Raw genomic sequence first — 53,960 nt, forward strand, 5'->3', positions numbered from 1 at the left:
TTCTCGAAAAATTCCGCATTTTCTAATTTGGCGATGAACATATCAACGTTCTTCTCTACGATCGGAATTAACTTATTGCGAATATCATTAGCCCACGCAACTTGCTTCTCTGTCCCTTTTAAAGCTGGCAACACTTTTTCTCCCATTTTCTTCACCTCAACCCATACAGTTTTTAATGCTAATGCCATGCGAGCCACCCAATCACCAACCATTGTTTTTGCTAATGCAACTGCTTTCTTCATGATCTCACGTTTGTTCATCGTTCTCTCCTCCTGTCTTGTATTTAACCTTCTGATTTTATTATATACGCTCATTGTCTAAAATACAAGACATTTTTTAAAATTTCTTCGCGACATTTTTCGACAAAAAAAGACACCTACTATCGGTGTCTTTTCTAAGTATAAGACCTTACATGACGACATATATTCCACCGCATAGCGCATTTGAGTCGCTGGATTGATTTTTAATTACATCACCCTCTTTCATAACACTTCCTTGTACACTTCGATTCTGAGCGCGAAAGCCAACTTGTAGAATGCCTTCTCGCGAACACGGTAGAATGTCGCATGACTGATGTTCATATCTGTGTACACATCGTAATCATGCGGTTCTTCTGTACTCATATATCGCTTCACGATCAACTCACGCTCCAGCTTAGTCAGTCGATTCACCGCGCGACGTATTCTCTCTATGTACTCGTCGCGTTCTCGTTCGAAGTCTGCTTTTTTGATCGCCACGCTCTCTGTAGACGAGTGAAACGCGTTCGTCTGCGACGGAGGCACGAGAGAGTACGTTTGTGTCACGCGTGGTAAGAATTCGTCTGGCACGGTCAACATATACATACGATATTTTTCGAGTGCTGCCTCGACGGCTTCTTTTGTTTTCTCTCCGTCTAGGTCTCGCACGAATGACAATTGTTTATATTTTTTACTCAATCAGACCACTCCCGTGTTATACTTATAATGAGCTGCTAGCCGGGAGAAGTCCTGGCTTTTTTACTGCATATTTTCTTCGTAATATGCATTAATCAATGCCAAGGGGCTTCATAAATTTCTCCACTCTCAATATCCTGCAATTTTCTATATCCTTTGTGGTCAATCATGCGAATCCCATACTTTTGCAACAACTCGGAGTTTTCTTCATTATCTAATTGACCAGAGAATATTAGTTTTTGCGTATCGGCTTCGTATACATCAAATTCATAGTTCCATGCAATATAAATTGCTTCGACAACGTTGTTGGATGGTATCTTTTTAAATTCTCCTATTTCCCAATCCCAAGCTAAAAATTTAGCTTCCATACTTAATTCACTCCTTCGCATTATGTGTCTACCATTCACAAAGGCTTCACTGTACTACCTTCCAACCTTTGCGAATTCGGCTGTTTAACTCGCACTTTTGTAATTCTTCGTACAACCAAACCTTTTGCCCGTTTTCGATACGAAACAACAAATACCCTTTCCGTCTTCGTTTTCTGCGCTTCACACGCCATACACGTCCTTTTGTAACTTGTGTAGCGCATACATACGTAAGGCACGCAATTCACGTTCATTTTCAAATGTCGTATCAGAGTAACGCTCATTTCGATTTGTCAACTCTTGCACAAGCTCTTTCAATCTCGCAATCTCACTTTCCAGCACGAGCACTTCCTTGTGCAATTCCTCATTACGAGCAAGCACAGCGTCGAGCATGTGTTGTTTTTCTTCACATTCCTGCTCTTTCTCTGTCAACAGCTTGTGCGCGTGGATTGCTTCACGTTTCAGCCATTCAATGCCTTTATCATCAATTTCCTCTGTGACATTCGATTCTTTCACAGTTTCTTGCGTTCCCTGCTCGGTTTCAACAGCTGCCGCGATTTCTTGTTGTGCTTCTTTCATAGCCTGTTCAGCTTGTTCAATTTTTGTGCGTCTGAAACTTCTCCAATTGTAGAGCTGTTGTTTCGTCAACCCTTTCGCTTGCGCAATTTCCGCGTCATTCATGCCTTTCAACTTCATTTCCACGTACTCTTCAACCGTCAAATCGAGTTTTTGTTTTACCACTTCGCTCGCCCCTTTCAAAATATCATCGAAACTCTCTCCGTTCCGCAATCGCTCTAGCTGGTCGGGTGTCAGCTGATACGTCCGTACCGTTGTATCTATCCCGTGCGGACGGTTGCCAAAACGCACATCCCACTGACGATACGGTGATACACTTGTGAACCTACTCATTCTTTTTCACCTGCCTTCTAAACTTCTTGAGCTTGTCCAACTCAATCCATCCGCCGTATTTCTTGTTGTATGTAACAATGCTGAGCTTGTGTGGATATGATTTTTCAAACAGCTTGCGTTTGAGTGCGAAAACAGGCGTTTCATATCCCTTCACGTCAACAACTTCAATCGAACCGTCCAAATGTGTGATTTCAAAGTCCGCGATGTACTCTGTCTTTCTGAACGTCTTGCCATTCTTTTTGAACGACTCCAACAGCGTATACCGCGGCTGGAGTCGGAATGATCTGATTTGTTTGTTTGCGAGCAACCATTTCAACTGTTCGTAGTATCGTGCTTCTGCCTTGCTGTCAAATGTATGTCCGTCGACCTCTGTCTTTTTTGAACCGTACTTCGTTTTACTCATCCCTTCACCTCATGTTCCGTCTTGCAGTCAACACACTCGACAACAAGCCCTTTTTCCGTTTTTCGTACTCGAAACGCTGTACTTCCGCATGTCTTGCCATTTTTCATCGCTAGACATAAGAGATATACAACCCCTTTTGCGACATCATTCATAATGCTTACCAACTCCTGTAATGTCCGTATTGTGACGATCGCAAATGCTAAAATGACGATCAGCAACAGGTGCTGGATACTGACACCGGCGAGTAACGCTAATATAACGACCGCTGAAATAAGCAAGCCATCGAATATGATCTGTTTCATCATCCACCTCAATAGTTGTTATTTTGCCGTTCGTGATTGACGGCGTTTTTCCGAAGGTACGCTTCTTCGATTTGTTCCCATGTGAAGCCGAGCATTTCGCCTAATCCTAAAAACTTTTCGAACATGTCTATATATGCAATTGAACTATATGCATCGTTACCATCAATAGCGTATTGAATTAGGATTATAGATGATTCGTTCACTTCCATAAACATGAATAACAAATCCGCGCCTTTATCAGATGATAGATTATGAATTTCTGTAATACCTAACTCCAACCCAATCGACAAGATGAAATGCAGGCAGTCCACGTATTCTTCAAGGAGTGGGTTAGATTCATGTGTATACCCTTCCCCATCGCACTCTTCGCATTTACTGTATCTCCACTCCTCTGTTATCGAAAAATAACCTTCACCGTGACAAATGGGACATATGTGTTTTTTATACGTTCTCGGCTCCTGGTCATTGCTCCAAAACTTAAACCCACGCCATTCATTAAGGAGTTCTCCTAATTCGCTATATAAAGCAAGAATCTTCTTTGCCAGCCTGTCCTCGCCTTCTTGCCGCGGATGCTCTCTTTCGATATGTTCGTCAAGCTGGCGTTGTAGTTCAAACAGTTTAGCTAAATTCAACGCTTTTCACCTCGTTTAGTTATAATTAGTTATTGTTTTTAGTTATAGAAACGGTGTTTATGTGTTGTACAATTTTTTGATACGTCTTTTCACCGATTCCAGGCACGTTCTTCAAAGATTCAATGTAGAAGGCAAGCACTTGTGCCGCCTTCTTTCTTTCGTGAGCTTGTCCATCGTGAAACCCACGCCAATAGTCTGCGTTCATTCTTCATCCAACCTTTGCACATGAAACGGATTCATGTATTGTTCTTGCAGTTGACACCTGTTTTTTCGCTTGAACGGGTTGTTGAAGTCAATCTTCCGTATGCAATATATCTGTGTGATCGTCGTTTGCCGTTCCACATTCGATACGTGTATTCGGCATGTCGTTCCTGTGAAGTGCTTGCATACCTGGCATAAATTTGGATTGTATCGAACAGGCATGTTCTCGTACTCTACAATTCTTGTTCGCTTCATTCCGCGCCCTCCAACAACTCTGGTGTTTCATAGATGTTGCCGATGACTTCACCTTCCAATAGTCCGATTGGATAATAATGTTCATCGCCTGTTATGTTGCGGTCAACAGCAGCAAAGTGACCTATTAACCATCGAATTTCGTAATTTTTAACGATTCCGTTCTTTCCATATTTTCCTCGCACAATATCACCGGCGTAAATTTCCTTTCCGTTTACATCGAATTCACCTGTCGTGAGTAACAGCTCGACTTCGTATTCGTCAAATCGGTACTTACGTATTTCATCACGTTCAACTAGATATATTTCAACTTCGCCGCGTACGAAGTCGATGCTCCATACATCTGCTACGCATCCAAAGTGTTTTACGAAAGCTCTACATTTAAATGTTCTCATTCTTTCACCTCCAACACTTTTTCTAAAACATGTTGCACATACGTCCGCGTTCCAGCTCCGCCATGTTTCATCCGCCCAAGCGCCTCTCTGATTGCCCGTTCAAGTTCATCGATGCGCTCTTGCATCTCCTGCACCCGCGCACATTCCCAACACCGTATGCGTCCGTGATGACATACGTCCATCTTTCTCACCTTCCCAAAAATCTTGTAAACTCAGCGTGCATACCGTCTGTAAAGGGTTCATGAGATTTAAAACCTTTCAACTTTCTGAATTCCGCCACCTTCTCTTGCACCCATATGATGTACTCATAAGGCTTGAAATCATCACCTTCCGTCAACCCGTGCGCTTTGCAAAATGCGATAAAACGCGGCTGGCACTCGCTAAAATTCGGCACTTTAGCCATTATTGTTTGTCACCTCGCTAGACGCTTTATTTTGCCCTGTACGGCGTTTTTCTTTTAGTCGGTACTTTCCTATTACCCTAGCAAGAAAAACGCCGTGTGGGCTAAAAATGAGCGTATATCATAGTTTCATAGTCGCAAGTAACCACCGCAATGTGTAGTAGTCAAGTTCCGACACGTGCTTGCCGTCGTGCTCGCGGATTCCGGCGTCGAGCAACTGGCGAATCATGATTTGTTTTTTCAGTTCTTGCGTGAAGGTGACTTTCTCATAGAGAATACCCATCACCCACTCACCTCCATCTTCAATCGTTCTTTCGCTTCACGAAGTCTTTTTCTAAACTCACTCATCTCCTCTTCAGCCTGCTGTCTAGCGAGTTGCGCATGTTCACAATCACAAGGAGTATATGCAAACGCTCCTGGTATGACTTCTTTAACCGCGTACCCTTTTCCATAACACTTTTTGCACATCATTTATCACCCACTTTTTTGTAATCGGAAATCCTCACCCTCGACTTCGAGGAGATATGAACCACACTGACCGAGCAGTCGACTGGCAGCCGCGTACCCGATTTTTTCGCTTAGCGTTCCGCGGTCTTCGTTAGAGTTAAACACGATCGGCTTTTGTTTTCTGTATCGCTCATTGATAATTTGGTAGTACAACGCTTCTTTCGCTTCCGACCACTTCGCCTTGCCAATGTCGTCCCATACAAGTACATCCGCATGAATCGCACTATGCAGGAGCCGATTGAGTGTTTCGCCCTCATCATTCATCATCTTGGCTTGAATCAGCTCGTCCATGAATGTGACATCTGAAACCACCAGCACATTGAATCCGTCCTTAATGAGCCGTTTGGCCAACGCAATTTGTAAATGGGTTTTGCCGACACCGAAGTTGTTATGCTTCTGCTTCATCGGTGCACGTTCATGAGGCGGAAGCTCTCGCAATCGCTGTTCACCGAAGACTGCAATAAAACCTAAATTGTGTTTCGCGATCACTTTTTTTCCGCTGTCCTTTTTAAACTCGCTCATATATTCAAGTGTCATGTCATACATCGATTGCTGATACTGCGTCACTCGTTTGAAGCTCTCGAAATTCGCATGCACAAACTCATCTGGAATGAGTGCCTGCTTGAATCTGCGTTTCCAAGCTTTCCGTTCGCGACACTCACAAAAAATAGCGATCTCATTTCCTTGTTCGTCACGCTTGATGATTAACTCCGTATCTTTGCATCGCGGACACTCGTAGTCATCCCTTCCATCCCCATGCTCGTCGAGCTTCTTCGGCTTCTCGAAGGACTTGTTCATATGATTTGCCGCCTTCTTTTGCAGATCGGCTAACACCTCGGCGATGCTTGCGAACCGTGCCATCGGTATCCCCCTTTTCTAAATCTTCAAGGGTTCGAATCCCTTGCTTTCTCCATCTGTTCAATTTGTTATATACAAACTTCCATGTCTTACCGTTTCCACGCGCTGCATCTTTAATAGCTTCTGCGATCATCTCTTCTGGATTGGTAAAACCAAAATTATCAATCACGTCCTGAATATCCTCACGTAAAAATTCTGTGATGTCGTCTTTCTCTAAGATTTTGCTCTTTTGCAGAAGATCTAAAATTTTGTCCACGGTATTTTCATCATCCTCTTTATCTTTATTTAAATTTTTATTTATATTATTTATTTCTTGGTAAGCAATTTCGCTTACTCTGGTGTCAGCAATTTCGCTTACTCTGGTGTCAGCAATTTCGCTTACTGTACCCTCTTTCGTTGACTGTAAGCGCCAAGTATCATAATCCTTGTTAAACGCTAGTTTCCTTGATTTCGAATAAGTACCTTCCTCAGTAACGGTGACGATATTACTTTCAATCAACTTATCCAGTTCTTGTTTCACTCGTTGCTTATGCACGCCCGTGGCTTCAGCAAGAAAGGATAAGGACATCTCATGATCTTTTCGATTAAACCCATAAGTATATCGCCATATCACTAAAATCAATCGAAACTGAGTTGGGCTGAGCTTGGTCAGCGCCAGGCGTTCTAAAATCTCGTTTGCAATTTTGGTATATCCATGCTCAAGCTGTACGTCTGCCAAGCTCAACACCTCCCACTTTTTTCACGGAACATATACCAACTTTCCAGTAAGCTCCATGATCTCCCGTTTAAATCTTTCTTCATCGCTGTTATTATCCGAAAGATGCAGTAGCCATATTTCTTTTACTTTGCTCAAATCGTTTGCTTTTAGAAACTCTTTGACGTTTTCCAGGCTAAAATGCGACCGTATCAATCGTTTTTTCATCACTTTTGGCACTCGGCCAGAAGCGATATTTTCATTCAATATTTCAATAGAATAGTTGCATTCAACCATAATGTGTGTAAGGCCTTGGAATCGGTACTTAATGTAATAGGTATCTGTTGCAAAAAGGAGTTTTTCACCTTGTTGATTCATCAATAGGAACCCGTAAGGCTCCGATACATCATGCTGGACATCGAACGGCAGAATAGTCCATGTTCCAAGCGAGAATTGTTTCTTGGCTTGCACTACCTTGATCCGATGATGCCGAACCCCTATAGCTTCTTTTGTTCCAACTGACATGTAGCAATCAATCCCGGCTTTTACGACATCGTTTATGCCGGCGCAATGGTCTTTGTGTTCGTGTGTAATTAAACAACCAGCGATTTTCGACGTTTGAAATTTCAACTTCCGCTGAATCTCTTTGAATTTAATGCCGCATTCGAGAAGGAGGGGGGTCTTGCCATCCGTAACGTGATAGCAATTCCCCTTACTCCCCGTTGCGAGAGCTGTAATCTCAATCATTAGAACCCAGGCCCTTCTTCAAAAACCATTTCCGTTTGCTCTGAATTTTCCGTTTTTTCTTCTACTTCTTGTCTTTCGTTTTGAGAAACAACTTCTTCCGATTGGTAGTCGATTACTTCAGGAGCCGGTTTTTGAGATTTGTTGTGTTCGATAGCTTGAACATCTTCAAAATCAAGCACTTCTTGGTTTGCGTATTCGTTGATTTCTTTTCGAATACGCTTATATTCCGGATCCGTGTTATTGTCGTAGATGATTTCTACAAATGCGCTACCGAAATCTTTAGGAATTTTCTTGACGATGTTGTTCCGCATTTTGCGGATAATCATGCTTTCTCGGCTATGAGGGTCTTTCCAAGCCGGAGAAATGTATTCCTGAAGCTCCGGATCGTCTAGCGCCTTTAAGCCCAACTCTTGTACTCTTTGTAGAATCTCTTGTTTTTTAGCGTTTATTTTCTTTTTTTGTTCCGGAGTTGCGCTATGTCGGTCTTTTGCCAAACCGAACGTTTCGTTCATAAGGTTGTTGTTTATATGAGCGATAAGGTTCTTAACTACGTCATCACGTTCAGCGATGTAAAATTCAACAGAACCATCCGTTTTGATAATTGGATAAACTACACGCACAACCTCACCTTTACCGGTAGGCGTCCATTTAGGCGGCGTCAGTTCCAAGCCGTTATAGCTTGGGTATTCGAAATGATCTTCTGAACGAACTAGCCAAAATTGTTTCACCTGTTTAACGTCACGACCGAATCGAGCGAGAATGGCGTCGTTGCCATCCCCTTCGATTCCCATTTCAATCTGTTTCACCCATTTATCTCCGCGCTTCACGTTTCTAAGTTGAAAATAAACTTCGCGTGGGTTAGCAGCTGCATTTAACTTTAATGCAGCTACCTCTAGCAGTATTTGTGTAATATTACTTTGATCGAGTCTTTCGTCATTCCAAGAAATCCCGTTAGTGTCCAGAACATTGTTGATCGCGCTTATGGCCGAGATGACACATTGCTTGGAATAATCATCCATTCGCACTCCATTTCCTTGAAGCTGATTTTGAATCATCGGAAGGTACATGTTGTTTACCTTTGCTAATTTAGTTTCGAATGTTTTTGTTTGCTTTTGTGCTAATTGATTGCCCATATTAGATAGCCTCCTTCATTTGTTTTTCAGGTAGTTCAACGCGCAGTTGCTTGTCCTTTTCAGAAACAATCAAGCAAATGACTTGCGAATCCACGTCTATAAGCTTTGTAACAGCCTCCGCATTATCAACAAAAATTGGCGCCTTGAATCCGTAATGTTCCGAAAGCGTATTGATGATATCCAAACCAACATTGATTCGCGCCGCGTTATTTAAGCCACTTGAATATGGAACGCCGTTATAGAGGGTTTCGCATACCTCTTGTAAACCACCGTTGATTTGAGTTTCAAACAGCTTGAATCGAGCGTATTTGAACCGGCTGTTAATTTTCTCTTCCAGAAGGTTTACCTTTGTGCGGATAAACTCTTCTGTTAGAAACAGCTCGTGTTCAAGCTTTTCAAATTCCGCAGCAAGTTCGCGTTCCTGATCTTCAAGTTCTTTAATGCGTTTTTCTGTTTGTTCAACGATAGAAAACTTGGCCAAGTCGCTTTCCAATTGACTGCGTTTCGATTTCAATTCAACGATCTCCATTTGAATTGATTGAATCGATTCATTTGCAGCAAGTCTCAATTCGTCAATTTCTTTTTGAAGACGTTGTTTTTCTTGAAGTTTTGCAACATATTGAGGATTTTCTGTAACATCTACAATCGCGCCTTCAACAACTTTCAATTTTTCGTTTAACTTGCTTATCAGTTCTTGTTTTTCCTGGATTTGGCTTGTTAATTTTTCAAGCTCTTTTGCAAGCTTCTCGTTTTCTTGAATGAACCGTTCCTTTTGTTCCTTGCCTTGCTTTCCTTTCGCCGTGATTTCCTCAAGGCGTTTTGCTTTGTCTAGATTGAACTGCGCCAAGGCTTTTTCTCTAGCAGCTGCAACTTGCTCTTCTGGAAGGGGTTGTCCGCACGTAGGGCAAGTGCAGTCCATTTCGTGCTTAAATTCTTCCAAGTTGACCTGGTACCACTCATTTCGCAGTTCTTCCAATCGTTTTTCGATTGACTGGATATTTTCATCGTTGTATTTTTGTTGATAGTTGATGCTTTCGATTTTTTGCTGCAAGATATTTAGGTTAGATTGTTCTTCTTGGATCCGAGCTTTCAGCTTGTACAATTCATCTTTAGAACCAGCTTCGTGCTGTTGCTTAATTTGAAGAAGTTCAATTTCGATTTCTTGAATTTGCTTTTGTTTCTCTGATATAGCGTTTCCGTTCCGAATGTTGCTGATCAAAGTCATCTTTTCATCAATCTCAGTATTTAACCGGGAAATTTCCTCTTCTAAAACCTCTTTATCTAAATCGTCCAATTGAGGCGTGTTCAGCTGAATCTCATCGATTCGGACCGGAATTTTTTCAAGTTCCTTGTTAATCTCGGCGCGTCTGGCCGCGATCACTTTCCGGTGATTTTCGATTGTCCGACCGTTCAAAATTTCTGGAAGTTTTGCTAATGATGCATTACTAGCGATTACTTCCTCGTCGCTTACATCTCCACAAACTTCTAAAAGGATTTTTCTGCGATCCTGCCATTTCAATTGCTCATTGAAGTAGGAAGGGCTAGTTAAAAGCTTGAAAATGTCCTCATCGATTAAATCCGAAATGAGTTGATCATACTCTTTTTTCTTTACTGGCACGCCGTCAATAAAATAATCTGTTGTGTGTCCGGTAAATTCCGTCTGTACGGATCCGCGTTTCTTGGTCCATTTCTCACTGAACACTTTTTTCAGCGTCAGTTGCTTCCCATCAACCAAAAACACGCCTTCTACTTCGTGATCTAGGTTGTGCAGCACGTTCCCATTTTTGTCTAAGGTTTTGATGGCAAAATCCTTTCGATTATTCGAATCTTTGTCAAAAAGCAACCAAATAAATGCGTCGAATAACGTTGTTTTTCCAGTCGCATTATCACCGTATACCCGGACATTTTCTCCGTTAGCTTCAAGGGAAAAAGAACGAATTCCCTTGAAATTTTTCAGATTAAGCGACAATAAACGAATTTCTTTCACGATTTTCCCTCCTTGTTTTCTCTTGAAAAGAACGATATACTGTAAGTAATTCAAATATGTTTTTCATGGGCTCACTTTGCAGAGTGAGCTTTTTTAGTGCCGAAAAATTCAATCGATATGCTATAAACGTCATGTAAATACTTTTCTAAGTTGTCGCTATGCACTTCCTCGAATCTGTTCCAATCGACGAAAATACGCTCTCCATCAATTGGTGTACCATATCGATCAACTTTCGTTTGTTTGACCGGAAAGTCTGCACAATACCCATCTTCCGCAATCGGACGAACCATCGGATTTTCAACTTGCATGTGTCACACCTCCTTTTGTGTAATGCGAAGGATGTGCTAGTGCACATCGTCAAGCGCAAGAACGCTGGAAAAGGGGGATAGGGAAACAGCGCTCCTGCACCTGACGACAGGCACTAAGCCTATCGCTTGGGTAGACTTTCTGAAAAATTATGTGATAAACTAGAAATATCCAGGTATGCTTTATGTTCTTCTTCGGTTACACGGCTAGTGTTGGCGCACTGGCCGTTTTTTCTTGCAAAAAGCGTTTGTAAAGAATTTCTTTTGCCTGCAATTCTGTTGCTAACAATAGTGCTGGATTTTCTCTCATTTCCTTGCACAATCTCCGAACCTCTGAAACTTTCATAAGACGACTGGCAGTGAAACAGATATTCATCATTTATTCCCCCTTCTCTTTTGACTTTTCTTCTTTTTGAAGAACTTTTGAGTTTGTCGTTTTCTTCGTAACCGTTCATACTTAATTAATTGTTTGAATCGCTTATATCGCTTATTCACTTGTTTTCGTGTCATAAGATGAGGGTGAAATTCATCAACTAACTCACCGTTAATTCGGTATGTCTGTCTGCCGTAAGCCCAGTAATCTTCGTAACCACAATCGCATGTATAACCACTTTCAACCGTACCAATGAATTTCTCACTATAATAATGATGTGTTAACTCATTACTGCATATTGGACACCGTTCTATTGGTTCCAGACGGTAAAAGTAGAAACGGTCTTTTGTAACTTTTTGTATTTGTCTTTTTCGTAAAGATTTCATTGTCCATCACTCTTTCTCACAATAACCGCAATATCAATTCCACGTTCTTTCATAACCTCAACAAGCTGCACCAGTTTGTCATGTTCCTCTTTCTTTCGTACCAGCTCGTCCAAGTCGCGTTTGCAACGCATAAATTCATGCATCCATCTTTCCGCTTCTGCAAGCCTTCCGTGTATGTCGAGCGAGCGATTAAAAAATGCTGTTCTCGCTCGGAATAAACTGTAATCACAACATTGTACTAGTTCATTCGCTAGCTCCTTGTCATCGCGCAATACGTTCATCTTTATCCACCTTCCTCATTTTCACGTAGTAAAATTCATATCCTTCGACGCACTTAAAGTCTTTGAATCTTCCGATTTTCTCGTCGTAATCAAAAATCTTCTTTTCATTCGCAATCTTCTGAACAGGAGCGATACACTCCCATCCACGCTGTTCTAAATCACGTACAGCACGCATCAATTGCCCCAACTTCATCCGTCGCACAGAAACTTCCATGTCACTTCACCTTACTATTCAACATCTTATCTGCTACTCGGATTGCATCATCTAACAAACCCATTTCCTCTAAAAACTGCGGACGGCTAATATCTTTACCTGTTTTGTTAATGTGGTTTTGCCGACGTAACTCTAAATTCGTTCTGTATGCTGTATTGAAGGCTTGCACAAAGTCCTTCCAAGCGTGGTTGAACGGAATGCCATTTTGGTGTGCATAGCGCTGGATCATTCGGTTTAATCGTTGGCGAAGGTCACCGATCGTATCAATTCGATCAATGTTGTCAAGGCGATGTTGTACTGCAGTAACCTGCTTTTTGGCTTCCTCTAACTCTTTTTCAAGTTGTTTTTGCCGAAGTTCCAGCGAAACCAATGCTTGCAATTGAGGACTTAGCATCTGAATATTGATCGCGTTTTCCTTGACGTTGTAATATTCATCCACCAATCGCTCGTATGCTTCCCACGCTTCGTCGGTGTTGAGTGATTTCGCATGCAGCCAAGCGCCTTTTTCTGTCCAAATGTAGAACACTGGGGCTTTTAGCCAAGTCGTATCAATTTGATACGAGTTAATAAAGTCGTGTTTTTCTTGTCCGGTTAATGCAAAGAAGTGTTTTCCTTCAACGAAACGATCTTTGTTACGGTTGAAATTAATCCGAATTCTCTCTGTGTCAGTACCATATACTTCTGCCAATTGTTGTGTCGTTAAAACACGTTGACCGTTCTGTTCAATGACAGTTAAGTTCATCACGTTTCTTCTCTCCTTTTTGTTTCCAATTTGTTTAATACGAAATTCGTACGAAGTCCTCATCAAACAGAAACCATAATGTAAAAACGCGGATCGATTTTTGGTTCGATATAGAGCGTCGTATTATCATCATCTTTAGCGAAAGCGAAATCCTTTTCTGAAAGCTCAATTGATACATCTTTGAAGTAAACGGTTAGATAATGACAACCTTCCACATTTTCGAACAGCACCTGCCGCGGTCTATCGGTCCAGCCAATTGTCGTAACATCGCTAACGTCGCTGCTGTTATACCGCAGATCAACAGCAATCTTTTTGTGCTTGTTTTTCATGAAGAAAGCGTATGCTCCGCGAATCGGAACATCTTTCAATTGAATGGCCAACTTTTCTCCCTCACTTTTTGTAGGATTTTCCTCCTTCTTGTCGAATTATGGCAGTGGGAAGGAGGTGAATTCCAATGAAACTAGACCAAGATTGCGTAAGAGATCTTTTACTCGAGCTAGAAAGCAAACTGTCGTTTAATCAGCCAATATTCATTGACGACTTCAAAGAACTAGAAACAGTTTCTAGCTATGGTTATGAAATTTCTGTCTACGCATTGCTGAAAATGATTGAAGCTAAATTTGTTAATGCTAACGTTACATACGCAGGAGACGAAATTTATCAGCTTGCTATTTCATCATTGACTTGGGATGGTCATCAATTTCTCGATACCATTAGAGACCATGAAGTTTGGAAAGAAACTAAAGCTGCAACCAAGAAATTATCTAGTGTTTCGCTTTCCATCATTGCTACATTAGGCACAGAGTTTTTAAAGAAAAAACTTGGGCTATAATCCTTTAATCATTGGTTTTCGCAAGAATACTTCATTAAAAAGTTATTGAACGCATCAAGAAACTTTGTAAATTTATCTGGAGAGTAGTCGTTGCTAATAAAGGTTAAGTGTAATGTCAATTGACTCTCTCCTTTTTTTTCTCCCACTTCAAAAGAAGTCGGATTATCAACTTGATACCCTTTGATCATGACTATCGTTGATGGAATCGAAGGAGTTTTTGGAACATGATAAGTAGTCACGTAGGTCACCTCCCGCTTGTCCACTTTTCTCCCAAAAGAAGCCCTCACAGGGCAGTCGGATCATATTCCCGATCAATGCGCTCGTGCAGCTCTTTTTTGAAGCGCATTAGCTCATTGTGCATTTCGCGGTCGCGATTTTTTGTAACTTCAGCGACTTTGCGTGTGTAGAACGAAATCGCCTCTGGCAACGTTTCGAAGTCATACGCGCTTGGTAGCTTTTTCATCGTTGTTCACCTCCTTCTTTCCAGTCACTTCTTCCCAAGTGAGTTCACCGCGCTCAATCGCTGCTAAAATGCGCGGGACGGATGTTTTCAGAAAAAAATCAATCATGATGCGTTGAGCGTGCTCGGATGGTTGGTTCATTTACATCCCTCCTCACGAAATGTACTTGTCATAAATGGTTTTGCTGATTGATATATCAAGTCCAAACTTTTCTTTGACAACCATAAGATTGACTGTGTCCTCTAAAATCTGCTGCCGATCAACAAGCATGTTCGGTGTCATCTCGTCTTTCTTGACCATCTTTGGATAACCATACTTGTTCGAGACGGCTTTGTTTGCGATTGTGTTTGCTTTGATAAAATCGACCCGTTTCGGTTGTGCTAATGCGTTCCGCAGTCGTTGCATCGCGTCTTTCTGATGGTCTTTGTCTAGCATGCGGAAAACTTGGAAACCTTCGAGACCAGATGCTTGGCGGAGTGCTTTCAAGATGTCGTAAATCCAAAATCTGAATTCAACCGCCTCTTTCTTACGGCTTTGGGTGATCGCTTCATAAATCCCGTATTCATTCACAATTGTCATTTCCTGCGGTCCGCCAGACGTCGGAAGGGTGTGACTTGAAATCACATCCTTTTTGACTTGTTTTTCAATCACCTTCAAACGTCTTGCAACTGCTGCTGTTTGCAAGTTTAGTGCCTTTGAAATATCAGCCAGCACTGCCCACCAATCACCAGGTAACTTTTCGATGAACCGAATTTGATGACCATTCCATTCCTCGATTCGGATCGTACTCATCCACAACACCTCCGTTTTTTAAGCTATTTTCCCGTTATGATCGTTTTTCGGCTTGAACTGAAAAAGATAATCGACGCTTAAATCTGAGAAGAATGTTTCCTTAATCTTTATCGCCTCGTCACAGTAAAAACGATATTTACCGTTAATCTTGTCGCTTGCTGTTGCTCGGCGAACGCCTAATAAATCAGCAATATCTTTTACTTTTATTCCCTTCCTAGCCATTTCAGCCTTTAAATTAAAATACATTTAAGCCACCTCCTTTTATAACGAATGAACGCAATTTCGTTCGATGTACCTTAAATATAAACGCAATTTCGTTCAAAGTCAATAGTTTATGGTGATTTTTTTTGACGAAATTTCGTTCGAAAAAGTTTACATGAACGCAATTTCGTGCTACATTATAAACGTACGGTATTTCGTAAATAATAGATTGATAAAGGAGGTGATAAAACATGGATAGAGCAGAGATTGTTGAGTACCTTATCAAAAAGGCAGGATACAGCAGGCGGCAATTCGCAGAGATGATCGGTATACCACCGACAACATTGAATTCCATGTTGAATCGCGGACTGGAAAAAGCGTCGATTGATAATGTATTGAAAGTTTGCAGAGGTCTTGGAATAACAGTAGAGGAACTCGGGGAAATGGCTAGTCGAGGGTTGGATTTGGACGAAATAAACCAATTCGTTAAAGAATCTTCTGTTCCATATAAAACTGGAAAGTTAGAACTCCCTCTATATGGAGGTATTGCAGCTGGCGCTCTGTCGACTATTGATCCAGTGACACAACGAAATGTGGAGTATATCACTCTCCCAAAAACGTTGTTAGGTAAATATTCAGATAGTAAGGGTTTGTTTGCCCTAAAGGTAAATGGCGAAAGCATGAATAAGGTTATACCAAACGGCTCATACGTTGCGTGTAAACCAATCGAAACAATTGATGAGCTAAAAGATGACGACATTGTGATATTCAGCCACGACAACGAGTATTCGATGAAAAGGTTTAGACGAGATGAAGAAAATCGACTGCTTATTTTCAGTCCCGAATCGACGTATCGTAAGTATCACGATATCGTCGTGCCGTATGACACGGTTAACGATTTAAAGATTTACGCAAAAGTCATATGGTATGCGGTAACATTAGATTGAATCTTTAGCGCTAAGGATTTAACAGGGCGGGTCGCTCCCGCCTATTTTTGTAGGAGGGGATAATAAATGAGAGTTGCTCTCTACATCCGCGTATCAACAGAAGACCAAGCGCGTGAGGGATATTCGATACAAGCGCAACGGAACAAGCTGGAGGCGTATTGCGTTTCACAAGGCTGGGATGTTGTCGGTTTCTACATCGACGACGGGTACAGTGCGAAAGACTTGGAAAGACCTGAAATGAAACGAATGCTGAAACATATTGAGCAAGGTCTCATTGATTGCGTCCTTGTGTATCGGCTCGACCGTCTCACTCGTTCTGTCCTCGACTTGTACAAGCTTCTTGAGGTATTCGAGAAGCACAATTGTAAATTCAAGTCAGCGACAGAAGTGTACGATACCACGTCAGCAATGGGGCGTATGTTCATCACTATAGTTGCAGCGATGGCGCAATGGGAGCGCGAAAACCTTGCCGAGCGCGTGCGCATGGGCATGCAAGAAAAGGCACGACAAGGGAAATGGGTGATAAACGTCCCGCCATATGGGTATGATATAGACCGAGCGACTGATACGCTCGTAATCAACCAGCAGGAAGCTGCTGTCGTGCGAAAAATATATGACATGTACCTTTCGGGCATGGGAATGCACAAGATAGCATTGTCGCTCAACAATCAAGGGATGGCAACGAAATCGGGCGCTGCATGGACAAGCAACAAAGTGAAATATGTACTCACCAATCCGTTATATATCGGCACGATGCGTTATAACTACCGCGTCAATCAAGAGAACTATTTCGAAGTAGATGGCGCTGTTCCAGCTATCATTTCAGAAGAAGTATTCGAGAGGGCACAGAAAATCATCGAGAAAAGAAAAACCGCTCACCCACGTTCAGCGACAAGTGAATTTGTGTTTTCAGGCGTCGCAAAATGCGCCCGCTGCGGAGCGCCGCTCGCAGGAAAATATGGCTTCTCGCGACGTGGTGAAAAGATACACAGACCACGATCATACTACTGCACAAAACAAAAGATAGGGCTTTGTGACCAACCAAACATGTCAGAACGCTTCATTGAACAAAAGTTCCTACAATTTCTCAAAGACATTGAGTTCAATGAGCGATTGTTGGCTAATATCGAGAGTAGGAACGAGGAGGAAAAGCACATAAAAGAGCGTCGAGAGTGGATCCAAACCGAACTAAAAGCGATTGAAAAAAGACGTGTGAAATGGCAATACGCATGGGCGAATGATACGATTAGCGATGAGGACTTTAGGAAGCGTATGAAAGAAGAAAACGAAAAAGAAGAAGCGCTCAAGAAAGAGCTGGAACAAATACAACCAAAAAAAGAAAAAACGTCGGAAACCGACGTGAAAGAAGTAATAAGAAACATAATTGTAAACTGGAACTTTCTCGAACCCGTCGAGAAGAAGACGCTCTTACAAATGGTTGTGAAGAAGCTAGTTGTCGATAAAATAAGCAATCAACCGAAAGTAGATAGCGTCAAAATCGTGGACATCGAGTTCTATTGATTCGGTGTCCACTTGCATTGTCCTATTATAATCACTAAATGACCGGTTAGCGCCGCTCGCACAGCAATTTTTGCCGTTTCCGCATCGCGAATTTCGCCGACCATTATCACATCGGGATCGTGGCGCAAAATTGCCTTCAATCCTGTTGCATACGTAATTCCTGCTTTTTCATTGACTTGTACTTGCAATACATTTTCCGTTCGTTTTTCAATCGGATCTTCGAGCGTAATTACATTGCGGTTCCACTCGGTTTGGCATACGCGCAGCAGCGTATATAACGTCGTTGTTTTTCCGGAACCGGTTGGCCCTGTGAAGATGAGCAACCCGTGGGAATGATGTAGAAACGACAACAATTTTCTCGTTACATTTGGAAATAACGAAAGTTGTGAAAGGGGAAGAAATGAGTCTTGCGGAAGAAGACGAATAACGAGGCTTTCGTCATAAAACGTTGGCAGCGTTGATAATCGCAAGCTGATAATCGTACCTTCTTGGTTCATTTCCATCGCCCCACTTTGCGGGCGCCGTCGCTCGCCGATATCCATGTCCGCCAAAAATTTAAAATGGGCAACAAGCCGTTCATACACGTCTTTTGTCAACGTTTCTTTCATCGCTAATGTTCCATCGATGCGAAATTGGACAACCGCATCGTCTCTTTTTGGAACGATATGAATATCTGACGCTCGCAAAACCGTTGCCTCCTTTACTAACCGATCAGCTATTTTTTCAATTTCGTTCATCCATTCACCCCTTTTCATTCTGTTTCGATTTATATTTTCGCCACATTTTTGCAAATTCCTTCTTTATGTTCTGAAAAAATGACAAATTTTTTTTAAAGACAAAAAGGTGAAAAATTCATGAAATTTGCATGAACTTTACAATTAATTACTATAAATATGATTCCAATGGAAAAATGAGTGTATTATAATAAACATAGCATCGACAGTCTAGAGGTGAAAAACAATGGAACAAATTTTAAAAATTACGAACGTATTGGCAGACCCAACTCGTTACTATATTTACGAATATATTACGAAAAAGCATAAAGAAGTATCGGTTCAAGAAATTGCTGAGGCGTTTAACATTCATCCGAACGTTGCCCGCCTTCATTTAACTAAACTTGAAGATGTGAATATGCTCGTTTCCGAAACACAAAAAACAGGAAAAGGCGGACGTCCAAGCCGTCTATATCGTCTGTCGGACGATGTCATTCAGCTTCATTTCCCGTTCCGGGATTATCAACTTCTTTCGAGAATTGCAATTCAAACAATGATGAAGCTAGGGGAAGCAGGAAAAAAAGCGCTATACGAGACAGGGAAAAGCTTTGGTAAAGAATTGATCGAACACCGCCTCCCACATGATCAACCGGTGAAGCAGTTATCGTTTGCTGAAAAGGTAAGCATATTAAAAGAAGCAGCGGAAACGGCCGGATTTTATCCAGCGTTTGATTATAACGAGCAAGAGCAAAAAATTTATTTCCAAGTCTTTAACTGCCCATTTAAGGAAGTCGCCTTTCATCAGCCGGAAATGGTGTGCAGCATGCATCATGCGTTTTTACGCGGCATGTTTGAAGCCCTCTTTGATGAGGTAGAATTAGTAGAACTCGAAAGCATGACAAGCGGGTGTGATTCCTGTTCATACCGTGCTGTTGTAGCATCTCCTAATCAAAGTTGACATCCGCCGTTGAGCCAGTAAACACTACCGCTCACAGCTAATTTCGTATTGAATTTTGAAAGCGCTGTTTACACCTTGATTACATGTACATTATAATATGTAGAGGCAATGTTTTAAGAGTGAGAAAAGGAGGGATACATAATGGATCGGATGTTCCGCGTGTTATCGTTCTGGACAGGCATTTTTGCCGTGATGTTTTATCTTGGCCACATGTATACGACTTCCTTAATTTTCTTTGGCCAAACGGTATTTTTCTTATTGCTTGGCTACTTAAAATTAACGGAGCGAATGTACATCTATATTTTTGGAGCGTACTTAACGATCTTCTTCGCCGCATTTACGTACTGGACAACATTTATGATGGTTCTAGGGATGGGAGAGTAAAAACAAAAAAGCGATGGAATCCCATCGCTTTTTTGTTTTGTTATAGAAAGTCTGGCTCTATCCATATGTTTTCCCAGGCGATCTGCACATTTTTTTGCTGGATCATCACTTGGAAGGAAGCGCTCATTCCTTCATCGGTAATGAGCGAGCGAATCGCCCGATTGCGCCGGCTTTGCTCGGAAAACGGATTGGGGTCATGGTGTGCCACTAAATAATCAAGCATACCCGAAGCCAATAAAAAGCGGTCTTGCCTGATCGTATTCACCCACTCCCAACCGGCTTTCTCCCCGTACAAACGAAGGGCATCCCATTGAATGTGAGCAGTTATGTCCATTTCTCCGGGATATGCAAGTGGATTAGAAAGGAGCTGATGTTGATAATAACCACGTAAACTTCCTTGCTGTCGTGGCATTTGTTTCCATTCTTCATCGGTGTACCCATAATCAACGGTAAACATGACGCTTTGTTCAAATAGAGTGGCGTTTTCGAGTATAAACGCTTTCATTGCTAGCGGTATTTCCAGCCGCTGTCCGTCTGCGAGCGAAATATTTCGTTCGCGTAAATAACAAACAATGTCTTCATTTTCGAGCGGCCGCTTTTCTTCCAGCAACCGTCCGTGCCGAACGGTCACAAATAGTTCATACAACATCCCTTGTTCGCTCGTCACGACATGGACAGGCAGCGCATCGAAAAATTCATTGCTGAAAACAATCCCTGAAAATTGTTTTTGCTGCTGCCGAAATTCATCGATACTCGTATACTGTACGACTTTTCCACTGAAATCCCCAAGCGTTTCCCGCTGCTTTGCCCGTTGATAAGGACTTGTTTCAATGATGGAATATGTCAACATGTCATATGTATGAAATGATCTGTCTTTCCACTCTTCTAAAACCGCTCGGGCAAATTTCCCATCCCCTCCACCTAACTCGCAAATGCGCGGGGGAACCTGCCCCGTTTTAACGAGCCGGATGAACAAAAAAGCGAACAACTTCCCGAATACATCCGAAACATAGATGCTTGTAAAAAAATCTCCGGAACGACCAATTTTTGTACGCTCTTTCATATAATAGCCGTGCGTTTTATCGTATAAAGCAAGATTCATATAATCCGCATACGATATTCGCTGCTGCGGCGATGATGCAATCGCTTCAAAAATATAGTCACACATTTTATTTTCCCCTTTAAAGTTTTCACTATTGACATAGTAAAAATATTGTTATATTGTTATGATAGTAGCTTAACTATATCCCCTCCCATTATATGGATAGAACATCCCCCAAAGCCCCTTCTCAATGGAGAAGGGCTTTTTTTTATGAACCCCTTTTTAAAACCCGTGTAAAAACGGATTCGTATCCATTTCTGTTCCGATCGTCGTCTCCGGACCGTGTCCCGACAACACAACCGTTTCTTCCGGCAACACAAGCAAACGATCATGAATGCTCTGCATAAGTTGTTCGTAGTTCCCGCCTGGCAAATCGGTGCGCCCAATGCTTCCAGCAAACAGTACATCACCGGAAAAGACGGTTTCTATTTCCCGGCAATAATATGAAATGCTGCCCGGCGAATGTCCCGGCGTTTCCAATAGCTCAAATGTAAAATTCCCGATCGTTAACGTCGCTTCGTCCCGCAAACAATGCGGAGTACAAACAGCTTTCACTTGTTCGCCGATAAAATAAGCCGAGCCGTTCAATAGCGGATCCGACAGCCATTCTCTTTCCTGCTCATGAATATATACCGGAACCGGCCATTTCTTTATGACATCGTTAATCGCACCAATATGGTCAAAATGCGCATGTGTCAACAAGATCGCCAGCGGCTGATAGCCTTGTTCTTCAATATAGCGAACGAGCCTTCCTCCCTCGCTTCCAGGATCAAAAACGACGCACGTTCCATCCAAATGCGACAAAATATAAGCGTTCGTTTGCAACGGTCCAAGCGGAATGCGTTCCCATTTCACAAATATCCCTCCATTTCTCTATATCCATCATTTTACTCTAATGATTTGTTTGTTACAATAAAAAGAAAAAGAAGGGGAATTATATGATTAAACGATACGCTCTTTCCGTTTCAAAACCATTTGAAAGCGATATTATTACTGATCACGATGAAGAATGGCTGATCGTTTCCGAACTTCCGACCCATATACACGACTATGAAGCGCTCATCGAAATCGAACAACCGATATTGACACCGCTTTTTACCGATTACGGATTTGAATCACTGAATGAGCGTTTCTATCTTTACGAATCACTCGTTACTGCTTTTTCGATTGCCGATGGCGACCCGATCGAAATCGACATGTTTCTTCTGCAGCTTGAAGAATATATGATCGCCCAAGAAAAAACAGACACAACCATCTATTACATCGCTAAGCAGTACGAGGAATTATTGACAAAAGTAGCCGCTACCTATGATGTCACAATCCGCATTTTCGACCTCGACAAATATGAAAAAAACGATTAAAATGTAAAGAGATTCTTTATTTTTACATACAGTTTCATTACGAAAAAGGGGGGAGTATAATGGGTTTAGTCATTATTTTTTCGTTAGTGACATTGTTAGCGCTTTACGGAGTCGTACGCTCGTTGCGTGAAAAAAATATACTTGCTTTGCTATTCGGCTTAGGGACAGTAGCTGTATTCGGCTGGTTTACAGTAATGACCGTTCTTCACAATGGATTTCCAACAAGCACAGTCTAAAAACAAGAGGCGCGTTTCAAGCCTCTTGTTTTAGTTTTTCTTGTACGCTTGCCAGTTTATCGGCCATGCTTCGCGTTTTATCGCGACGGTCATCAATGCGGATATTCGTTGCCACCCGCTGAATCCCTTTCGAAAACGGAACTTCATGAATCGCTTGAATCACTTCAAACAACACCGGAAGCTCCCCTTCGATAATCGTATTCATCGGTGTCAGCATGAAATCGATCTTCCCGTCCCGCTTATATGCTTCTAACATTTTTTGGATTTCTGCCACATATTCGCTTACACTTGGACTTATTGTACCAATTGGAATCACCGTAACATCAACAATCGCCATATTTCTAGCCCCTTTTATGTTCATTTTCTCCTTCTCCTATTATAATCCGAATCATTTTATCTCCTCAACTTATGGACAATAATAAAGCAAGAAGCATGTTCAAACTCTCTTCATAAATTGAATCAAACTGTTCGATCGGCAACGGGTTGACTCCTTCTCCTAACTCCACCGTGTACCCAGGACGCTTCCACGTTTGGATGAACCAATCGCGATAGCCCGCATGACTGTCGATATAGTGAACGGCTTGATACCCGCTTGCTTTCGCTAGTTCGTTAACGATTCGCTCAGATTCTATCGGCTCAAATCCTTCATATCCCCAATAAATTTCCTTCCCTTGTGTATGAAACGCGACAATCATCGCAAAGTCGCTTTCTTCTGTTAGTGCCGCCATCGCTTTCGTTTCCGGCTCAGTAAGTGGAGCAAAACCCGGAAAATCACGGGGCGCAGGCGCTTTCGGAATTTTCCTCGCCTGCTCCACTTCCCATTTCGCAGGAAACTGATTATTCAAATCAACACCACGAATATTCGCTTTCCATTGGGAAAAATCAACGTTCCCTCCGTTGAGGCGTAGCACTTCGCTTCGGTAGGGCTCTATATCAGGAGGTCCATTTAACACTAAATTCACTCCGTCCGGATTGACCATCGGCACGATCGACAGTGTGACTTTTTTATAGTAATCGAGCAGAGAATGGCCGCACCAAAGCTTCCCGCTCGTTAACCGTAACACATACTCATTGATAAACGTCATAATCACCGCTGTTGTAATCCATTCATTTGCATGAAAAGAAGCATTCAAATGGATTTTTTTCGGACCACATCCGATCGTCAGCTCGATCAACGGCCATCCTAATACACTTGTTCCGATCACTCTTTGTTTGATAAACGGATAATAAGCGCATAAATCGTCAATATCTTGTTTCATCGCCACGAAATCATAATTTCTTTTTCCGTTGACAAACGGTGTTTCGATGCGGCGTGGGATGCGCAACAAGAGTCGATCCTCATTCATTCGTTGAAGCGCTTCAACAGGGAGCGAAACCGATCTCGCAATCTGCGCCAACGTTTCCGCTGTTTGGCTATGATAGGTAACAACATCGTAGCCAGGAATACGGGCGATTTCTCCCCCATGCAGCTCGTTGCTTACGTTCGGATTCGCATCCGCGACTAATTCATACGGAACAGAAAACCATTTGCTATACATCTGTAATGTATCCCCTTCATATGCACGAATCATGAACAGATGACCCCCTTTTTCTTTCTGTCTTCTTTTCAACATATGATAAAGCGTCAAAGAAAATGAACGAAGGAAAAAACAAGGCTCCATAGGCGTTTCATCCTATGGAGCCCGCTTCTTTTACTTTTTATAGTTCGTTCCGTTTTTCCCATTATAGAAGCGCAACAAGTCCCCATATACGATTTTATCCGAATAATCAAGTTCTTGTTTCGCTTTTTCCACATACGGTTCACAATACGATATGTCCGTCTTTAAGCCCGTTTTTTTGTCGTAACAAACGTTATCTTTATAGACATAGTCTTTTGTAACGAAACTACCGTCACGCAACACGACAAAATCGAGCTTATCTTTAGCAAACAAATCTTGACCGAAGTGAAGATCGTTTTTCGTATCGATGCCTAATAAATGAAGCAGCGTCGGTTTGACATCAATTTGTCCGGATACTTTCGAAATCACTTTCGGATCCCGATCTGTTACACCTGGAATATGAATAATCAGCGGAACACGCTGCAATTGCACATGATCAAACGGTGTGATTTCTTGTTTCCCTAAATATTGAGCCATCGCTTCGTTATGGTTTTCCGAAATGCCGTAATGGTCACCGTACAAAATAATAATTGAATTTTGGTACAACCCCTCTTTTTTCAACGACTCAATAAACAGTTTCAACGATTCATCCATGTAACGAACCGTTGGGAAATAGCGGTTTAACGTACGGCTGTTCGATGTATATTCTGGCACCATTCGATCTTCTTCCCCTAGTTCAAATGGGAAATGGTTCGTTAAAGTAATGAATTTCGTGTAAAACGGCTGCGGCAACGTTTTTAAATACGCAATCGATTGTTCAAAGAAATATTTGTCTTTTAATCCCCAGCCCACTGAATTTTCTTCGTTTACATCGAAATCGTTTAATGAGAAATAGCGGTCATACCCTAACGATTGATACATCACGTCGCGATTCCAAAAGCTTTTATTGTTTGCGTGAAAAACCGCTGTATAATACCCGTAGTTTTTCAAAATCTCTGGCGTCGCGTTATATTCGTTCGTCGCATTGGTGAAAAAGACAGCACCGCGCCCTAACGGATACAATGAGTTTTCGATTAAAAACTCCGCATCGGATGTTTTTCCTTGCCCTGTTTGATGGTAAAAATTATCAAAATAGTAACTTTGTTTAATAAAGTCATTTAAAAACGGCGTAATTTCTTGTCCGTTCACAGTGTTGTTAATGACGAAACTTTGCAATGATTCCATCGAAACGATAATGACATTTCGGTTTTTGGCAATGCCAAACAACTGCTTATTCGGCGCTTTTTCGTTGGCGCGAATATAGTTTTCAATGTCCGCTAGCTCACTGCTGTCCGCTAACGCCCGCTGCGCTTTTGTTTTAGATTGCAAAACGGCATCGTAAATCAAATAGTTATACATCCCTATATTTTTTACCAACATCTTTCTGTCAAACGTTCTCGTTAATAATTGCGGCCGCTCTGCCTCTGCAAGTCCGAGATTCAATAAAGCGACCGCCACAAGCGTTAAAATATACACATGCCGCTCCTTCTTCGTCACCGGTTCAAACGAAACGAACGAAGATTTTTTCCGTACAAGCCATGCAAAAAGCACTACATCGGCAAACAGCAACAAATCCGTAAAGCGGAATAGCTCGAATACGCTGTTTCCTAAATCGCCCATATTGCTCGTTTGAAACAGCACCGGAAGCGTAATAAAATCGTTAAAAAAGCGGTAAAACATCACGTTGACATATAATAAAGCGGTGATGAACAGACTCATCGCCACGATGTAACGGTTGCGCGATTTTTCTTTCATAAATAAAGAAAAACCGAAAATAAACAACAAGAAACTGAGCGGGTTGATAAACAATATCAATTCTTGCACCCACGACTCAATTTCAATATCAAAACTAGTTTTATAGACAATATATGTTTTTAGCCATAACCATACCGTTGCCAGCAATAAAAAACGATGTTTTTTGATACTCTTTCCCATACAGATTCCTCCTTAAAATTACGGAGATACTATTTTTTACCATAAATAAGTTTCTTATTAACCATCATCCATCTTAATACTCTTTTTACAAAAAGGCAACTGTTTTTTTACGCTCGAATGTTAGAATATTATTTTATCCCATCATGTATAGACGTTCCAAACAAAAAAAAGTTGCAAAAAAAATAGAGGCTGATCTAAAACGAATAGACCAGCCCTTTCCCTTTGCATATGTTCCATCATTGTAAAAATGCTTGTTTCGCCAACCAAGCGCCGCCGATCACGCCCGCATCGTTTCCAAGCGTGGCAATGGCAATGGTCGCCCCTTCAGCCACACGCGGAAACGCAAAGCGCTTAAAATATTTCCAAACATATTCAACTAATAAATCGCCTGCTTTGGAAACCCCCCCGCCGATGACGATTTTTTCTGGATTCAGCCCGTTCGCTAAATTCGCTAATGCTAAGCCGAGATGGAATGTCACGTAATCAACTATTTCAAGCGCTAATTCGTCATGTGCTTTCGCCGCATCAAATACATCTTTTGCCGTCACTGTTCCATTTTCTTTGTATATTTGTTGTAACACGCTGTCTGTTTCGTTCGCCAATTTCTCTTTGGCAATTCTGACGATACCGGTCGCCGAAGCAACTGTTTCTAAGCACCCTGTTTTACCGCAATTGCATGGCGCTCCACCTTCTGGAACAGATGTTATATGGCCGATTTCACCGCCAGCGCCATTCGTTCCTCGAACAACTTGGCCGTTAGCAATAATCCCGCCGCCGACTCCAGTGCCAAGCGTGACACAAATTAAATCTTTTGCCCCATTTCCTGCTCCTTTCCACATCTCGCCAATCGCAGCAATATTCGCATCATTGTCTACTACAACTGGAAGCGATGTTTCCGCTTCCAATATATCTTTCAATGGGTAGTTTTTCCACGGTAAGTTCGTCGTCTGATAGATCATTCCTGTCTCTGTGTTTACTGGTCCTGGTGCACCCATTCCGATGCCGATCAGCTTATCTTTCGTTTGGCCATGTTCTTCCAACTTTTGATTGATCGATTTCGCAATATCAGGAACGATATATTTTCCTTGTTCCGCACTGTTCGTATCGATTTCCCACTTGTCAACTATCTCGCCATGCATGCTCACGAATGCCATTTTGATCGTAGTTCCGCCTAAATCAACACCTACTAGCCATTTTTCTGTCATGCTCTCTCATTCCTTTTCATTCGTTTTTCTCGTTCTAACTGCGCTTCATATCTGACGATCAATAGCGCCATCTGATAATCTTTCACGTCGATCAATTGCGACTGATATAACTCTTTCAACTCTTCTTCCATCAGCTCTAAGTCAGCCAAACGGTCGCCGACATAAATAATTGTGCCGAACTTTTTTAACAGTTGCTGAACGTCATAAACCGTTTCCATTTTTTCACCTACTGCGGTATCATTTTTCTTTTTTTTTGCACATTATATAATGTATAAAGAAATGAGGGGAAGCGTCAAGGAATGAACGTATACTGCCGCAAAAAATTCACATGAAAAAGGGTTACTATATAAATACAACTGGGAGGTTTAACTTATGGCGGACGAAAAAGTAGACTCCCTATTTTTTCGACTGTCGGAGACAAGTCTGTGATTGGCCTTCGTCACGCCTTCGCGTGACAGAGGACCGAACAACCAACCGCTTCACAGACAAATGCATTTGTCTGGAAGCGGTGTTGTTCGGTCACCCGACAGTCGAAACATACCGATTACTCCATGAAAGACGAAAACGTTAAAGTTCCAAATTGCATTTATATACTACGATTTCATTCCGCAAAAAAAAAAAAAAGCCTATCCCATCATCGAGATAAGCTTTATCGGTCAGGGTCGCGCGGGTGCAATACAGTCGGACGGCGATTTTTTAACGGCATTGGCGAGCGGATCAACACATCGCGCATCGCCCGGTAAGAAAACGGAATAAACGGCCATAAATAAGGAACAGTAAAAGATTTCATGCGCGCAAGCATCACAAGCCATAGCATAATGCCGATGACATAGCCGTAAACGCTAAACAAAGCGGTGGCAATTAATAGCCCGATTCGCACTAGACGATTGGCAAGTCCCATTTCATAACTCGGTGTCGCAAACGTTCCAATCGTTGCAATCGAAAAATAAAGAATGACTTCATTTGAAAAAATGCCGACTTCTACCGCAACTCCTCCGATCATAAGCGCCGCTACTAACCCTAGCGCAGTCGCTAAAGAGGAAGGGGTATGAATCGCTGCCATTCGCAACATATCGATCCCTAGTTCAATGATCATCAGTTGCGCAAATAAAGGTAGTTCACCTGTGCTCGCTTTTCCGATAAACGAAAGCGGAGCAGGCAATCGTTCCGGTTCCGTCATAAATAAATACCATAGCGGCAACAAAAAAAGAGACGCCCAAACGGCAAAAAAACGAACGAGACGCAAATACGCACCGACGATCGGCTTATTTCGATATTCTTCCGCGTGTTGCAAATGATGCCAAAACGTAGCCGGCATAATTAATACGCTCGGCGAACCGTCGACGATCACTAAAACGTGCCCTTCATATAAATGAGCCGCTGCTGTGTCGGGCCGCTCCGTATAACGGACGACCGGATATGGATTCCAATGCCGTCCGGAAATAAACTCTTCAAGCGTCTTTTCCCCCATCGGCAATCCGTCAGTGTCAATCTTACAAATCGCCTCTTTAACGCTTTTGACAATCTCGGGATTCGCAATATCTTCAATATAACAAACACAAATATCGGTTTTGGAGCGTCTTCCCACTTGCATATACTCCATTCGCAACGTCCGATCGCGAACCCTTCTTCTCGTTAATGCCGTATTAAACACGATCGTCTCGACAAAACCGTCGCGCGCTCCCCGAACAACTCGTTCCATGTCCGGTTCTTGTGGTCCGCGAACGGGATACGTGCGCGCATCAATTAAAATAGCGTAATCAAGTCCATCAACAATTAAAGCGGTAGGTCCCGCAAGCACGCCATCCACCACTCGGTTCAAATCGTCTGTTTTTTCCAATTCTACGTACGGGATGTATGTTTTCAGCAATTTTTCAAGCGGATTTGCTTGAAGCATATCTTCGTTGAGAATGGCAAAAAATTGCATGATGTAATGTAAAATATCGTCTTTGACAAACCCATCAATCATAAAAAAGGCCATTTCACGTCCTGCATACGCGACATCTAAATGAATGACGTCGAAACTTTTTCCTACACCTAGCCGTTCGCGTAAATAAGCGACGTTCTCATTTAGCGACGTTGAAACAGCTCGTTTCATTTGTTTCATCTTCTTTCACCTGCACGATCACCATTTTATCCCCCATCTTTGACAATTGTGCAGGAATTCATACATATTTTTCTGACTGCGCGCATATATTGGTGAAAAACTTGTCCGCATAAATGGAGGAAAAATATGAAGCGAACATTCCAACTGACGACTTTGTTGATTGTATTTTTAATCATCATGTACCTATTTCCGTTTTCTCTTGAAAAACCGACAAAAGAAACGATCACTTTTTTTCCAATCGACCAAACAGTCACATTTACAAAAGCGACAACAAAATTGCATGTACCACCACAAAAACAACACGGTTCGTATTCGCTTCTTTGGGCCGTTTCTTCGTCTTTAGACAGAAGCGTATACTTGCGCCAAGACATTTCTTTTCTTTTTGCCGATGGGCGGCTAATCGGTACGTTATCGAAATGGAAAGAAAATAGCCAAACGTTGCTTCAAGAACAAGAAATGAAACAAAAAGATAGCCATTTTTTTCAGTCGATTTCTTTTCATCATGGGGAAATTCACCACAATCACACGATTACAAGCAGTCAAAAAATGAGTGGGGACCAATTGTATGTCATCGATTCACCGTATGATCGATTCACTTCTTTTCGCCGCGCCAAAACTTCGGAACAAAAAGAGTGGCAACTCGTGTTAAATAAAGCGACAACCGAATTCCTTCAATACATAGCCAAAACGATGCTTGCCGATGTATCCATTCGCGAGCAAAACTATTATCATTTTTACTTACCGGAGCTGCTTGTCTACAACGAGCAACCATTTCCAGACCTTTCTCAAGAAAAAACGCAAGAAATCATCGGAAACCTTTGGGAAGGACTGTATAAAAACTATTTCCTTGGCATTAAACAAAAAGACGGCACTCTCACTTCGCCGCTCGGTAGCACAATCCCGCTTCTTCTCATCAGCAAAGATTACTCCCACCTCATCGTACTGACAAAAACAAAAAATGGGGAAACCGTTCAGCTAGTGCAACGCATTTCCCCTTAATTTCGTTATTTCAAACCAATATATAAACAAACTGCGATAACCACAGAAGTAAAAACAAAGGACATAAGCTGTTTACTCAATAAACGGTGGCGCGGCAAATGAACGATGCTTGCGGCTAAAAAACCACCGATTAAACCGCCGATATGTCCGGCGTTATCAATGCCGGGGATCAACAATCCTAATCCTAAGTTAAGTGCCACTAATCCAATAATATTCGTTCCCATCGTTTTGAAAAAAAGATGGCGATACACCGTCCCAAAATAAAGGAGCGCACCAAACAAGCCAAAAATCGCCCCTGATGCTCCGGCAGAAAGCGAAGACGTAAACAAGAAACTGCCGAGCGTCCCGAAAAATCCGGCCAGAAAATAAATGAATAAAAAACGCCAAGAACCGTATAGCCGCTCCACCGTCATCCCTAAATAATAAAGCGCCATCGTATTCATGAATAAATGAAAAAAGCCAATATGTAAAAAAATCGGCGTAATAAAGCGCCACCACTCTCCTTCTTTAATAAGCGGATTGAACTTTGCCCCATATTGAATTAAAACAGCCGGATTCGTGCTGCCGCCTTTCCATTCGAGAACGAGAAACATGAGCACTTGCAAGCCGATCAATACATACGTAAACAGCGGCGTTCCATATTCAAGCAAACGTTTTTCTTTTTCTTGCCGCTCTCTTTCTAAATGAAAGATTTGCTTCTGTATATATTGCGCTGCTACAAACGGATCGTCATAACGTTCCATTGAAGAAAGTGAAACTGGTTCTTTCATGACTTCGCTTATTTGCTGCAAAGCATGTGGCACGTTCGCCGAATGAATCAATACCGTCTTCAAACCGATGCGGGCGTCTTTAGAAAATGTTTGTGCATTTTCCACTGCCGCCTCCCAATCGTCAACAGGAGGATAGGCTGATACATACACGTTCAACACTTGAATTGACCGCTTCATATAACGTTTTCGAAGCTCCATGGCGACATGCCACGTATATTCGATATCACGCTTCAGCCAGCTGCTCCAGTCGACATCGTAACGAACAAGGCGAATGAGCGGGACGCCTTTATAATGAAATGACTCTAACCAAATTTCATGGGGAACAGTTGATAATTTAATGATTCGATATTGCTTTTTGACAAAAAAATAGACGAGCTGCCAATAAAAAAGATCCACGTTTTCCTCTCCCTTTCCTCATGACAGAAAAAACGAGCACTAAAAATCGCATTTTTTCCCATTGTACCATAATTACCGAAAAACTTGGGAAACAATTGCTTGGCGAACAAACGGAATGCTCATTCCTATACGTACAAGCAGCTGTTGGAGCAGACGAATGCGCAAAACGTTATTGAGCATCCGGTACCGATATCGATAAATAAACAATGCGATCATAAAAACGAGCACTCGGTATATCGCTTTTCTCATCTTTTCTCCTCCCATCTTGCCCTTACTGACCCTTTCTTTCCTTTGGCGAGTGTTGGTCAAGGGCGAATCCGATTCCGCAATCCCCTTCATTTTCCTTCAAAAGGCAGCTCGTGATTGCTTTTCATAGATTTTTTGACGCTACCCTCTTGTTTCCTTATTCTTTTTTCCCAAAAGCGAATAAATTATGAAGCGCACCTTTACGAAGGATGCGCTTCATTTTGGAAAAATGGCTTCATTACATTTTTTAACACGGCAGCTGAATGAGAAAATTTTTCTTTTTCCTCGTCTGTTAGCTTTAATTCAATAATTTCGCGAATTCCATTGCGATTGACGACCGCCGGAACACCGATGTAAATGTCATGTTGACCGTATTCTCCATCCAAATAAGCCGACACCGTTAAAACCGAATTTTCATTTTGTAAAATCGCCTTTGTCAAACGGACAAGCCCCATCGCAATGCCATAGTACGTCGCTCCTTTTCGCTCAATAATATGGTAAGCCGCATCGCGAACGTTCACAAAAATTTGCTCTAAATCTTCTTGCTTGTACTTCTGGCGTTCTTGAACGAGGTCAATGACCGATCTTCCGCCGATATCCGCATGGCTCCACACCGGTAACTCCGTATCGCCATGCTCCCCGATAATATAAGCATGCACGTTCCGGGTGTCCACTTGAAAATATTCCCCTAACAAATAGCGAAAGCGAGCCGTATCTAAAATCGTTCCTGAGCCAATGATTCGTTCTTTTGGAAGACCAGAAAATTTCCACGTTGCATATGTTAAAATATCCACCGGATTTGTTGCGACAAGAAAAATGCCGTTAAATCCGCTTGCCATTACTTGCGAAACGATCGATTCAAAAATTTTCATATTTTTATGAACTAAATCAAGGCGCGTTTCCCCTGGTTTTTGGTTCGCTCCTGCTGTAATGACGACAAGATCAGCATCTTTGCAGTCGCTATAATCGCCAAACCAAATTTTCGTCGGCGCAGGAGCAAATGGCAGTCCATGGTTTAAATCCATCGCATCTCCTTCTGATTTTTCTTTATTGAGATCAATTAACACAAGTTCTTCCGTTACTCCTTGATTGAGCATCGCAAACGCATAGCTTGAACCGACAAATCCCGTTCCGATTAAAGCAACACGATTCACACCGTTGGCCATCGATTTCTCCACCTTTCACGTTTAATAACGTAGTTACCTCTTTTACAGTTCATTGTACATTGTTTTTTTTCTGTTGTTTCTTTCATTTATTGCAATTTTGTTACAAAAAAATAAACAATGCTTGAACAGGCGATTGACAGCCAATTAACAAGATTATTATCGATAAAACGCACTCCTTTTATTCGCACCGTTTTTTTTCCGCAATGCGCTCTTTTTTCTGTTTCAATGCCGCAAACGTCGCAGCGGTACATCGCCTGCCAAACTGCACCAAAATACGTGTCAAAAAGGCTGCCTAAAAAGCCAATGATGGTAACAACAAAGATCGGAACGTCCTTCCATAATTGAGAACTGGCGATGGCAATCACTAGAGCTCCGAAAAATGACGCGAACGTACCAAGCAGCGTCACCGCTCCTGATGTGCCAGGCTCTACTTTTTTCCACGTTGTGATAAGCCGCGGCGGTTGTTGACTTGTGCTTCCGATTTCCGACGCCCACGTATCAGCGTTGGCCGCCGCAATTGAAACGATAAACATCGCCTGCCAAAGAGAAGAAGGGAAAACAAGCGAAAGAAGACTAATCGCCGCTGGAATGCTTCCATTCGCCAATACTTGGATATAATCACGCTGCGCACCTTTTTCCACTTTCTCCACCAGCTTCTGCTTCTGTTGGTGGCGAAAGTGGCTCCAAAAGCTCGAACTCACAAAAAATACTCCTAACAAACATAATCCTTTCCATGAAAAACCAGCGGCGACCGCCAATCCAATGAATACCGTCGCCACCGCCCCAGACACCGAAAGAGAGTGAACGAAAAAGCCGCCTATTGCCACTGTTAGCACTGCAGCCACATACATCCATTCATTCATCGCATACCATAACCTTTTCATTCGTAATAATCATGTCAACTGAAATATCGTGTGGCTCTGTTGGAAGATGATCGACGACTTGGAACGCATATGCTAACGAAATCGTCGAGTTTGAAACATGCTGTAAATAACGATCGTAATACCCGCCGCCATAACCAATTCGATACCCGTCTTTTGAAAAACAAATACCGGGAACGATGATGACATCAATCTCTCTCGGATAAATTTTTTTCGTAATCGCCTCGATCGGTTCTTGTAATCCAAAATAGACCGATTCTAATTGCGAAAACGAACAGATGGCGCGAAACGTCATCGTTTTCGTCTTCGGATCGCATTTTGGCACACAGACCGTTTTTCCTTCTTGCCACGCCTTTTCAATGATTGGTTTTGTATTGACTTCATGACTTTTTGAAACGGTGAGAGCAACGGTTTTAGCCTGTTGCCAAACTGGAAGATCGTATAACTTCCTAGCAATTTGTTCATCGTATGCTCGTTTTGTTTCTGTCGTTAATTGCTGCAGACGCGCTTTCATTTGTTCACGAATCACCTTTTTTTCTTGCATCGTGCTTCCCTTCCCTATATTGTAATAAAAAAGCAGCAGGAAATCCCTTCCTACTGCTTACTTTGTTTCGCGGTGAATCGTTGCTTTTTTATCTCTTGGGCAATATTTTTTTAACTCAAGACGATCTGGATTGTTTCGTTTATTTTTTGTCGAAATATAGTTACGTTCGCCGCATTCCGTGCAAGCTAATGTGATATTTACGCGCATCATTCTTCCCTCCAAACTTTAATAAACTTATAATCAGACTTTTCTATGATAGCACTTTTTTTTGTCAATTTCCATATTTAATTTATACATTTTGGTATTGGCGAATTTTTTTTATATAATACGTCATCGTTTCGCGCGCTTTTTGAACATCGAACGCTTCGGAATAAATCGTAAATATCGGTTGGTCTAACTCCGGCAAAATAAACGTCCATCCTCCATCGGGATGATATACTTTAATCCCTTCGTTCACATCGATGTTCGTTTCGATTTCATCTTCCATCAGCTTGCGCATCACAACAGCGCGTGCGCTCCAAGGGCAAAATACATAGTCTCTCAACCAGTGCATATGAGGAATGGATGCGATCACTTGCGACAGCGGACGCGCCTCCACCGCTAAAAGCTGAAGCAATTGGACAAAAGCAAAAACCGCATCATAACAAAAGTGAAAAGGATGAGGGCATTCCCTTAACATTTCTCTTCGCGCCCCTTTCATTCTTTTAACTCGCCCGTTTAAACGACCTGCAACCGTTTCCAACGTTGAAGGCGCATAATTAGGAATCGGCACATAGCGGTCGGGATGGAACCATAACGAAGCAATGGTATAAAGGGACAAAAGCTGCTCCTCTGTTACGATATTTCCGTTTTCATCCATGATCCAAAACTGCTCCCCATCGTTTTTCGTAATCAGAGCAAATAGCACGTTCATCGTTTTCATATAGTCGGCAAGCTCATGAACAGAACCATTTTTAAACATCACAATTTCACAATGTTGATCGCGAAAAAGTTGTTGCACAAGATGATGGACGTTCGATTCTGAAACTAGAATAGCTTTCGAACTTCGAAGAGGTAGATGGATTTGTTTTTGCATTGCTTGAATGTAAGAGGTACTCGGATGTAGATAATGATTAGAAAAACCGATTTGTTCAAGAGGAACGCGGCGAATTTGTTCTTGGACAAAAGCGTGCTCAATCGTTTTTTCTTGAAAACGATCAAGAGGATATCCGTTTTCATCATATAAATCGATGCACACCGTTCGTTCGTTTTCATCTAAAAAGATATAGACACCGCCATCATAAGAGGACTGCGACAGCTGATAACGAACGACCGGGGCGGTCACACTTTCCATCCATTCAGCCGTACAAATCCCTGATGTATGCAATCCTTGAACAAAAGCTTGCTTGATGAGATTCGTAAAAGGATGGCCATCGCCCGCGACAATAACTTGGCGATGAATAGGGAGCGTGCTTCCATAAGCAGCGGCAAGTTTCGAAACATATTCCGGCGTTATTTCAACGTTCGCAATCCCGGCAATGCCACGCGTTCCAAACAATGACTGCGGCGTTTGCTTTCCCCAAAACACAGAAGAGTGAACAACCGTTCCTTCAACAATTGTCTTTTTCGGCCAAATTTTGATATTGGGTTTCACTTGCACGTGCGGCTGAAGCGTACAATGGCTACCAATAACGGATTGCTCGAGCAATTCTACATGATCCGCTACATACGTATCGCCCGCCAGCAAGCTTCCACGCAGCTCACAATATCTTCCAATATAAACGCGGTCCCAAATGATGCTTCGCTTAATTGATGTATGTTCACCCACTTGCACGTTCGCCCCGATGACCGTATAGGCATCAATTTTAACGTTTTTGCGAATCAGCGCTCCATCTCCGATAAACGCAGGTCCCATAATAACAGCTCCGTCTTCAATTTGTACATTCTCCCCCACCCAAACGTGTGGAAATAGCTCTTTTCCATTAATCGAAACATGTACATGTTTCTTTAAAATATCCATATGTGCTTTTCGATATTGCTGAATCGTGCCAATATCAAGCCAATATCCTTTTGCTAAAAATGCATATAGCGGTGCATCGTTCTTCAATAATGTCGGAAAAATATCGCTGCTAAAATCGCACTTTTCATTTTCTTTAATATATTGTAGAATATCTCGTTCAAAAATATAAATGCCCGTATTCACGAAATCGCTATATACTTCGTTCCATTTTGGTTTTTCAATCAACTGTTTTACTTTTCCTTCACGCGAAACGATGATTCCTCCGTAATCGAGCGGATGCGTTTCTTGCGACATGACAATCGTCGCAAGGGCATGACGCTTGCGATGAAACGCCACTGCTTCTGATAAATCAAAATCCGTTAGCGCATCGCCGCTGACGACAATGAACGTATCATCAATAAAAGGAGCGGCATGTTTAATGCTTCCGGCTGTGCCAAGCGGCTCATCTTCTTCAAAATAACAAATGTTTACGCCGAAGCGGCTTCCGTCTCCAAAATAGTTTTTGATCGTTTCTCCTAAATATTGAATGGTAATGGCAATATCGGTCACACCAAACCGCTTCAGCCATTCGATCGTATGTTCCAGCACCGGCTTTCCGACAAGCGGAACCATCGGTTTTGGAACATCGCAAGTAAGCGGACGTAACCGTGTCCCCCTTCCTCCAGCCATGATAATCCCTTTCATCTCCCCTTCACCTCCTATTTATTTTTATACAGAATATTCTTACAAAATCTTTTCACTTCTATTTTATCCCTTTGCATTTACACTTACAATAAGAACATTTTGTCGATTTTATGTATTTACTTGTGGTATAGTGGAATAGGGTGATAGGAAATGATGGAATATACGATGATTGCACTCGTAGTCGGATCGCTGCTCCTCTTTGTTGCTTCGTTTTTTGGAAGAGATCGCATAAAAAACATTGAAGAACAGCTCGATCATTTAACGCTTTCATTAGCTCAAGAAACGTATCAAATCAAAAAACGGTTAAAGGTGTTAGAAGAAGAATTGCTAATGGACGAAGAAAAAGATTTTCAAGTAACCAGCAACCAGAACGATAATGCTCATGACCGCGTATGGGCTCTGTATAAACAAGGGCTTCCTTATGAACAAATCGCACGCGAAACGGCGCTGACAACTGAAGAAGTGCGGATGATCTTGCGGGGGATTGCCAGATGAATAAATCGATAGTTCGCGCCTTTGCGCTTGGAATGTTGCTTTCGACCTCCATCATAGGGGCCGTATACTATAACCAACTACCGACATTTACAAAATCGCAATTGGATGCTTATTTGAAAAAAAATGAGCAGATCATCCTCAGTAAAAATGAATATCAAACGCTCAAAGAAGCGGCGGAAAAAGCGGCAAAAACGAGCCATTCATCGGCGGTAACCGTACCGCCAAAGCCGAAAACGATTTATATTTATCATCTTGTTGTCAAAAAGGGAGACGTTCCAGCAAAGTTTGCCAAAGAGTTAGAAGAAGCAAACATCATTGCCGATGCTAAAGCGCTCACAAACTATTTAAATGCGCACAGCCTTACTCGCGCCATTCGTCCCGGCACGTACGAAATACGAAGCGATATGAAATATGAAGAAATTGCGCACATTCTTACAAATAAGAAAAGCTGAGGCAAGCGCTTAATTCCAGACGAGAAATGCTTATCGCTTCGACGAAGGAAGGTTATTTTTCGCTAACTGCGCCTGTGATTGCTCGGCGCATCAAGCGAAGAAGCTAGTCAAGCAGTCGATGCGTTGCGAACTGAATCTAGGCAATAAAAAGCTGTGGAAAGATCAAAATTTATCCTGAAAATACCTAGATTCCTGAATGGACAAACTTAGATGTTCGACAAAAAGTATTTTCATCCTTCCGCTAGTGACGAAATTTTTTCATCATCGGAGTCTTATACTTTTCCAAGAAAAAAGTGAACCCCTTCACTGGAGTTCACCTTTTTTATCCGTTCAAATCGTAATGTCTTCCTTTCACAAGATATACAACATGTTCCGCTAAATTCGTTGCATGGTCAGCCGTGCGTTCGATATAACGGGCAATTAAAGAAAGCAAGTTCATTTGCGAAAAGTTTTCTTGATTCATTTTTGTTAGTTGCATCAAATCTCGCATAATCTGTCCGTATAACTCATCGACTTCATCATCCATATCTGAAATTTTTCGCGCTAACGCCACATCTTCTTCATAATATGCTTTTAATCCTAACGAAACCATTTCAAGGGCGATGTTATGCATACGAACAATTTTTTCGATCTCCATCACAAACGGTTGCTCACCGATTCGAATCGTTGCTTTCGCGATATTGACCGCAAAATCGGCAATTCGTTCAATATCGGTTGCGATTTTAATAGCGACAATAATTCTTCGCAAATCGATCGCTACCGGCTGCTGTTTCGCGATAAGCAAAATCGCAAAATCGTTAATTTCTTCTTCGAGCATGTCAATTTGACTGTCGCGTTCAATCACGCCTAACGCTTGATCAACATTTTTCGCTTGGAATGCCTCGATCGATTGACTTAAGGCAATTTCCGCTAAACTTCCAATTTCTAACAATTTTTGACGTAACGTTTTTAAGTCGTAATCAAACTTCCCTCTCATCGTCATATCGTCCCCCCCTTTCTTTATCCGAATCGACCTGTAATATAATCTTCCGTACGTTTGTCTGATGGGGTAGAGAACAATTGATCCGTTTCTGCATATTCAACGACTTCACCGTTTAGGAAGAACGCCGTTTTATCCGAAATGCGCGCCGCTTGTTGCATGTTATGCGTCACAATAATAATGCTATAGTTTTCTTTTAGTTCTTGAATGAGTTCCTCCACTTTCAATGTCGAAATCGGGTCTAAAGCGGAAGTCGGTTCATCCATTAAAATGACATCTGGTTCAATCGCCAAGCAGCGGGCAATGCATAAACGTTGTTGCTGCCCTCCTGACAGGCCGTACGCATTTTCATGAAGACGGTCTTTCACTTCATCCCAAAGCGCAGCACCACGTAAACTTTTCTCCACAATTTCATCTAAAATTTTTTTGTCACGAATGCCATGAATGCGCGGACCGTAAGCGACGTTATCGTAAATCGATTTTGGGAATGGGTTCGGCTTTTGAAACACCATTCCAACTTGTGTGCGCAATTCTTCGACGCGATACGATTTATCAAAAATGTTGCGGCCGCGATACGTAATTTCTCCTGATGTGCGAACATTTGGCACTAATTCAATCATTCGGTTTAACGTCTTAATATACGTCGATTTGCCGCAACCAGAAGGGCCGATAATCGCCGTCACTTCATTTTCGTAAATGTCTAAGTTGACATTTTTTAATGCATGATGTTCTCCGTACCATAAATTTAACTCATTCGTCCGATAAACGACGTCTTTTTCCTTTTGCACTTTCGGGGCAGCTGCATTTTGCTTCTTTACAATTGTTAATTCCATTGAATCATCTTCCCTCCATCTATATGAATCAAATGAGCCATGTGCAATGAATGTATCATTATTATCTGCCAAACTCATTCATTGTACTCTTTTTATGAACTACAACGAAACGTATAGAAACAAAAAATCTATCATATATTAAGAATACTACTGAACTTTTAATAAGGTTTTAAAAAAATGTTAAGCTTTTGTAAAGCAAAAGAAGGCATCTTTCAAAAAGTGCCTTCTTGTCATAACTATTGATTAGGTTGTTGGGAAGCAGACGACATTTCATTTTGTTTGTTTTGCTGCATCTTTTGAAGCCGTTCTTTTTTCAATTCAAAGTACGCATCTAAAATTTTTCTGCCGATTTTATTGTTGATCGGATAATGTGGATCTTTCTGATATGCCCAAGGAACAATGACCGCAAATGAAACTTCCGGGTCGTCATAAGGGGCATAGCCAACGAGGGTTAAGTTGTACGTTTGCGCATTTCGTTTGCTTTTGATCGGTCCATCATAAAACGCCTGCGCAGTTCCGGTTTTTCCTGCTGGTTTGTACGGTGCGTCAGCGAAAAAGCCAGCCGCGGTTCCCCCTCTTTCCTGCATCACACGACGAAATCCTTCCTTCACCCGATCAATATATTCTGTTTTCATGTCAATACGGTTGAGCACGATCGGCTGAAAATCACGGATCACTGGTCCAAGTTCTTTCCCATCGTTATTCGGTTCGCGAATTTCTTTGACGATTTGCGGTTTCATTCGATAGCCGCCGTTGGCGATCGTCGAAATGTATTGCGCCATCTGTAACGGTGTATACATATCGTACTGCCCGATCGAAAGGTCTAATAAAAATCCCGGCATTTTGCTTATTCCTTGAAACCCGATAATTTCATTTGGCAAGTCGATACCCGTTTTTACGCCTAAACCAAATTGACTGAAATATTTTCGCATCGTTGTAAATGCTTCTGGGTTAATGGCAAGCGGTGCATATGGCCGGTACACGCCGCCACCGATCGCGATCGCCGTTTTAAACATATAAACGTTTGAAGAGCGCTGCAATGCCGTCAGCTCGTTAATCGTTCCCATTGTCTGATATGATTTTTTGACTGGCGTCCCTTTAATGTATAGAGGTTCGTCTTTAATAGGCGTGTTTATACGAAGCACTCCCGTCTGAAACCCTGTTAATACGGTAGCCCCTTTGACGGCCGACCCCATCGCATAGGCGGATGTCATCGTACCGAGCGCATAGTCTTTCAGTTCGATATTTCCATTTTCATCCTTTGTAATCATTTTTCCAGCCATTGTTAAAATTTCGCCTGTTTTCGGATTCATCATGACGACAAACGCACGGTCCAACAGCGACGTTCCGCCGAAACGTTTCGCCGCTTGTAACTCTTCCTCAATTATTTTTTCCACGCGTTGTTGAAGCTCAATATCGATCGTTAATACGAGGTCTTTGCCGCGCTGACCTTCATACACTTTTTCTGTTTCGATCACATTTCCAGACTTGTCGGTAATGTTTTTGATTTTTGCTTTTTTTCCGTGCAATACATCTTCGTATTGCGCTTCTAAATAGCTTTTCCCCACACGGTCATTGCGGCTGTAATCGCGCGCCAAAAAGTAATCTAACCGTTCGCGCGGTACGCCCTGATCATCGCTTGTCACGCTTCCAAGCACGGAACGAAACGTATTGCCGTACACGTAACGACGCTCCCAGTCCGTGGTCGTATCAACCCCCGGCAATTCTTCTAAATGTTCGCTCACAACCGCATACTCTTCATTTGTCACATTTTTGTTTTTGACAACTTGCGGCGTTAGCGCATACCCGCTGTCTAATTCTCGTTTAATCGCTAACACTTTCATTTCTTGCGGTGTAATTTCTTTTAAATCTTCTGGTGTAATCCGCTCTAGCGTGAGTTCATAAATTTTTTTGTCTAGTTCTTTGGCGGACAGCCCTTTTTTCTTGAGCGCTTTTTTCTCTGCTTCACTTACCTTTTTTTTCGCTTCCTCTTTTCTCGTTAAAATCCAATAGTCTTTCATATCGCGCTCCGTAATTTTGTCGACCGGTTTGTCGATATATTTCGCCAATCGTTGTGCAATGACCAATGTATCTTCTGGTGTTGTCGTTTTTGTGCGCGTGTACGTAATCGCATTGAGCGGGACGTTATCAACAATGACGCGATGATAGCGGTCATAAATTTTTCCGCGCGGTACCGGCGTGCTTACCGTCACATCTTCCGTTCGTTCCACTTCTTTCCGGTACTGCTCACCATATACGATTTGTACTACTCCAAGCCGCAAGATAAGAGCAGAAAACAATAAAAACACGACAAAAAATAGTATATTTAATCGAAACGGCACTTGCGCCCTTTTCTTTTTTTTCAAGACAGTACCCTCCTATATTTTCAATCCCATGTTTATTGTAAAAGAATTAGCGACATTTTGCTAGAAAATCGCACAAAAAAAGGGCCTATGAAAGAGAGCCTTCTTCGTTTGATAGTAGCGGATACAATCGAGCGCTATCCGCTTCGATGCGGCGAATAAAAACATAAATGAGGGAATGTCCCGCTCCAAGCACGAGCATTAACGCTGGAATGGCCGTTTTTTCCTCAAACAAAGCAATGGCCACTAAAAACAACAAAATCGACGCAATCCGTCCACCGTTTAAAAACAGTTCGCGCACAACGATATATTCCACCCTTTTTTCCGCTGCTTCCCAACTTTTTCCGATCACATCAAACGTTAGCGACGAATATGGGACGAGAAGAAGCGGATACGCAATCGCAATCGTAACCGCATACAGTAAAAGACGCGGATAAGAGAGGTCAAAAACAATAAGAAAAAGGGCTGCATATAACAATAAGCCGCCACATAAAATCGCTTTTTTTCGATAAGCAGGCTGAATGAAGCGCGACACGAGATAATAGGCGATGAAAGAAGTGAAGGAATTAACGAATCCGAATTTCCCGAGCGCCCATTCGCTGCCTGTCGCCATATAGACAAAAATGGAAATAACAAACACAAAAATCCCTTCCCGCAATCCTTGAAAAAAGTGAGCATTGGTAATTAACCGCCAATTTTTATTGTTTGCCCTCTCTTCAATAACGCGCATCAAACCGTACGTTCCCTTCGCAGGTCTTCTTGTGAGAAAAAAGCTGAGCACAACAGCCATAAGAAACAGCCCAAGCGAAATCGAAAAAATAATCGTATACCCTTTCCATTTTGTCAGTGAAGAAATTATATATCCTGCGACAATCGGACCGATCATTCCTGCGGCCGATGTTAAAATACCTAAAAAGCCGTTAAAAAAATCACGCGTATCCGGTTCGGTAATTTCAAACGTCAATACGTTAAAAGCAAGCCAATAAAATCCATACCCGATTCCTAATAACGCGCCAAGCAATAACAAATAATCGTGCGCGCGATTTCCCACCATAAGCACGCTCAAAAAAAAGATCGCTAAAAACGAAACACCTAACCGCAATACGATGATACGATCCACTTGTTTGGCCAATCGTCCCGCCAAAATAAAGGTGAGAGGCTGCATCGTCACAATGGCCAAATTATATAAGCCTAGATCGCCAAACTCCCCTGATTGCTTCCATAAATACACATTCACAAACGTATTCGAAAGTGAAATGCTTAAAGCATAAAATCCGCCGATGCATAACAATATAATCAGTTCGCGATTCACATCGTGACCAGCTAGTTTTTTAAAAATTGTCATTGCCCAACTCCCCTTTTCATCTAAAGGGTAGTTTTGGCAGCTTTTTTTCGTTCTATGCACACGAAAAAAGGATGACTTTTATCAAGCCATCCTTTTGATCATTATTTTGCTTCTTGATAGCGTTTCGCTACTTCGTCCCAGTTAACGACGTTCCAGAATGCAGAAATGTATTCCGGACGACGGTTTTGATATTTTAAGTAGTAAGCATGTTCCCAAACGTCCAAGCCAAGAATTGGCGTTTTACCTTCCATAATCGGCGTGTCTTGGTTTGGTGTGCTTGTAATTTCAAGCTCGCCGTTGTTCACAACAAGCCAAGCCCAACCGGAACCGAAGCGAGTCGTTGCCGCTTTTGTAAATTCTTCTTTAAACGCGGCAAAGCTACCGAATTTTTTGTTAATTGCTTCGGCTAGCTCGCCTGTTGGCTCCCCGCCGCCGTTTGGTGAAAGAATCGTCCAGAACAGCGAGTGGTTCGCATGTCCGCCGCCGTTGTTGCGAACAGCTGTACGAATGCTTTCTGGAAGTGCTTCTAAATTGCCAAGCAACTCTTCAAGCGTTTTGCTTTGCAACTCCGCATGTCCTTCTAACGCCGCATTTAAGTTTGTGACATACGTATTATGGTGTTTCGTGTGGTGAATGTTCATTGTTTCTTTGTCAATATGCGGCTCAAGCGCATCATAAGCATAAGGTAATGGTGGTAATTCAAAAGCCATTTTAACTCCTCCTTTGTTGTCGTTATGTATCCGGACGTTAAAAGTGTGACCTTCTTCACGCCCGTTTAAATTTAGCTTACCAAAATTGCCACAATGTTTCAATTTATTTGCTCGTTTCATAAGCTTAACATTTTTTATACATTTACTTAACAAAGACACAATAATAATCGAATAAATTGAAAGTAGTGTCCTTATATATTATTTAGGAAATGAGGAGAGCAAAGAATGAGCAAACAAAAGCAGGTCCGGTCAGTTTTACTCCATATATGGAGGAGAGTTTTCGTTTTCCTACACTTAATCAAACGGAAAACAAGAATAAAATCTCCTTCCCCCTCTTCCCATCTTCCATTCATAAGTAGATGGAATCTACAGACAATATTAGCATTCGTCATTATTTTGATTACATGCATTTCTTCTGCATTGATTGCTTATATTGGCTACGAAAAAAATAAACAATTAACTGTTCAAGCGATTGAACAGCAAATGCAACTATCTACCGAAGTGATGATCGAAAAAATTTCTATGCTAAAAGCAACTGTGACCAATGAAGAATTTCTTAAAAAGTTACCCTATGTGTTAACATTAAATGAACATAAATTTAAAGCCCTTCAATTAAAACCGATGCAATTTATCATCACTAAAGAAAAAAACGTTGAAAAATTAGCTGGATTTAATAGCCCTTTACCGTCTTTGCCTCGTTCTTTAATTAATAAAATGTATGAGCAAAAACGAGGGATTGTTCACTTTCAAGGGCTTACGTTATATTACGACTATTCTACTGACTTAAACGAACTGTACGTATTAGGCCTTAAAGATCAAGAATATTTACAGCCGATTTTTTCCTATCAAAAAACGAGCTTGCTAATCTCGCTTCTTACAGCTTTTTTCGCTAGTCTTATCGGTTTTATCATCGTGCGGCAAATACTTAAACCAATTGCTGCATTAAAACAAGCGATGCGGCAAGTGGGAAAGGGAAATTTACAAATACGTTTACAAATCAAACGTTCAAGTAGAGATATTCAAGCGTTAGCCGCTGGCTTTAATCAAATGGCAGACAGTCTTACGACTTTGATCGAACATTTGGATACAAGCTCGAAACACGTAACACTCTCATCCGAAACATTACACCGTTCGTCGCATGAGTCAAGACATGCTTTTGAACAAATTGCAATTACAATGAATGAAATAGCAAGCGGAACAGAAAAGCAAGCAAATTCGGCTACAGAGATTTCACAGTTTTTCCATGAAATTGCCCGTGGAATGGAACAAGCTACCATTTCTATTGCAGATGTCGAAACATCCACAAACGAAGCAACTCATAAAGCTCATATGGGAAATAAGCTAGTGGATAACACCGTTAAACAAATGAGTTTGGTGCAAAAAACGGTCGGGGAAACAGCAGAAATGATATACATATTAGGCGAGAAGTCAAAACGGATTGATCAAATCGTAAGTTTGATTAGCCAAATTGCGAATCAAACAAACCTTCTTTCTTTAAATGCAGCAATCGAGGCAGCACGAGCTGGGGAGCATGGAAAAGGATTTTCCGTGGTAGCCAATGAAATAAGAAAACTAGCTGCTCAAAGTGGACAAGCAGCGAAACAAATTCAAGAAATTATCGAAGAAATTCAGCAGGAAGTAGAGCAGGCTGTTCATTCTATGAGCCGGGGAGCGGAAGTACTCAAAGAAGGAATCGAAATGGTTCACCAAACCGATACATCATTTAAAGCCATTGCACAAGCTGTAGAAAATGTTTCAAAAGAATCAAAAGAAGTGGCGTCTATCATCCATCATGTCAGTGCACAAACTCAAGAAATGTCAACTAATATGGAAGAAGTAGCTTCCATTTCTCAGCAAATTGCTGGAAGCATGGAACATGTAGCCGCCATTGTACAAGAACAAAGCGCCTCTATCGAGGGTGTTTCACATGCATCCCAATCTTTAAATGAATTAGTAAAACAATTGCAGCAAGTAGTTCAAATGTTTAAAGTATAAATACAGGCGTGTTGATTAACCATTAAAAACGATCTGACATCGCTCGATTCCTAGCTTTTCTGCCGTATGATTCTGTTTTCTTTAGTAAAATAATGGATAATCAACACTCATCGTATAAATGAAAAGAATCTCCTAGTGGGGATTCTTTTTATTTTACAACATCGGTTGAATTATGAAGCGAGACGATATACAATGAGCATGGAAGACAGGGAAGGATGTGTAAACGATGAATGTATTTATGCAGTTGTGGAGAAGTTTATATTCCCCAAAAGATATTGCTCGATTCCGTTTTCAAAAAATCGGCAAAGCGATTTTATACGTATTTTTATTGGCTCTTATTTCTTCATTGCCGCTTGCATACCATTTGTCAACGAATTTTATTGACGGGATTCGCTATATGGGCTCCTTGTTCGAAAACGAAATTCCATCTTTTACAATTGAAAATGGGGGTTTGCGCTCTTCGGCAACCCAGCCCGTTATCATCAACGAACACGGATTAACAATCATTTTTGACAGCACCGGACAAGTGACAAAAGAAAAAGTGGAACGGGCAACAAATGCGATTGGCCTGTTGAAGCATGAAGCCGTCATCGTCACAAACGGCCAAGCGCAATATTATAGTTACACGATGTTTTCGAACATGAAGCTGACCGACAGGGACGTGCGTTCGTTTCTGGAAACGCTCCAATCTTTGCTTCCTGTGCTCATTCCGTTAACGTTTCTCTTTTTATACATTTTCACAAGCGCGAGCAAATTTATCGGGGTATCCGTCCTCGCTTTTATCGGTCTTATTTTACGAAGTACTCTTGATAAAAACATTACCTATCGCCATACATGGGTCATGTCTGCTTACTCGGTAACATTATCGACCGTCTTTTTTGCGATTATGGAGACGTTACAAACGGCTGTGCCATACCCTGCCTTTCTTCATTGGTTTGTGTCAATTACAGTGCTATTTTTGGCCATCAAAGAAATTCCTTCAGTAAAAACGCATGATTAATTAATAAAAGGGCTGGTCCGCTGCTGCAGGCTAGCCCTTTTTCGTTCTTCACTTTCTTTGTTTAAGAAACCATTTTCGTTTGCCGCTTTTTTCTGTGCGTATTTCCAGTAAAATAACGCTGCAATACTGCCGAAACAAAACGAGCAACAATGTTGAACAACAGAACCATAATAACCAAAATGGCAGCTGACTTCGCCGCAATTAACTTTGCATCCGGTACAATCCCTTCAGAATTCAATTTCCAAATGTGCACCGTGAGCGTTTCTGCTGGCCGAAAAATATTAAACGGATTTAATTTGCTTGATAGATCAGCTGAAGCATTTAAAAATGGTGTTGTTAATCCTGACGTGTAAATAAGTGCTGCTGCTTCACCGAAAATTCTTCCAGCTGCTAAAATAACACCCGTCATAATTTGTGGCAATGCTGCTGGAATGATCACTCTCACTAACGTCTGCCATCTCGTCGCTCCTAACCCAAGACTTGCTTCTTTTACACTATGTGGAACATCTCGAATAGCATTTTCACATACCCTCGTTAAACCCGGTAAGTTTAAGATCGTAATGGCTAAAGCGCCCCCGATTAATGTATATCCCCAGCCAGTCAATGTAACAAATACTAAAAGCCCAAACAAACCAACAACAATAGAAGGAAGAGAAGCCATTGTTTCAATGCATAATCGAATAAAGCTCAACAACTTTCCCTCTTTCGCATACTCGGCCAAATAAATTCCTGCTCCAAGCCCTAATGGAACGGAAATGAGCAATGTAAGCACTAGCATATAGAGAGAATTAAATAATTGCGGACCAATTCCGCCCCCTGCTTGCGTATTGCTCGGATTTCCGAAAAGAAAACTCGGATCCCAAAATCCCCATCCCTTCACAACAATGGTTACAACTAAAAATCCTAACAAAATAACAACAAAAGCTGAAACAATATATAAAATTCCCGTCCAAATGGCGTCAACCGTTCTTGCCTTCATTTTAGCCTTCACCTCTTTGTCCAATTGCTCGAATGATTAAAATAAATAAGAAAGAAATGAGCAGCAAAATCATCGCCAACGTCCATAAAGCATTATTCCAAGCGGTTCCATTTAATGTGTTGGACATGTCCATCGTTAAAATGCCTGTTAATGTTGCAGTTGGACTATATAATCCAGAAGGCAGTTTCACGGTGTTGCCGATCACCATTTGAACTGCTAGGGCTTCACCAAAGGCACGCGCCAATCCTAATACAATTCCTGTTAAAATTCCTTTGCGAGCAGCAGGAACGATAACGCGGCTAATTGCCTGCCATCTTGTCGAACCTAATCCATACGACGCTTCTAAATATGCATGCGGAACTGCTTGAATCGCATCTGAAGCGATGCTCGCAATCGTTGGTAAAATCATGATGCTTAAAACAATAATCCCCGCAATTAAGCTAAAGCCTACTCCTCCGAACCATCCTCTCAATAGCGGAACGAGAATAGTTACTCCTAACAGTCCATATACAACCGATGGAATACCGACAAGCAACTCTAATACAGGCTTCAACACCTTTGTGCCAAATTGCGGCGAAATATAGTTAATAAATACTGCTAATGCAACAGCAATCGGCGCGCTTAAAATAACGGCTCCAATCGATACGAGCGTCGACCCGACAATAAAAATGACAGCCCCATATTTAGGCTGGGAATCGTTAGGCGCCCACTCTTTTGAAAACAACATTTCCTTAAAAGAAATTTGGCTTTGAGTAAATGATTGAATCCCTTTACTACAAATAAATACAATAATTGAAAGAGTAACAAAAACAATTAAAAAACCACAAAGTGTAACTAATATTTTCCCTATATATTCGCTTTTCCAATAATTAATTGGTTTTTTCCCCTTCATCATTGATTCACCTACCCTGATCATTCAAACGAATAGGACTGACTACATGATAGCCAGCCCGACATATCTAATTATTCTAATTCAGACATTGGGATATAACCCATTTCTTTTACTTTTGCAGCAAACTGCTCACTTTTTACAAAGTCAATGAAACCTTTGACTGCATCTTTTGGTTCTCCCTTTGTAACCATATACTCGTAAGACCAGAATGGATATTTTTGCGCTTTAATATTTTCTACTGTCGGTTCAGCTCCGTCAATTTTTAATGTCGTTAAAGCGTTCGCTTTGTCACCAACTAGATAAGACATTGCAACGTAACTAATTGCTCCTGGTGTAGACTTAATGGCTTGTTCCACGGCACCGTTAGAATCTTGAACGGTTCCGATGCTGTCATTTACTTTTACATCTTTCATTAACGTTTTTTCAAATGTTGCACGCGTTCCAGAAGAAGCTGGTCGGTTAATGACATTAATTTTCTCATCGTTTCCGCCAACTTCTTTCCAGTTTGTCACTTTACCGGAAAAGATGTCTTGGATTTGTTGAACAGTTAACGAATCTACTTTTACATCTTTATTTACTACTAACGCAAATGCGATTCCTGCTACTTTATTATCAACCAATTCTCCAGCTTTCGCTTTATCTTCAATTTTTTCTGCTGATGGAACGTCTGAGTTACCGATTTGAACAGCACCTGCTGCCACTTGGTTAACACCAGTACCGCTTCCGCCACCTTGTACTGTGATTGAAACATCTGGATATGTTTGCATAAATTCATTCGCTGCTTCTTCAGCAAGAGGTTGGAGTGCTGTAGAACCAGCTATTGTAATGGTTCCAGAATAGGTTTGTTGTTGTTCTTCTTTTGTCGTATTACCTTCTTGAGCAGATTTGTTAGAGGTTCCACATCCAGCAAGTGCCCCCGTAATGAATAGTGCCGCCATCGCTAGCTTTAGATTTCTTTTCAGCATCATTTTACCCTCCATATTTTTTCTATATCTGACTTACAAAGTCATTGTAGCGAACAAGTTTTATTCTTTTATTAAGTTAATGTTAAGTTTAAGTAAAGATACATTCCATTTTTTTCTAAAAAATTCTTCTTTATAGACATATTTGATTCGGACAAACATACATATTTTAATAGTCGCTTTTAGGGGGAAAATGAAACGAAATGAAAAAGTTGCTCAGCATATTCATGTTTTGTTTAATCATATATACTGTCTATCATGATGTAACAAAAGGCACATTACCGACCTTTACTGAAAAAAGAACAGTTGATGTTCGTTTGACAAAAACAAAAACAGCTTTATCTATTAGTTATGAGGTCATAAAGGTAAAAGCCGGTGATACATTGCTTTCCATGGCGGAACGAAAGCAAGGTGGGCCATTACCTGTTTCCATCGAAACGTTAATCAACGATTTTGAATCATTAAATCCTGGCGTAAAAGCCTCCTCCCTTCAAATTGGAAAAACGTACAAAATCCCTGTTTATCAACAAAACTGATGAATTTCTTGTCAATTGTCGATAAACATTGTTACAATAATTGAGAAGTTGACATGAACTTGTTTCTTAAAGGAGCGAATGTTTCGTGAATGAAATTATTCATCGTTCAAAAACCCGCCCGGTGCGCGTCGGCAATTTGACGATCGGCGGAAGCAATGAAGTAATTATTCAAAGCATGACGACAACGAAAACGCACGATGTCGATGCAACGGTTGCTGAAATACAACGATTAGAAGAAGCAGGCTGCCAAATCGTTCGCGTCGCCTGCCCGGACGAACGAGCGGCCAACGCCATCCCTGAAATTAAAAAGCGGATTAACATCCCTCTTGTTGTCGATATTCATTTCGATTACAAATTAGCGTTAAAAGCGATTGAAGGGGGAGCGGACAAAATCCGCATCAACCCTGGAAACATCGGACGTCGCGAAAAAGTCGAAGCGGTCGTGAAAGCGGCAAAAGAGAGAGGCATTCCAATCCGCATCGGCGTCAATGCCGGCTCATTAGAAAAGCGCATTTTAGAGAAATACGGCTATCCGACGGCCGATGGAATGGTGGAAAGCGCACTGTACCACATCCGTATTTTAGAAGAGCTTGATTTTCACGATATTATCGTGTCATTAAAAGCATCTGATGTCCGCCTTGCCATTGAAGCGTACGAAAAAGCAGCACGAACGTTCGACTACCCGCTTCATCTCGGCATTACCGAATCAGGAACGCTCTTTGCCGGAACGGTCAAAAGCGCCGCTGGACTCGGAGCGATTTTAAGCAAAGGGATCGGAAATACGATTCGCATTTCACTGAGCGCCGATCCTGTCGAAGAAGTAAAAGTGGCAAGAGAACTGTTAAAAGCGTTCGGGCTTGCTGCTAACGCGGCGACGCTTATTTCTTGCCCGACGTGCGGACGAATCGAAATCGACTTGATCAGCATCGCCAACGAAATTGAAGAATACATCGCCAAAATTAAAGCGCCGATTAAAGTCGCCGTTCTCGGCTGCGCCGTCAACGGACCCGGAGAAGCGCGAGAAGCGGATATCGGCATCGCCGGTGCGCGCGGAGAAGGACTTCTTTTCCGCCACGGAAAGATCGTCCGCAAAGTTCCGGAAGAAACGATGGTCGAAGAACTCAAAAAAGAAGTAGATAAACTGGCTGAAGAATATTTCGCCAAACAAAAACAATCACAAAAAGCTTGACGCTTTACGCGCCAAGCTTTTTGAATTATGGTCTAGCTTCCGCTCCTAGCTGCTCGGAGACAAATAACCTTCCCCCTCGAGGTGTCAAGCACTTCTGCGGGTGAAGAACATTTGCCCATCGCAGCTAATCAGTCGCCTCAGCTTTTCTAATAATAAAACGGCATAATAAACAATTTAATGATGATCGACACAATCCCAATGCCGATCGCCCAGGCGCCTAGCGTTTCCGCCCCACGCCGGCGCGCGATAAATCCGACAATAATCCCTGCTGCTCCTAAAAGAATCGGCATCATAAACAGGGAAAGAATCGAAAGGACAAGCGCTGTCCAACCCCATCCGCTTCCGTTCGCCCCTTCTCTTTCATCCTTTTCATCGTAGCGACGAACCGGTTCAGCAACTTCCGCAGATGTTTCTTCCATAAAATCAGACTCTCGGTCCACTTTTCCGACTGATTGCACGTAACTTTCGTTGTACGTGCGATTGCGATCATCGACCATGTTGTTCCCTCGCTTTCCTAAAGTAAGGAGCATTATTAGTATGGTTCAGCGGTCAAAAAATATCAATGCGAATGTTTTCATCAGAAGGAAAAATGCGCGTAATATGTTACAATATAGTTCGGAAAGGAGTGCTTCAATTGGCAACAAAAAAACGGCTCGGCATCGACATCGATGGAACGATCACTTGTCCAAGTACCTTTATTCCTTATTTGAACCGGTCATTTCAAAAAGAATTGACGCTTGCGGACATTACGCAATACAATTTAGCACCGCTGTATGATACAACAGAGGAAGAAATCGACCGCTGGATGGAACAATATGAAGGAATGGTTTATGCAGAGGCGCCGCTCGCCCAAAACGCTCTCGAAGTGATCAACAGCTGGAAAAACAAATACGAATTGTTTTACATTAGCGCCCGCGGGAAACATTTATACGACATTACCGAACGGTGGTTTAAAAAGCATGGCGTGCATTATCATCACATTGAATTAATCGGCTCGCACGACAAAATTGAAGCGGTGAAAACATACGACATCGCCGCTTTTTTCGAGGACAAATACGACAACGCTTGCGACATCGGAGAGCAGTGCAACATCCCTGTCATTTTGTTTGACACGCCATACAACCAAGGTCCTCTTCCGAAACAAGTCATTCGCGTCAAAACGTGGCTGGAAGCAAAAAAGCATATTGACGAACTGCTACGCTAAACAGAAAGGGATATCTCTTCGCTACGAGATATCCCTTTGGCATTCCGGACATTTTCCGTATATTTCAAATTTATGATCCGATACTTCATACCCTTGTAAATGTTCTTGTAGCTCGCTCATCGGGCAAGCCGCAATTTCTTTCGTTTTTCCGCATTCCATGCAAATAAAATGATGATGATGGTGGGCGGTGCTGCATGTAAACCGAAAATGTTTTTCCCCAGATAGTTCTGTCATTTCTAAAATCCCAAGTTCCACAAACAACGACAAATTGCGGTAAATCGTATCAAAGCTTAAACCCGGATAGTCGTCTTTTAACGCATCTAACACATCTTTAGCCGTTAAATATTTATTGGTGTTTGCAAATAAATGCAACATATCTTCCCGCTTTCCCGTATGCTTAAACCCCTGTTCTTTCATTAACTGAATGGCTTGTGCGACATTCATCTTCCTTATCTCCTTCTCCACTTTTTCCACAAAATAGCGATAAGTAAAATGAACACAGAAAGCATGACGATCGTTCCGCCCGGCGCCAAATCTAACTCATATGACATAAACAGTCCGGCAATGACCGCCAACTCCCCGAGCAAAACGGAATAAACAATCGCCTGTTTAAATCCCTTCCCGATGCGAATGCTGGCAGCAACCGGCAATGTCATGAGCGACGATACAAGCAAAATGCCAACAATGCGCATCGAGGCTGCGATCACTAACGCTACTAAAACGATAAACACAAAATGAATCGCTTTCGCCCGAATGCCAGAAGCAACCGCATACTCTTCATCAAACGAAAGAAGGAACAATTCTTTGTACAATAAGCCAAGCGCCACAACAACCGTGCACGCAATGCCGAAAATCACCCATACATCCTGCCGGCTGACAGCACTCACGCTGCCAAACAAATACGAAAACAAATCCGTATTAAACCCGTCCG

70 protein-coding genes and 2 pseudogenes (1 of these 72 running past the window's edge) are annotated in these 53,960 nt (G+C 41.9%); 15 read left to right on the forward strand and 57 right to left on the reverse strand.

Annotation, left to right across the window (positions count from 1 at the left end):
* From HNQ34_RS08550 to HNQ34_RS08670, 25 genes and pseudogenes are all read right to left on the reverse strand, one after another.
* Nucleotides 1-260: pseudogene (locus HNQ34_RS08550) on the reverse strand (hypothetical protein); the annotation flags it as partial.
* Nucleotides 261-482: 222 nt separating this feature from the next.
* Nucleotides 483-935, reverse strand: a complete 453-nt coding sequence (locus HNQ34_RS08555) for an ArpU family phage packaging/lysis transcriptional regulator (RefSeq protein ID WP_246363989.1) — start codon at nt 933-935, stop codon at nt 483-485.
* A 92-nt stretch (nt 936-1,027) separates the two neighbouring features.
* Nucleotides 1,028-1,300: a hypothetical protein gene (locus HNQ34_RS08560; protein ID WP_183253597.1), complete on the reverse strand. Its 273-nt coding sequence runs from the start codon at nt 1,298-1,300 to the stop codon at nt 1,028-1,030.
* Between the two features lie 180 nt (nt 1,301-1,480).
* Entirely contained in the window at nt 1,481-2,206 is a 726-nt protein-coding gene (locus tag HNQ34_RS08565; protein ID WP_183253599.1) for a hypothetical protein, read from the reverse strand.
* Nucleotides 2,199-2,609, reverse strand: coding sequence for a DUF1064 domain-containing protein (locus HNQ34_RS08570; RefSeq protein WP_183253601.1), 411 nt, complete (start codon nt 2,607-2,609; stop codon nt 2,199-2,201). The genes HNQ34_RS08565 and HNQ34_RS08570 overlap by 8 nt, the downstream gene beginning before the upstream one ends.
* Nucleotides 2,606-2,911: a hypothetical protein gene (locus HNQ34_RS08575; protein ID WP_183253603.1), complete on the reverse strand. Its 306-nt coding sequence runs from the start codon at nt 2,909-2,911 to the stop codon at nt 2,606-2,608. Before HNQ34_RS08575 ends, HNQ34_RS08570 begins: the two co-directional genes overlap by 4 nt.
* 8 nt (nt 2,912-2,919) lie before the next feature.
* Nucleotides 2,920-3,543, reverse strand: a complete 624-nt coding sequence (locus HNQ34_RS08580) for a dUTP diphosphatase (RefSeq protein WP_183253604.1) — start codon at nt 3,541-3,543, stop codon at nt 2,920-2,922.
* Nucleotides 3,544-3,568: 25 nt separating this feature from the next.
* A complete protein-coding gene (locus HNQ34_RS08585; RefSeq protein WP_183253606.1) occupies nt 3,569-3,748 on the reverse strand; it encodes a hypothetical protein in 180 nt (59 codons plus the stop codon).
* A 247-nt stretch (nt 3,749-3,995) separates the two neighbouring features.
* Nucleotides 3,996-4,391: a YopX family protein gene (locus HNQ34_RS08590; protein ID WP_183253608.1), complete on the reverse strand. Its 396-nt coding sequence runs from the start codon at nt 4,389-4,391 to the stop codon at nt 3,996-3,998.
* Complete coding sequence (locus HNQ34_RS08595) at nt 4,388-4,573, reverse strand: hypothetical protein (protein ID WP_183253610.1); 186 nt, start codon at nt 4,571-4,573, stop codon at nt 4,388-4,390. Before HNQ34_RS08595 ends, HNQ34_RS08590 begins: the two co-directional genes overlap by 4 nt.
* A gap of 5 nt (nt 4,574-4,578) precedes the next feature.
* Nucleotides 4,579-4,794 carry a hypothetical protein gene (locus HNQ34_RS08600; RefSeq protein WP_183253612.1) on the reverse strand — a complete coding sequence of 72 codons (216 nt, stop codon included), beginning with the start codon at nt 4,792-4,794 and terminating at the stop codon, nt 4,579-4,581.
* 118 nt (nt 4,795-4,912) lie between these two features.
* Nucleotides 4,913-5,077 carry a hypothetical protein gene (locus tag HNQ34_RS08605; protein WP_183253849.1) on the reverse strand — a complete coding sequence of 55 codons (165 nt, stop codon included), beginning with the start codon at nt 5,075-5,077 and terminating at the stop codon, nt 4,913-4,915.
* Nucleotides 5,074-5,262, reverse strand: coding sequence for a hypothetical protein (locus HNQ34_RS08610; protein ID WP_183253614.1), 189 nt, complete (start codon nt 5,260-5,262; stop codon nt 5,074-5,076). The genes HNQ34_RS08605 and HNQ34_RS08610 overlap by 4 nt, the downstream gene beginning before the upstream one ends.
* Before the next feature lie 3 nt (nt 5,263-5,265).
* Complete coding sequence (locus HNQ34_RS08615; protein WP_183253837.1) at nt 5,266-6,096, reverse strand: ATP-binding protein; 831 nt, start codon at nt 6,094-6,096, stop codon at nt 5,266-5,268.
* Nucleotides 6,038-6,874 carry a replication protein gene (locus tag HNQ34_RS08620; protein WP_183253616.1) on the reverse strand — a complete coding sequence of 279 codons (837 nt, stop codon included), beginning with the start codon at nt 6,872-6,874 and terminating at the stop codon, nt 6,038-6,040. The genes HNQ34_RS08615 and HNQ34_RS08620 overlap by 59 nt, the downstream gene beginning before the upstream one ends.
* Nucleotides 6,875-6,895: 21 nt before the next feature.
* Entirely contained in the window at nt 6,896-7,597 is a 702-nt protein-coding gene (locus HNQ34_RS08625; RefSeq protein ID WP_183253617.1) for an MBL fold metallo-hydrolase, read from the reverse strand.
* On the reverse strand, nt 7,597-8,730 hold the full coding sequence (locus HNQ34_RS08630; protein ID WP_183253619.1) for a hypothetical protein: 1,134 nt from the start codon (nt 8,728-8,730) through the stop codon (nt 7,597-7,599). Before HNQ34_RS08630 ends, HNQ34_RS08625 begins: the two co-directional genes overlap by 1 nt.
* A gap of 1 nt (nt 8,731) precedes the next feature.
* Nucleotides 8,732-10,717, reverse strand: a complete 1,986-nt coding sequence (locus HNQ34_RS08635) for an AAA family ATPase (protein ID WP_183253621.1) — start codon at nt 10,715-10,717, stop codon at nt 8,732-8,734.
* 71 nt (nt 10,718-10,788) lie between these two features.
* Nucleotides 10,789-11,025 carry a hypothetical protein gene (locus tag HNQ34_RS08640; protein ID WP_183253623.1) on the reverse strand — a complete coding sequence of 79 codons (237 nt, stop codon included), beginning with the start codon at nt 11,023-11,025 and terminating at the stop codon, nt 10,789-10,791.
* 196 nt (nt 11,026-11,221) lie between these two features.
* Nucleotides 11,222-11,398 (reverse strand): hypothetical protein, encoded by a 177-nt coding sequence (locus HNQ34_RS08645; RefSeq protein ID WP_183253625.1) that lies wholly within the window; start codon nt 11,396-11,398, stop codon nt 11,222-11,224.
* Entirely contained in the window at nt 11,398-11,781 is a 384-nt protein-coding gene (locus HNQ34_RS08650; RefSeq protein WP_183253627.1) for a hypothetical protein, read from the reverse strand. Before HNQ34_RS08650 ends, HNQ34_RS08645 begins: the two co-directional genes overlap by 1 nt.
* The gene (locus HNQ34_RS08655) at nt 11,778-12,062 is read right to left on the reverse strand and encodes a hypothetical protein (protein ID WP_183253629.1); all 285 of its coding nucleotides are present in this window, start codon (nt 12,060-12,062) and stop codon (nt 11,778-11,780) included. Before HNQ34_RS08655 ends, HNQ34_RS08650 begins: the two co-directional genes overlap by 4 nt.
* Nucleotides 12,043-12,276 carry a hypothetical protein gene (locus HNQ34_RS08660; protein WP_183253631.1) on the reverse strand — a complete coding sequence of 78 codons (234 nt, stop codon included), beginning with the start codon at nt 12,274-12,276 and terminating at the stop codon, nt 12,043-12,045. The genes HNQ34_RS08655 and HNQ34_RS08660 overlap by 20 nt, the downstream gene beginning before the upstream one ends.
* Before the next feature lies 1 nt (nt 12,277).
* Nucleotides 12,278-13,018, reverse strand: a complete 741-nt coding sequence (locus tag HNQ34_RS08665; protein WP_183253839.1) for an ORF6N domain-containing protein — start codon at nt 13,016-13,018, stop codon at nt 12,278-12,280.
* A gap of 62 nt (nt 13,019-13,080) precedes the next feature.
* The gene (locus HNQ34_RS08670) at nt 13,081-13,398 is read right to left on the reverse strand and encodes a hypothetical protein (protein WP_183253633.1); all 318 of its coding nucleotides are present in this window, start codon (nt 13,396-13,398) and stop codon (nt 13,081-13,083) included.
* A gap of 74 nt (nt 13,399-13,472) precedes the next feature.
* Here HNQ34_RS08670 and HNQ34_RS08675 point away from each other — a divergent pair, with 74 nt between their 5' ends.
* Complete coding sequence (locus tag HNQ34_RS08675) at nt 13,473-13,850, forward strand: DUF2513 domain-containing protein (RefSeq protein ID WP_183253635.1); 378 nt, start codon at nt 13,473-13,475, stop codon at nt 13,848-13,850.
* 8 nt (nt 13,851-13,858) lie between these two features.
* On the opposite strand, the gene HNQ34_RS08680 is transcribed toward HNQ34_RS08675, so the two are convergent.
* The 5 genes from HNQ34_RS08680 to HNQ34_RS08700 are packed head-to-tail and all read right to left on the reverse strand — an operon-like array spanning nt 13,859 to nt 15,349.
* Nucleotides 13,859-14,089 carry a hypothetical protein gene (locus tag HNQ34_RS08680; protein WP_312856112.1) on the reverse strand — a complete coding sequence of 77 codons (231 nt, stop codon included), beginning with the start codon at nt 14,087-14,089 and terminating at the stop codon, nt 13,859-13,861.
* Between the two features lie 44 nt (nt 14,090-14,133).
* The gene (locus HNQ34_RS08685; RefSeq protein WP_183253637.1) at nt 14,134-14,313 is read right to left on the reverse strand and encodes a hypothetical protein; all 180 of its coding nucleotides are present in this window, start codon (nt 14,311-14,313) and stop codon (nt 14,134-14,136) included.
* A complete protein-coding gene (locus tag HNQ34_RS08690; RefSeq protein ID WP_183253639.1) occupies nt 14,288-14,452 on the reverse strand; it encodes a hypothetical protein in 165 nt (54 codons plus the stop codon). Before HNQ34_RS08690 ends, HNQ34_RS08685 begins: the two co-directional genes overlap by 26 nt.
* A gap of 12 nt (nt 14,453-14,464) precedes the next feature.
* Complete coding sequence (locus HNQ34_RS08695) at nt 14,465-15,103, reverse strand: BRO-N domain-containing protein (RefSeq protein WP_221277359.1); 639 nt, start codon at nt 15,101-15,103, stop codon at nt 14,465-14,467.
* 18 nt (nt 15,104-15,121) lie between these two features.
* A complete protein-coding gene (locus HNQ34_RS08700) occupies nt 15,122-15,349 on the reverse strand; it encodes a helix-turn-helix transcriptional regulator (RefSeq protein ID WP_183253641.1) in 228 nt (75 codons plus the stop codon).
* Nucleotides 15,350-15,555: 206 nt separating this feature from the next.
* Here HNQ34_RS08700 and HNQ34_RS08705 point away from each other — a divergent pair, with 206 nt between their 5' ends.
* Nucleotides 15,556-16,251 carry a LexA family protein gene (locus tag HNQ34_RS08705; RefSeq protein ID WP_183253643.1) on the forward strand — a complete coding sequence of 232 codons (696 nt, stop codon included), beginning with the start codon at nt 15,556-15,558 and terminating at the stop codon, nt 16,249-16,251.
* 66 nt (nt 16,252-16,317) lie between these two features.
* The gene (locus HNQ34_RS08710; protein WP_183253645.1) at nt 16,318-17,772 is read left to right on the forward strand and encodes a recombinase family protein; all 1,455 of its coding nucleotides are present in this window, start codon (nt 16,318-16,320) and stop codon (nt 17,770-17,772) included.
* Nucleotides 17,773-17,801: 29 nt separating this feature from the next.
* Here HNQ34_RS08710 and comGA read toward each other — a convergent pair.
* Nucleotides 17,802-18,509: pseudogene (comGA, locus tag HNQ34_RS08715) on the reverse strand (competence type IV pilus ATPase ComGA); the annotation flags it as partial.
* Between the two features lie 223 nt (nt 18,510-18,732).
* Here comGA and HNQ34_RS08720 point away from each other — a divergent pair.
* Entirely contained in the window at nt 18,733-19,443 is a 711-nt protein-coding gene (locus HNQ34_RS08720; protein ID WP_183253648.1) for a helix-turn-helix transcriptional regulator, read from the forward strand.
* 141 nt (nt 19,444-19,584) lie between these two features.
* Nucleotides 19,585-19,827, forward strand: coding sequence for a DUF2626 domain-containing protein (locus HNQ34_RS08725; protein ID WP_183253650.1), 243 nt, complete (start codon nt 19,585-19,587; stop codon nt 19,825-19,827).
* A gap of 40 nt (nt 19,828-19,867) precedes the next feature.
* Here HNQ34_RS08725 and HNQ34_RS08730 read toward each other — a convergent pair whose 3' ends face one another.
* Together HNQ34_RS08730 and HNQ34_RS08735 are read right to left on the reverse strand one after the other, a co-directional pair.
* Nucleotides 19,868-20,995 carry a class I SAM-dependent methyltransferase gene (locus HNQ34_RS08730; RefSeq protein WP_183253652.1) on the reverse strand — a complete coding sequence of 376 codons (1,128 nt, stop codon included), beginning with the start codon at nt 20,993-20,995 and terminating at the stop codon, nt 19,868-19,870.
* Between the two features lie 156 nt (nt 20,996-21,151).
* A complete protein-coding gene (locus HNQ34_RS08735; RefSeq protein ID WP_183253654.1) occupies nt 21,152-21,784 on the reverse strand; it encodes an MBL fold metallo-hydrolase in 633 nt (210 codons plus the stop codon).
* An 83-nt stretch (nt 21,785-21,867) separates the two neighbouring features.
* On the opposite strand from HNQ34_RS08735, the gene HNQ34_RS08740 reads away from it, so the two are divergent.
* Nucleotides 21,868-22,290 (forward strand): hypothetical protein, encoded by a 423-nt coding sequence (locus tag HNQ34_RS08740; RefSeq protein ID WP_183253656.1) that lies wholly within the window; start codon nt 21,868-21,870, stop codon nt 22,288-22,290.
* Nucleotides 22,291-22,349: 59 nt separating this feature from the next.
* A complete protein-coding gene (locus HNQ34_RS08745; RefSeq protein WP_183253658.1) occupies nt 22,350-22,526 on the forward strand; it encodes a DUF2759 domain-containing protein in 177 nt (58 codons plus the stop codon).
* Between the two features lie 16 nt (nt 22,527-22,542).
* On the opposite strand, the gene HNQ34_RS08750 is transcribed toward HNQ34_RS08745, so the two are convergent.
* The 6 genes from HNQ34_RS08750 to HNQ34_RS08775 form a co-directional block, all read right to left on the reverse strand.
* Entirely contained in the window at nt 22,543-22,863 is a 321-nt protein-coding gene (locus HNQ34_RS08750; RefSeq protein WP_183253844.1) for an MTH1187 family thiamine-binding protein, read from the reverse strand.
* Between the two features lie 64 nt (nt 22,864-22,927).
* A complete protein-coding gene (locus HNQ34_RS08755) occupies nt 22,928-24,097 on the reverse strand; it encodes a M14 family metallopeptidase (RefSeq protein ID WP_183253659.1) in 1,170 nt (389 codons plus the stop codon).
* Between the two features lie 120 nt (nt 24,098-24,217).
* On the reverse strand, nt 24,218-26,098 hold the full coding sequence (locus tag HNQ34_RS08760) for an LTA synthase family protein (protein ID WP_183253661.1): 1,881 nt from the start codon (nt 26,096-26,098) through the stop codon (nt 24,218-24,220).
* A 236-nt stretch (nt 26,099-26,334) separates the two neighbouring features.
* Nucleotides 26,335-27,303, reverse strand: a complete 969-nt coding sequence (locus HNQ34_RS08765) for an ROK family glucokinase (protein ID WP_183253663.1) — start codon at nt 27,301-27,303, stop codon at nt 26,335-26,337.
* A complete protein-coding gene (locus tag HNQ34_RS08770; protein WP_183253665.1) occupies nt 27,300-27,521 on the reverse strand; it encodes a YqgQ family protein in 222 nt (73 codons plus the stop codon). The genes HNQ34_RS08765 and HNQ34_RS08770 overlap by 4 nt, the downstream gene beginning before the upstream one ends.
* 431 nt (nt 27,522-27,952) lie before the next feature.
* Nucleotides 27,953-29,401 carry a spore germination protein gene (locus tag HNQ34_RS08775; RefSeq protein ID WP_409978363.1) on the reverse strand — a complete coding sequence of 483 codons (1,449 nt, stop codon included), beginning with the start codon at nt 29,399-29,401 and terminating at the stop codon, nt 27,953-27,955.
* A 135-nt stretch (nt 29,402-29,536) separates the two neighbouring features.
* Between HNQ34_RS08775 and HNQ34_RS08780 the strand changes: the two genes are divergently transcribed.
* Entirely contained in the window at nt 29,537-30,409 is an 873-nt protein-coding gene (locus HNQ34_RS08780; RefSeq protein WP_183253669.1) for a hypothetical protein, read from the forward strand.
* Between the two features lie 5 nt (nt 30,410-30,414).
* Here HNQ34_RS08780 and HNQ34_RS08785 read toward each other — a convergent pair whose 3' ends face one another.
* The 7 genes from HNQ34_RS08785 to HNQ34_RS08815 form a co-directional block, all read right to left on the reverse strand.
* On the reverse strand, nt 30,415-31,575 hold the full coding sequence (locus HNQ34_RS08785) for a rhomboid family intramembrane serine protease (RefSeq protein ID WP_183253671.1): 1,161 nt from the start codon (nt 31,573-31,575) through the stop codon (nt 30,415-30,417).
* A gap of 72 nt (nt 31,576-31,647) precedes the next feature.
* Nucleotides 31,648-31,824, reverse strand: a complete 177-nt coding sequence (locus HNQ34_RS08790) for a hypothetical protein (RefSeq protein WP_183253673.1) — start codon at nt 31,822-31,824, stop codon at nt 31,648-31,650.
* Nucleotides 31,825-32,021: 197 nt separating this feature from the next.
* Entirely contained in the window at nt 32,022-32,987 is a 966-nt protein-coding gene (locus HNQ34_RS08795; protein ID WP_183253675.1) for an L-lactate dehydrogenase, read from the reverse strand.
* Between the two features lie 86 nt (nt 32,988-33,073).
* A complete protein-coding gene (locus HNQ34_RS08800) occupies nt 33,074-33,871 on the reverse strand; it encodes a DUF92 domain-containing protein (RefSeq protein ID WP_246363991.1) in 798 nt (265 codons plus the stop codon).
* On the reverse strand, nt 33,843-34,412 hold the full coding sequence (locus tag HNQ34_RS08805; protein WP_183253677.1) for a 5-formyltetrahydrofolate cyclo-ligase: 570 nt from the start codon (nt 34,410-34,412) through the stop codon (nt 33,843-33,845). Before HNQ34_RS08805 ends, HNQ34_RS08800 begins: the two co-directional genes overlap by 29 nt.
* 57 nt (nt 34,413-34,469) lie before the next feature.
* Nucleotides 34,470-34,619 (reverse strand): 50S ribosomal protein L33, encoded by a 150-nt coding sequence (gene rpmG, locus HNQ34_RS08810; RefSeq protein ID WP_183253679.1) that lies wholly within the window; start codon nt 34,617-34,619, stop codon nt 34,470-34,472.
* A gap of 82 nt (nt 34,620-34,701) precedes the next feature.
* On the reverse strand, nt 34,702-37,095 hold the full coding sequence (locus HNQ34_RS08815; RefSeq protein ID WP_183253681.1) for a sugar phosphate nucleotidyltransferase: 2,394 nt from the start codon (nt 37,093-37,095) through the stop codon (nt 34,702-34,704).
* Between the two features lie 150 nt (nt 37,096-37,245).
* Between HNQ34_RS08815 and HNQ34_RS08820 the strand changes: the two genes are divergently transcribed.
* Together HNQ34_RS08820 and HNQ34_RS08825 are read left to right on the forward strand one after the other, a co-directional pair.
* The gene (locus tag HNQ34_RS08820; protein WP_183253682.1) at nt 37,246-37,590 is read left to right on the forward strand and encodes a hypothetical protein; all 345 of its coding nucleotides are present in this window, start codon (nt 37,246-37,248) and stop codon (nt 37,588-37,590) included.
* On the forward strand, nt 37,587-38,042 hold the full coding sequence (locus HNQ34_RS08825) for an endolytic transglycosylase MltG (RefSeq protein ID WP_183253684.1): 456 nt from the start codon (nt 37,587-37,589) through the stop codon (nt 38,040-38,042). Before HNQ34_RS08820 ends, HNQ34_RS08825 begins: the two co-directional genes overlap by 4 nt.
* Nucleotides 38,043-38,364: 322 nt before the next feature.
* On the opposite strand, the gene phoU is transcribed toward HNQ34_RS08825, so the two are convergent.
* From phoU to HNQ34_RS08850, 5 genes are all read right to left on the reverse strand, one after another.
* Entirely contained in the window at nt 38,365-39,024 is a 660-nt protein-coding gene (gene phoU / locus HNQ34_RS08830; RefSeq protein ID WP_183253685.1) for a phosphate signaling complex protein PhoU, read from the reverse strand.
* Nucleotides 39,025-39,041: 17 nt separating this feature from the next.
* Nucleotides 39,042-39,854: a phosphate ABC transporter ATP-binding protein PstB gene (pstB, locus tag HNQ34_RS08835; RefSeq protein ID WP_183253687.1), complete on the reverse strand. Its 813-nt coding sequence runs from the start codon at nt 39,852-39,854 to the stop codon at nt 39,042-39,044.
* 236 nt (nt 39,855-40,090) lie between these two features.
* Nucleotides 40,091-42,220, reverse strand: a complete 2,130-nt coding sequence (locus tag HNQ34_RS08840; RefSeq protein ID WP_183253689.1) for a peptidoglycan D,D-transpeptidase FtsI family protein — start codon at nt 42,218-42,220, stop codon at nt 40,091-40,093.
* An 85-nt stretch (nt 42,221-42,305) separates the two neighbouring features.
* Nucleotides 42,306-43,562: an MFS transporter gene (locus HNQ34_RS08845; RefSeq protein ID WP_183253691.1), complete on the reverse strand. Its 1,257-nt coding sequence runs from the start codon at nt 43,560-43,562 to the stop codon at nt 42,306-42,308.
* Nucleotides 43,563-43,663: 101 nt separating this feature from the next.
* Nucleotides 43,664-44,272, reverse strand: a complete 609-nt coding sequence (locus tag HNQ34_RS08850) for a superoxide dismutase (protein WP_183253693.1) — start codon at nt 44,270-44,272, stop codon at nt 43,664-43,666.
* Nucleotides 44,273-44,776: 504 nt separating this feature from the next.
* Between HNQ34_RS08850 and HNQ34_RS08855 the strand changes: the two genes are divergently transcribed.
* Together HNQ34_RS08855 and HNQ34_RS08860 are read left to right on the forward strand one after the other, a co-directional pair.
* Entirely contained in the window at nt 44,777-46,267 is a 1,491-nt protein-coding gene (locus HNQ34_RS08855; protein WP_246363994.1) for a methyl-accepting chemotaxis protein, read from the forward strand.
* Between the two features lie 226 nt (nt 46,268-46,493).
* Entirely contained in the window at nt 46,494-47,267 is a 774-nt protein-coding gene (locus tag HNQ34_RS08860; RefSeq protein ID WP_183253698.1) for a DUF1189 domain-containing protein, read from the forward strand.
* A 61-nt stretch (nt 47,268-47,328) separates the two neighbouring features.
* On the opposite strand, the gene pstA is transcribed toward HNQ34_RS08860, so the two are convergent.
* The 3 genes from pstA to HNQ34_RS08875 all read right to left on the reverse strand — a co-directional run bounded on the left by pstA (nt 47,329) and on the right by HNQ34_RS08875 (nt 50,106).
* A complete protein-coding gene (gene pstA / locus HNQ34_RS08865) occupies nt 47,329-48,246 on the reverse strand; it encodes a phosphate ABC transporter permease PstA (RefSeq protein ID WP_183253700.1) in 918 nt (305 codons plus the stop codon).
* A 1-nt stretch (nt 48,247) separates the two neighbouring features.
* Complete coding sequence (gene pstC / locus HNQ34_RS08870) at nt 48,248-49,138, reverse strand: phosphate ABC transporter permease subunit PstC (protein WP_183253702.1); 891 nt, start codon at nt 49,136-49,138, stop codon at nt 48,248-48,250.
* Between the two features lie 71 nt (nt 49,139-49,209).
* Complete coding sequence (locus HNQ34_RS08875; RefSeq protein ID WP_183253704.1) at nt 49,210-50,106, reverse strand: phosphate ABC transporter substrate-binding protein PstS family protein; 897 nt, start codon at nt 50,104-50,106, stop codon at nt 49,210-49,212.
* A 197-nt stretch (nt 50,107-50,303) separates the two neighbouring features.
* Here HNQ34_RS08875 and HNQ34_RS08880 point away from each other — a divergent pair, with 197 nt between their 5' ends.
* Nucleotides 50,304-50,636, forward strand: coding sequence for a LysM peptidoglycan-binding domain-containing protein (locus HNQ34_RS08880; protein ID WP_183253707.1), 333 nt, complete (start codon nt 50,304-50,306; stop codon nt 50,634-50,636).
* Nucleotides 50,637-50,721: 85 nt separating this feature from the next.
* Entirely contained in the window at nt 50,722-51,825 is a 1,104-nt protein-coding gene (gene ispG, locus HNQ34_RS08885; protein ID WP_183253709.1) for a flavodoxin-dependent (E)-4-hydroxy-3-methylbut-2-enyl-diphosphate synthase, read from the forward strand.
* A gap of 146 nt (nt 51,826-51,971) precedes the next feature.
* Here the strand turns inward: ispG and HNQ34_RS08890 are convergent, their stop codons facing one another.
* The gene (locus HNQ34_RS08890; protein ID WP_183253711.1) at nt 51,972-52,322 is read right to left on the reverse strand and encodes a DUF4190 domain-containing protein; all 351 of its coding nucleotides are present in this window, start codon (nt 52,320-52,322) and stop codon (nt 51,972-51,974) included.
* 137 nt (nt 52,323-52,459) lie between these two features.
* Between HNQ34_RS08890 and HNQ34_RS08895 the strand changes: the two genes are divergently transcribed.
* Complete coding sequence (locus tag HNQ34_RS08895; protein WP_246363998.1) at nt 52,460-53,029, forward strand: hypothetical protein; 570 nt, start codon at nt 52,460-52,462, stop codon at nt 53,027-53,029.
* Between the two features lie 21 nt (nt 53,030-53,050).
* Here the strand turns inward: HNQ34_RS08895 and HNQ34_RS08900 are convergent, their stop codons facing one another.
* Together HNQ34_RS08900 and HNQ34_RS08905 are read right to left on the reverse strand one after the other, a co-directional pair.
* Nucleotides 53,051-53,473, reverse strand: a complete 423-nt coding sequence (locus HNQ34_RS08900) for a Fur family transcriptional regulator (RefSeq protein WP_183253715.1) — start codon at nt 53,471-53,473, stop codon at nt 53,051-53,053.
* 5 nt (nt 53,474-53,478) lie between these two features.
* On the reverse strand, nt 53,479-53,960 hold the 3' portion of the coding sequence (locus HNQ34_RS08905) for a metal ABC transporter permease (RefSeq protein ID WP_183253848.1). 352 nt of this gene lie beyond the right edge of the window; the window shows 482 of its 834 coding nt (coding positions 353-834); its start codon lies off the right edge, out of view — the gene reads right to left on this strand; its stop codon occupies nt 53,479-53,481.

It is taken from the genome of Anoxybacteroides tepidamans, from assembly GCF_014201465.1.
Taxonomy (GTDB): Bacteria; Bacillota; Bacilli; order Bacillales; family Anoxybacillaceae; genus Anoxybacteroides; species Anoxybacteroides tepidamans.

What these genes read in the sequence shown, in the direction of transcription:
- HNQ34_RS08560 (WP_183253597.1), bottom strand. Translation starts at nt 1,300, where the DNA reads ATGGAAGCTAAATTTTTAGCTTGGGATTGGGAAATAGGAGAATTTAAA.
- HNQ34_RS08565 (WP_183253599.1), bottom strand. Translation starts at nt 2,206, where the DNA reads ATGAGTAGGTTCACAAGTGTATCACCGTATCGTCAGTGGGATGTGCGT.
- HNQ34_RS08570 (WP_183253601.1), bottom strand. Translation starts at nt 2,609, where the DNA reads ATGAGTAAAACGAAGTACGGTTCAAAAAAGACAGAGGTCGACGGACAT.
- HNQ34_RS08575 (WP_183253603.1), bottom strand. Translation starts at nt 2,911, where the DNA reads ATGAAACAGATCATATTCGATGGCTTGCTTATTTCAGCGGTCGTTATA.
- HNQ34_RS08585 (WP_183253606.1), bottom strand. Translation starts at nt 3,748, where the DNA reads ATGAACGCAGACTATTGGCGTGGGTTTCACGATGGACAAGCTCACGAA.
- HNQ34_RS08590 (WP_183253608.1), bottom strand. Translation starts at nt 4,391, where the DNA reads ATGAGAACATTTAAATGTAGAGCTTTCGTAAAACACTTTGGATGCGTA.
- HNQ34_RS08595 (WP_183253610.1), bottom strand. Translation starts at nt 4,573, where the DNA reads ATGGACGTATGTCATCACGGACGCATACGGTGTTGGGAATGTGCGCGG.
- HNQ34_RS08600 (WP_183253612.1), bottom strand. Translation starts at nt 4,794, where the DNA reads ATGGCTAAAGTGCCGAATTTTAGCGAGTGCCAGCCGCGTTTTATCGCA.
- HNQ34_RS08610 (WP_183253614.1), bottom strand. Translation starts at nt 5,262, where the DNA reads ATGATGTGCAAAAAGTGTTATGGAAAAGGGTACGCGGTTAAAGAAGTC.
- HNQ34_RS08615 (WP_183253837.1), bottom strand. Translation starts at nt 6,096, where the DNA reads ATGAACAAGTCCTTCGAGAAGCCGAAGAAGCTCGACGAGCATGGGGAT.
- HNQ34_RS08625 (WP_183253617.1), bottom strand. Translation starts at nt 7,597, where the DNA reads ATGATTGAGATTACAGCTCTCGCAACGGGGAGTAAGGGGAATTGCTAT.
- HNQ34_RS08630 (WP_183253619.1), bottom strand. Translation starts at nt 8,730, where the DNA reads ATGGGCAATCAATTAGCACAAAAGCAAACAAAAACATTCGAAACTAAA.
- HNQ34_RS08640 (WP_183253623.1), bottom strand. Translation starts at nt 11,025, where the DNA reads ATGCAAGTTGAAAATCCGATGGTTCGTCCGATTGCGGAAGATGGGTAT.
- HNQ34_RS08645 (WP_183253625.1), bottom strand. Translation starts at nt 11,398, where the DNA reads ATGAATATCTGTTTCACTGCCAGTCGTCTTATGAAAGTTTCAGAGGTT.
- HNQ34_RS08650 (WP_183253627.1), bottom strand. Translation starts at nt 11,781, where the DNA reads ATGAAATCTTTACGAAAAAGACAAATACAAAAAGTTACAAAAGACCGT.
- HNQ34_RS08655 (WP_183253629.1), bottom strand. Translation starts at nt 12,062, where the DNA reads ATGAACGTATTGCGCGATGACAAGGAGCTAGCGAATGAACTAGTACAA.
- HNQ34_RS08660 (WP_183253631.1), bottom strand. Translation starts at nt 12,276, where the DNA reads ATGGAAGTTTCTGTGCGACGGATGAAGTTGGGGCAATTGATGCGTGCT.
- HNQ34_RS08665 (WP_183253839.1), bottom strand. Translation starts at nt 13,018, where the DNA reads ATGAACTTAACTGTCATTGAACAGAACGGTCAACGTGTTTTAACGACA.
- HNQ34_RS08675 (WP_183253635.1), top strand. Translation starts at nt 13,473, where the DNA reads ATGAAACTAGACCAAGATTGCGTAAGAGATCTTTTACTCGAGCTAGAA.
- HNQ34_RS08685 (WP_183253637.1), bottom strand. Translation starts at nt 14,313, where the DNA reads ATGAAAAAGCTACCAAGCGCGTATGACTTCGAAACGTTGCCAGAGGCG.
- HNQ34_RS08690 (WP_183253639.1), bottom strand. Translation starts at nt 14,452, where the DNA reads ATGAACCAACCATCCGAGCACGCTCAACGCATCATGATTGATTTTTTT.
- HNQ34_RS08695 (WP_221277359.1), bottom strand. Translation starts at nt 15,103, where the DNA reads ATGAGTACGATCCGAATCGAGGAATGGAATGGTCATCAAATTCGGTTC.
- HNQ34_RS08700 (WP_183253641.1), bottom strand. Translation starts at nt 15,349, where the DNA reads ATGTATTTTAATTTAAAGGCTGAAATGGCTAGGAAGGGAATAAAAGTA.
- HNQ34_RS08705 (WP_183253643.1), top strand. Translation starts at nt 15,556, where the DNA reads ATGGATAGAGCAGAGATTGTTGAGTACCTTATCAAAAAGGCAGGATAC.
- HNQ34_RS08710 (WP_183253645.1), top strand. Translation starts at nt 16,318, where the DNA reads ATGAGAGTTGCTCTCTACATCCGCGTATCAACAGAAGACCAAGCGCGT.
- HNQ34_RS08720 (WP_183253648.1), top strand. Translation starts at nt 18,733, where the DNA reads ATGGAACAAATTTTAAAAATTACGAACGTATTGGCAGACCCAACTCGT.
- HNQ34_RS08725 (WP_183253650.1), top strand. Translation starts at nt 19,585, where the DNA reads ATGGATCGGATGTTCCGCGTGTTATCGTTCTGGACAGGCATTTTTGCC.
- HNQ34_RS08730 (WP_183253652.1), bottom strand. Translation starts at nt 20,995, where the DNA reads ATGTGTGACTATATTTTTGAAGCGATTGCATCATCGCCGCAGCAGCGA.
- HNQ34_RS08740 (WP_183253656.1), top strand. Translation starts at nt 21,868, where the DNA reads ATGATTAAACGATACGCTCTTTCCGTTTCAAAACCATTTGAAAGCGAT.
- HNQ34_RS08745 (WP_183253658.1), top strand. Translation starts at nt 22,350, where the DNA reads ATGGGTTTAGTCATTATTTTTTCGTTAGTGACATTGTTAGCGCTTTAC.
- HNQ34_RS08750 (WP_183253844.1), bottom strand. Translation starts at nt 22,863, where the DNA reads ATGGCGATTGTTGATGTTACGGTGATTCCAATTGGTACAATAAGTCCA.
- HNQ34_RS08755 (WP_183253659.1), bottom strand. Translation starts at nt 24,097, where the DNA reads ATGATTCGTGCATATGAAGGGGATACATTACAGATGTATAGCAAATGG.
- HNQ34_RS08760 (WP_183253661.1), bottom strand. Translation starts at nt 26,098, where the DNA reads ATGGGAAAGAGTATCAAAAAACATCGTTTTTTATTGCTGGCAACGGTA.
- HNQ34_RS08765 (WP_183253663.1), bottom strand. Translation starts at nt 27,303, where the DNA reads ATGACAGAAAAATGGCTAGTAGGTGTTGATTTAGGCGGAACTACGATC.
- HNQ34_RS08770 (WP_183253665.1), bottom strand. Translation starts at nt 27,521, where the DNA reads ATGGAAACGGTTTATGACGTTCAGCAACTGTTAAAAAAGTTCGGCACA.
- HNQ34_RS08775 (WP_409978363.1), bottom strand. Translation starts at nt 29,401, where the DNA reads ATGAAACGAGCTGTTTCAACGTCGCTAAATGAGAACGTCGCTTATTTA.
- HNQ34_RS08780 (WP_183253669.1), top strand. Translation starts at nt 29,537, where the DNA reads ATGAAGCGAACATTCCAACTGACGACTTTGTTGATTGTATTTTTAATC.
- HNQ34_RS08790 (WP_183253673.1), bottom strand. Translation starts at nt 31,824, where the DNA reads ATGAGAAAAGCGATATACCGAGTGCTCGTTTTTATGATCGCATTGTTT.
- HNQ34_RS08795 (WP_183253675.1), bottom strand. Translation starts at nt 32,987, where the DNA reads ATGGCCAACGGTGTGAATCGTGTTGCTTTAATCGGAACGGGATTTGTC.
- HNQ34_RS08800 (WP_246363991.1), bottom strand. Translation starts at nt 33,871, where the DNA reads ATGAAAAGGTTATGGTATGCGATGAATGAATGGATGTATGTGGCTGCA.
- HNQ34_RS08805 (WP_183253677.1), bottom strand. Translation starts at nt 34,412, where the DNA reads ATGCAAGAAAAAAAGGTGATTCGTGAACAAATGAAAGCGCGTCTGCAG.
- rpmG (WP_183253679.1), bottom strand. Translation starts at nt 34,619, where the DNA reads ATGCGCGTAAATATCACATTAGCTTGCACGGAATGCGGCGAACGTAAC.
- HNQ34_RS08815 (WP_183253681.1), bottom strand. Translation starts at nt 37,095, where the DNA reads ATGAAAGGGATTATCATGGCTGGAGGAAGGGGGACACGGTTACGTCCG.
- HNQ34_RS08820 (WP_183253682.1), top strand. Translation starts at nt 37,246, where the DNA reads ATGATGGAATATACGATGATTGCACTCGTAGTCGGATCGCTGCTCCTC.
- HNQ34_RS08825 (WP_183253684.1), top strand. Translation starts at nt 37,587, where the DNA reads ATGAATAAATCGATAGTTCGCGCCTTTGCGCTTGGAATGTTGCTTTCG.
- phoU (WP_183253685.1), bottom strand. Translation starts at nt 39,024, where the DNA reads ATGACGATGAGAGGGAAGTTTGATTACGACTTAAAAACGTTACGTCAA.
- pstB (WP_183253687.1), bottom strand. Translation starts at nt 39,854, where the DNA reads ATGGAATTAACAATTGTAAAGAAGCAAAATGCAGCTGCCCCGAAAGTG.
- HNQ34_RS08845 (WP_183253691.1), bottom strand. Translation starts at nt 43,562, where the DNA reads ATGACAATTTTTAAAAAACTAGCTGGTCACGATGTGAATCGCGAACTG.
- HNQ34_RS08850 (WP_183253693.1), bottom strand. Translation starts at nt 44,272, where the DNA reads ATGGCTTTTGAATTACCACCATTACCTTATGCTTATGATGCGCTTGAG.
- HNQ34_RS08855 (WP_246363994.1), top strand. Translation starts at nt 44,777, where the DNA reads ATGATCGAAAAAATTTCTATGCTAAAAGCAACTGTGACCAATGAAGAA.
- HNQ34_RS08860 (WP_183253698.1), top strand. Translation starts at nt 46,494, where the DNA reads ATGAATGTATTTATGCAGTTGTGGAGAAGTTTATATTCCCCAAAAGAT.
- pstA (WP_183253700.1), bottom strand. Translation starts at nt 48,246, where the DNA reads ATGAAGGCAAGAACGGTTGACGCCATTTGGACGGGAATTTTATATATT.
- pstC (WP_183253702.1), bottom strand. Translation starts at nt 49,138, where the DNA reads ATGAAGGGGAAAAAACCAATTAATTATTGGAAAAGCGAATATATAGGG.
- HNQ34_RS08875 (WP_183253704.1), bottom strand. Translation starts at nt 50,106, where the DNA reads ATGATGCTGAAAAGAAATCTAAAGCTAGCGATGGCGGCACTATTCATT.
- HNQ34_RS08880 (WP_183253707.1), top strand. Translation starts at nt 50,304, where the DNA reads ATGAAAAAGTTGCTCAGCATATTCATGTTTTGTTTAATCATATATACT.
- HNQ34_RS08890 (WP_183253711.1), bottom strand. Translation starts at nt 52,322, where the DNA reads ATGGTCGATGATCGCAATCGCACGTACAACGAAAGTTACGTGCAATCA.
- HNQ34_RS08900 (WP_183253715.1), bottom strand. Translation starts at nt 53,473, where the DNA reads ATGAATGTCGCACAAGCCATTCAGTTAATGAAAGAACAGGGGTTTAAG.